Origin of the sequence: Aciditerrimonas ferrireducens (assembly GCF_023130475.1) — a bacterium.
Lineage (GTDB): Bacteria > Actinomycetota > Acidimicrobiia > Acidimicrobiales > UBA8190 > Aciditerrimonas > Aciditerrimonas ferrireducens.
This window is the reverse complement of record NZ_JAKHEX010000001.1, coordinates 371,377-415,916: the sequence shown is the minus strand read 5'-3', so window position 1 is coordinate 415,916 and position 44,540 is coordinate 371,377. Positions and strand designations below refer to the sequence as shown.

The 44,540-nt window shown below is 73.4% G+C and carries 45 protein-coding genes, 1 tRNA gene and 2 pseudogenes; 17 read left to right on the top strand and 31 right to left on the bottom strand.

The genetic code is table 11. The features are described from left to right. Nucleotides 1-184 precede the first annotated feature (184 nt). Nucleotides 185-1,036, bottom strand: coding sequence for a hypothetical protein (locus tag Acit_RS02040; RefSeq protein ID WP_248105290.1), 852 nt, complete (start codon nt 1,034-1,036; stop codon nt 185-187). A gap of 469 nt (nt 1,037-1,505) precedes the next feature. On the opposite strand from Acit_RS02040, the pseudogene Acit_RS02035 reads away from it, so the two are divergent. Further along, nucleotides 1,506-1,733 (top strand): annotated as a pseudogene (locus Acit_RS02035) (transposase); the annotation flags it as partial. Nucleotides 1,734-2,005: 272 nt separating this feature from the next. Continuing rightward, complete coding sequence (locus Acit_RS02030; protein ID WP_248105289.1) at nt 2,006-2,494, top strand: tyrosine-type recombinase/integrase; 489 nt, start codon at nt 2,006-2,008, stop codon at nt 2,492-2,494. 38 nt (nt 2,495-2,532) lie between these two features. On the opposite strand, the gene Acit_RS02025 is transcribed toward Acit_RS02030, so the two are convergent. Next, a tRNA-Gln gene (locus Acit_RS02025) sits at nt 2,533-2,608 on the bottom strand. Between the two features lie 303 nt (nt 2,609-2,911). Between Acit_RS02025 and Acit_RS02020 the strand changes: the two genes are divergently transcribed. The 4 genes from Acit_RS02020 (at nt 2,912) to Acit_RS02005 (ending at nt 5,087) form a co-directional block, all read left to right on the top strand. Then, nucleotides 2,912-3,748, top strand: coding sequence for a hypothetical protein (locus Acit_RS02020; protein ID WP_248105288.1), 837 nt, complete (start codon nt 2,912-2,914; stop codon nt 3,746-3,748). Nucleotides 3,749-3,752: 4 nt separating this feature from the next. Next, on the top strand, nt 3,753-4,031 hold the full coding sequence (locus Acit_RS02015) for a hypothetical protein (RefSeq protein ID WP_248105287.1): 279 nt from the start codon (nt 3,753-3,755) through the stop codon (nt 4,029-4,031). A gap of 139 nt (nt 4,032-4,170) precedes the next feature. Then, on the top strand, nt 4,171-4,845 hold the full coding sequence (locus Acit_RS02010; protein WP_248105286.1) for a GNAT family N-acetyltransferase: 675 nt from the start codon (nt 4,171-4,173) through the stop codon (nt 4,843-4,845). Nucleotides 4,846-4,985: 140 nt separating this feature from the next. Further along, a complete protein-coding gene (locus tag Acit_RS02005; RefSeq protein WP_248105285.1) occupies nt 4,986-5,087 on the top strand; it encodes a 30S ribosomal protein bS22 in 102 nt (33 codons plus the stop codon). 82 nt (nt 5,088-5,169) lie between these two features. Here Acit_RS02005 and Acit_RS02000 read toward each other — a convergent pair whose 3' ends face one another. From Acit_RS02000 to ychF, 8 genes are all read right to left on the bottom strand, one after another. Beyond that, a complete protein-coding gene (locus Acit_RS02000; protein ID WP_248105284.1) occupies nt 5,170-5,955 on the bottom strand; it encodes a 4-(cytidine 5'-diphospho)-2-C-methyl-D-erythritol kinase in 786 nt (261 codons plus the stop codon). A 59-nt stretch (nt 5,956-6,014) separates the two neighbouring features. Continuing rightward, entirely contained in the window at nt 6,015-6,902 is an 888-nt protein-coding gene (gene rsmA, locus Acit_RS01995; RefSeq protein WP_248105283.1) for a 16S rRNA (adenine(1518)-N(6)/adenine(1519)-N(6))-dimethyltransferase RsmA, read from the bottom strand. A 7-nt stretch (nt 6,903-6,909) separates the two neighbouring features. Continuing rightward, the gene (locus Acit_RS01990; protein WP_248105282.1) at nt 6,910-7,767 is read right to left on the bottom strand and encodes a TatD family hydrolase; all 858 of its coding nucleotides are present in this window, start codon (nt 7,765-7,767) and stop codon (nt 6,910-6,912) included. A 20-nt stretch (nt 7,768-7,787) separates the two neighbouring features. Next, complete coding sequence (gene metG / locus Acit_RS01985; protein WP_248105281.1) at nt 7,788-9,320, bottom strand: methionine--tRNA ligase; 1,533 nt, start codon at nt 9,318-9,320, stop codon at nt 7,788-7,790. A gap of 67 nt (nt 9,321-9,387) precedes the next feature. After that, nucleotides 9,388-9,861 carry a peptide-methionine (S)-S-oxide reductase MsrA gene (msrA, locus tag Acit_RS01980; RefSeq protein WP_376745999.1) on the bottom strand — a complete coding sequence of 158 codons (474 nt, stop codon included), beginning with the start codon at nt 9,859-9,861 and terminating at the stop codon, nt 9,388-9,390. A gap of 134 nt (nt 9,862-9,995) precedes the next feature. Then, nucleotides 9,996-10,949 (bottom strand): 16S rRNA (cytidine(1402)-2'-O)-methyltransferase, encoded by a 954-nt coding sequence (rsmI, locus tag Acit_RS01975; RefSeq protein ID WP_248105279.1) that lies wholly within the window; start codon nt 10,947-10,949, stop codon nt 9,996-9,998. Between the two features lie 19 nt (nt 10,950-10,968). Next, complete coding sequence (locus Acit_RS01970) at nt 10,969-11,322, bottom strand: DUF192 domain-containing protein (protein WP_248105278.1); 354 nt, start codon at nt 11,320-11,322, stop codon at nt 10,969-10,971. 5 nt (nt 11,323-11,327) lie between these two features. Then, nucleotides 11,328-12,404: a redox-regulated ATPase YchF gene (ychF, locus tag Acit_RS01965; RefSeq protein WP_248105277.1), complete on the bottom strand. Its 1,077-nt coding sequence runs from the start codon at nt 12,402-12,404 to the stop codon at nt 11,328-11,330. A 62-nt stretch (nt 12,405-12,466) separates the two neighbouring features. Here ychF and Acit_RS13830 point away from each other — a divergent pair, with 62 nt between their 5' ends. Then, entirely contained in the window at nt 12,467-12,550 is an 84-nt protein-coding gene (locus tag Acit_RS13830) for a 50S ribosomal protein bL37 (RefSeq protein WP_376745998.1), read from the top strand. A gap of 12 nt (nt 12,551-12,562) precedes the next feature. Here Acit_RS13830 and Acit_RS01960 read toward each other — a convergent pair whose 3' ends face one another. Then, nucleotides 12,563-13,492 carry a glycerophosphodiester phosphodiesterase family protein gene (locus Acit_RS01960; RefSeq protein WP_248105276.1) on the bottom strand — a complete coding sequence of 310 codons (930 nt, stop codon included), beginning with the start codon at nt 13,490-13,492 and terminating at the stop codon, nt 12,563-12,565. A gap of 26 nt (nt 13,493-13,518) precedes the next feature. On the opposite strand from Acit_RS01960, the gene Acit_RS01955 reads away from it, so the two are divergent. Next, complete coding sequence (locus Acit_RS01955; protein WP_248105275.1) at nt 13,519-14,127, top strand: hypothetical protein; 609 nt, start codon at nt 13,519-13,521, stop codon at nt 14,125-14,127. Here Acit_RS01955 and Acit_RS01950 read toward each other — a convergent pair. Then, nucleotides 14,088-15,191 (bottom strand): adenosine kinase, encoded by a 1,104-nt coding sequence (locus Acit_RS01950; RefSeq protein ID WP_248105274.1) that lies wholly within the window; start codon nt 15,189-15,191, stop codon nt 14,088-14,090. The two genes, Acit_RS01955 and Acit_RS01950, sit on opposite strands and share 40 nt — an antisense overlap. A gap of 135 nt (nt 15,192-15,326) precedes the next feature. On the opposite strand from Acit_RS01950, the gene Acit_RS01945 reads away from it, so the two are divergent. Continuing rightward, nucleotides 15,327-18,011 (top strand): M1 family metallopeptidase, encoded by a 2,685-nt coding sequence (locus Acit_RS01945; RefSeq protein ID WP_312709081.1) that lies wholly within the window; start codon nt 15,327-15,329, stop codon nt 18,009-18,011. Next, nucleotides 18,008-18,661, top strand: a complete 654-nt coding sequence (locus Acit_RS01940; protein WP_248105313.1) for a class I SAM-dependent methyltransferase — start codon at nt 18,008-18,010, stop codon at nt 18,659-18,661. Before Acit_RS01945 ends, Acit_RS01940 begins: the two co-directional genes overlap by 4 nt. On the opposite strand, the gene Acit_RS01935 is transcribed toward Acit_RS01940, so the two are convergent. The 6 genes from Acit_RS01935 to Acit_RS01910 form a co-directional block, all read right to left on the bottom strand. Beyond that, nucleotides 18,574-19,764 (bottom strand): prenyltransferase/squalene oxidase repeat-containing protein, encoded by a 1,191-nt coding sequence (locus Acit_RS01935; protein WP_248105316.1) that lies wholly within the window; start codon nt 19,762-19,764, stop codon nt 18,574-18,576. The two genes, Acit_RS01940 and Acit_RS01935, sit on opposite strands and share 88 nt — an antisense overlap. Continuing rightward, complete coding sequence (locus Acit_RS01930) at nt 19,761-20,474, bottom strand: class I SAM-dependent methyltransferase (protein WP_248105273.1); 714 nt, start codon at nt 20,472-20,474, stop codon at nt 19,761-19,763. Before Acit_RS01930 ends, Acit_RS01935 begins: the two co-directional genes overlap by 4 nt. Next, entirely contained in the window at nt 20,468-22,045 is a 1,578-nt protein-coding gene (locus Acit_RS01925; protein WP_248105272.1) for a glycosyltransferase family 4 protein, read from the bottom strand. The genes Acit_RS01930 and Acit_RS01925 overlap by 7 nt, the downstream gene beginning before the upstream one ends. A 120-nt stretch (nt 22,046-22,165) precedes the next feature. Next, nucleotides 22,166-23,434, bottom strand: a complete 1,269-nt coding sequence (locus tag Acit_RS01920) for an MGDG synthase family glycosyltransferase (protein WP_248105271.1) — start codon at nt 23,432-23,434, stop codon at nt 22,166-22,168. A gap of 13 nt (nt 23,435-23,447) precedes the next feature. Continuing rightward, nucleotides 23,448-24,038 carry a polysaccharide deacetylase family protein gene (locus tag Acit_RS01915; RefSeq protein ID WP_248105270.1) on the bottom strand — a complete coding sequence of 197 codons (591 nt, stop codon included), beginning with the start codon at nt 24,036-24,038 and terminating at the stop codon, nt 23,448-23,450. A gap of 196 nt (nt 24,039-24,234) precedes the next feature. Beyond that, nucleotides 24,235-24,705, bottom strand: a complete 471-nt coding sequence (locus Acit_RS01910; RefSeq protein ID WP_248105269.1) for a NifU family protein — start codon at nt 24,703-24,705, stop codon at nt 24,235-24,237. A gap of 272 nt (nt 24,706-24,977) precedes the next feature. On the opposite strand from Acit_RS01910, the pseudogene Acit_RS13825 reads away from it, so the two are divergent. The 5 genes and pseudogenes from Acit_RS13825 to Acit_RS01890 form a co-directional block, all read left to right on the top strand. Then, a pseudogene (locus Acit_RS13825) lies at nt 24,978-25,346 on the top strand (thiolase family protein); the annotation flags it as partial. Nucleotides 25,347-25,893: 547 nt separating this feature from the next. After that, the gene (locus tag Acit_RS13820; protein ID WP_376745997.1) at nt 25,894-26,100 is read left to right on the top strand and encodes a thiolase C-terminal domain-containing protein; all 207 of its coding nucleotides are present in this window, start codon (nt 25,894-25,896) and stop codon (nt 26,098-26,100) included. Between the two features lie 22 nt (nt 26,101-26,122). Beyond that, nucleotides 26,123-27,049, top strand: coding sequence for a beta-ketoacyl-ACP synthase III (locus tag Acit_RS01900; protein WP_248105267.1), 927 nt, complete (start codon nt 26,123-26,125; stop codon nt 27,047-27,049). Beyond that, complete coding sequence (locus tag Acit_RS01895; protein ID WP_248105266.1) at nt 27,046-27,993, top strand: nucleotidyltransferase family protein; 948 nt, start codon at nt 27,046-27,048, stop codon at nt 27,991-27,993. The genes Acit_RS01900 and Acit_RS01895 overlap by 4 nt, the downstream gene beginning before the upstream one ends. Nucleotides 27,994-28,000: 7 nt before the next feature. After that, nucleotides 28,001-28,354, top strand: a complete 354-nt coding sequence (locus Acit_RS01890) for an acylphosphatase (protein WP_248105265.1) — start codon at nt 28,001-28,003, stop codon at nt 28,352-28,354. Here Acit_RS01890 and Acit_RS01885 read toward each other — a convergent pair. From Acit_RS01885 to Acit_RS01825, 13 genes are all read right to left on the bottom strand, one after another. Continuing rightward, a complete protein-coding gene (locus Acit_RS01885) occupies nt 28,341-28,916 on the bottom strand; it encodes a SixA phosphatase family protein (protein ID WP_248105264.1) in 576 nt (191 codons plus the stop codon). The two genes, Acit_RS01890 and Acit_RS01885, sit on opposite strands and share 14 nt — an antisense overlap. A 39-nt stretch (nt 28,917-28,955) precedes the next feature. Beyond that, on the bottom strand, nt 28,956-29,819 hold the full coding sequence (locus Acit_RS01880; protein ID WP_312709072.1) for a fumarylacetoacetate hydrolase family protein: 864 nt from the start codon (nt 29,817-29,819) through the stop codon (nt 28,956-28,958). 91 nt (nt 29,820-29,910) lie between these two features. Continuing rightward, nucleotides 29,911-31,071, bottom strand: coding sequence for a 4-hydroxybenzoate 3-monooxygenase (locus Acit_RS01875; protein WP_248105262.1), 1,161 nt, complete (start codon nt 31,069-31,071; stop codon nt 29,911-29,913). A gap of 38 nt (nt 31,072-31,109) precedes the next feature. Next, nucleotides 31,110-32,498, bottom strand: a complete 1,389-nt coding sequence (locus Acit_RS01870; protein WP_248105261.1) for a hypothetical protein — start codon at nt 32,496-32,498, stop codon at nt 31,110-31,112. Between the two features lie 4 nt (nt 32,499-32,502). Next, nucleotides 32,503-33,390 (bottom strand): methylenetetrahydrofolate reductase, encoded by an 888-nt coding sequence (locus Acit_RS01865; protein WP_248105260.1) that lies wholly within the window; start codon nt 33,388-33,390, stop codon nt 32,503-32,505. 2 nt (nt 33,391-33,392) lie between these two features. Next, the gene (gene ligM / locus Acit_RS01860) at nt 33,393-34,802 is read right to left on the bottom strand and encodes a vanillate/3-O-methylgallate O-demethylase (protein WP_248105259.1); all 1,410 of its coding nucleotides are present in this window, start codon (nt 34,800-34,802) and stop codon (nt 33,393-33,395) included. Between the two features lie 112 nt (nt 34,803-34,914). Further along, on the bottom strand, nt 34,915-35,565 hold the full coding sequence (locus tag Acit_RS01855) for a VOC family protein (protein ID WP_248105258.1): 651 nt from the start codon (nt 35,563-35,565) through the stop codon (nt 34,915-34,917). Next, the gene (locus tag Acit_RS01850) at nt 35,565-36,596 is read right to left on the bottom strand and encodes an amidohydrolase family protein (protein ID WP_248105257.1); all 1,032 of its coding nucleotides are present in this window, start codon (nt 36,594-36,596) and stop codon (nt 35,565-35,567) included. Before Acit_RS01850 ends, Acit_RS01855 begins: the two co-directional genes overlap by 1 nt. After that, nucleotides 36,593-37,273 (bottom strand): 4-carboxy-4-hydroxy-2-oxoadipate aldolase/oxaloacetate decarboxylase, encoded by a 681-nt coding sequence (locus Acit_RS01845; protein WP_248105256.1) that lies wholly within the window; start codon nt 37,271-37,273, stop codon nt 36,593-36,595. Before Acit_RS01845 ends, Acit_RS01850 begins: the two co-directional genes overlap by 4 nt. A gap of 10 nt (nt 37,274-37,283) precedes the next feature. Further along, nucleotides 37,284-38,150, bottom strand: coding sequence for a substrate-binding domain-containing protein (locus Acit_RS01840; protein WP_248105255.1), 867 nt, complete (start codon nt 38,148-38,150; stop codon nt 37,284-37,286). A 143-nt stretch (nt 38,151-38,293) separates the two neighbouring features. Next, entirely contained in the window at nt 38,294-39,481 is a 1,188-nt protein-coding gene (locus tag Acit_RS01835; RefSeq protein ID WP_248105254.1) for a sugar ABC transporter substrate-binding protein, read from the bottom strand. Between the two features lie 231 nt (nt 39,482-39,712). Continuing rightward, on the bottom strand, nt 39,713-40,654 hold the full coding sequence (locus Acit_RS01830) for an ABC transporter permease (protein ID WP_248105253.1): 942 nt from the start codon (nt 40,652-40,654) through the stop codon (nt 39,713-39,715). Nucleotides 40,655-40,762: 108 nt separating this feature from the next. Continuing rightward, nucleotides 40,763-42,367, bottom strand: a complete 1,605-nt coding sequence (locus Acit_RS01825) for a sugar ABC transporter ATP-binding protein (RefSeq protein ID WP_248105252.1) — start codon at nt 42,365-42,367, stop codon at nt 40,763-40,765. Between the two features lie 545 nt (nt 42,368-42,912). On the opposite strand from Acit_RS01825, the gene Acit_RS01820 reads away from it, so the two are divergent. Both Acit_RS01820 and Acit_RS13815 read left to right on the top strand, forming a co-directional pair. Further along, a complete protein-coding gene (locus Acit_RS01820) occupies nt 42,913-43,701 on the top strand; it encodes an NAD(P)-dependent oxidoreductase (RefSeq protein ID WP_248105251.1) in 789 nt (262 codons plus the stop codon). After that, on the top strand, nt 43,698-44,378 hold the full coding sequence (locus Acit_RS13815) for a GntR family transcriptional regulator (protein ID WP_376745985.1): 681 nt from the start codon (nt 43,698-43,700) through the stop codon (nt 44,376-44,378). Before Acit_RS01820 ends, Acit_RS13815 begins: the two co-directional genes overlap by 4 nt. The last annotated feature ends 162 nt before the right edge of the window (nt 44,379-44,540 follow it).

Here is a 44,540-nt window from a genome sequence, read left to right as displayed (position 1 = left end):
GCACCCGTCAACACGTTAGTACCTACAACCAACGAGTGTGAGACCGCCATCCTCCCTGCTCAGCAGCACACGGCGCCAGAGAAGTGGCCGTAACTTCGGCCTAGACCCGGGGGGTTGCCCCCAAGCAAGCCCGGGCCCCCGGCCAGCCGCCTCGGCGCCGGGGGCCCGGTCGCGCCCGGGGGGCTCAGGCGGCGGGCCGGTCCCGCAGCTGGCTGCCGTACCGGTCTACGTGCCCGCACGCCCCGCCGCGGCACCCCTGCACCGGGCAGGGGGCCCAGGAGGGGCGCTCCCCTATGTCCCGCAGGTCCCGCTCCCAAGCCTCGCGCTCGGCGTCCGGGGCTCGCTGCGGGTCCACGATCCGCCCCCCCGGGTCCTGCAGCGCCCACCCCCGCTGGTCGTCCAGCACCAGGTGCAGCCCGCGGGACCGGTGGGCCACCCACCGCAGCTCCCTGTTCCACAGCAGGTCGGTCCAGCGCCGGGACAGGCGGGAGGCGGACCGCAGCTTCCCGGTGACCGGGAGGGCCCGGTACTGGTGCCGGCTCGGCCCGGCCAGGTAGGCCCCGATCGCCGCCTCTAGCGCGGGCCGGGGGTGGGGGCTCTCCCAGGCCAGCTCCAGCAGTTGCTCCACCAGCAGCTCGAAGTCAGCCAGCTCCCAGTACTTGTTGGGGCAGTAGTAGGTTTCGTTGGGCGACAGCAGGATCCAGCGGACCCGGCTCAGGTCCCAGTACGAGGGGTAGCACAGCTTCGAGAACCGGTAGGCGTCGTGCTGCTGGATCAGCCAGCACCACTGGCCGCGCCGGTTCGGGGCCCAGAAGGCCAGGCCCCGTGCCGGTTCGGGCAGCTGCTCGGGGCCCTGGGTCAGGAAGGCGCTGCGCACCTGGGCGCTGTTGCAGGCCGCCTCGCTGCGTGTCTTTGCATCGATCACCGCCCAGACCAGGTCCTGCCCGTCGGGGTCCGGAGCTGGCTCGACCAGCGCCAGGTCGGGCCGGCACCGGCTCTCCCCGTCCCGTACCGGCTGCAGCACCAGGTTCTGCACCCGCCTTCCCCCCCAGCCGCTCGGCAGTCTCGCCCAGCCCGAGGACCCTCAACACCCGGACCCGCTCGGGTGCCCTGAGCTGCTCGAACGCTTCGCAGAGGGCCCTCAGCACTTGCTCCTCGCGGCACCCGGCGTATCCGCTGGACTGCTGCTGTACCCGCTCCAGCAGCCGCTGGTCGGACTCGGCGCTCTTCAGCCGATTCCACAGCTCTCGGTCCTCCAGCGCCAGATCGTGGCCGGGGGGCGAATTCTGGAAAGCCATGGGCGCCTCCTGGGGCTCGGGTTCCGATACCCTACGGTAGCACAGGCGCCAGTCGCGGCCATTGGGGGCCGGACGCTTCGGGCGCTTCGACGGTTCGGCAGTCCGAGGCGGCAACTCGGCGAGGTCGGCTGGTTCCACCGGTGGTTGCGACACTCCGGCCATGATGGTCGGTGCCGAAGAAAGCAACCACCGGTGGAACCAGCCGCCCTCCGGGCGAAGCTGCCCCAAGCCGCTGAGCACCTCGAGGAGGCGAGAGAAGACCTGCTCGCGCCCTCGTCGTTCCCCAGGGAAACCTGGCGCCAGGTCTGGAGCTCAAACCCCCAAGAACGGCTGAACCGCGAGATCCGACGCAGGACGGATGTGGTCGGGATCTTCCCCGACCGCCGCTCGATCATCCGCCTCATCGGCGCCGTGCTCATGGAACAGACCGACGAGTGAACCGAGGCGCGCCGCTCCATGGGCATCGAGGTCTTCAACAAGATCGACCAGCCACTCGCCGCCCCCCTGGACACCGAGCACGCCACCTCACTCGAGCTCCCCGAGACCCCCATAGCGGAAACTCACCCTCGGATCACGCGGTGGTCGCGTACACCACTCCAGCGGACGTGGCCCTGTTCGGGTGAGCGGGCTCAAGATCGGCTAACGCCCGGGTCTCTACGGAGGCCCAGGTCCTCACCTCTCAACGCAACGCCCTCGTCGCGCTCGAGGTGCCTGTCGAGCGGATCTACGTCGATCATGGATTGACCGGCACGGACCCAGGCCGGCTCGGGCTGCCGCGGCGGGAGCCGCGGGTGCTCACCCCCGCCGGGGTTGAGGCGCTGGCCGAGGCGGTCGCGGAAGTCGACGGGGCGCTCGTTGCAGGCGAGACCAAGACTGGCCGGGTGCGCACGGTACCGCTGCCTGAACGGCTCGTGCCGCTCCTCGAGCGGCAGGTAACGGGGAAGGCGGCGACAGGGCTGGTATTCCACGGGCAGCGCGACGGGCCGCGGCGCCATTCGTGGTTCTGCCGCCGCTTCTTCCGACCTGCCTGCGAGCGGATCGGGCGGCCTGACCTACGGTTTCACGACCTGCGGCACACCTGCGAATCCTGGCTGGTCGGCCAGGGCGTCCATCCGCGGGCCGCCATAGAGGTGCGGGGGCGGCTCGACGCCATATGGCCGGACGGTAGTGGCACGAGGCAGGAGGCGGGAGGGTGAGGAAGGGGGCGAAGACCCGGCCTGAGCTGGGGTTTTCTTGGCTGGCGGGGGAGGGCTCGAACCTCCAACCTCCTGATCCAAAGTCAGGCGTTCTGCCGGTTGAACTACCCGCCATCGTCGTCGGCGGCGGAGCCAGTCCCAGCCCGACGGCGACCCGACCAGCCTAGGCCACCTGGGCGTCTCGCTCCGCCACCCTCCGGCATCGGGGGCGGGACACACGCGCGTCTGGTCGGACAGGCTCGCACCCACCCTTGTGCGACGGGATCCGCTGTGCTATCGATACGCAGCGGCGGAACCTTCGAGGGCGAAAGCGCCCTGGTCCAAGGGTCATGCGACCCGACACAGGCAGCTCAGGTCCGGCGCCGAGCAGCTCTCGACGACGAGCAGAAAGAGGCGGGAATGGCAACACGTCGACCGATGGTCGACGATGACGATCGGGACGACCCCAAGGGCAGCCAGCGGGGGCCCCGGCGAGTCGGGCCGCCCGAGCCGGGCCGTCACCGGGCCCAGGGACTGGCAGTCCTTCCCTTGTTGGCCGGCGCGTCCCTCGTCGGCCTGCACGCCGGAGCGCGCCCGACGACCGCACTGGCCGACCAGCAATCCCCCGAGCCGGCAGCCTCCGACGGCACCGCAGCCACCGTGGAGCGGCTGCTCGCCGAGGCCCGGGCGATGGCGAGCCAGACGGTGACCTTCGACGGGGCAGGGCCCCAGACGGTGCAACTCGGCGACGCCACCCTCCTCCAGCGGGCGCTCGCACTCCCGGGCCTGACCCCCAACGAGCGAGCCGAACCGGAGTCGGCCCCCACGGCGGCGTTCGTGTCGCCAACACCGCCGGCCGGGGCAGGGTCCCTGGTCCCCGGGGCGACACCGGAGGCGGTCCACGCCAGCCCGGACGATGCCGGCACGCAGAACATCGTGCTGAACGAGTACGCGGGCTGCACGACACCGCTGGGAATCGTGAGCAGTCTGGACGTGGCCAACGGTTATTCGGTCAGCGGCAACGTGATCACGAACGTCGCCCCTCCCTACGAGGACCCCAAGACTGCCCTCGGTTTCAGCTCCATTTCGCCGGTCACCGACCAGGTCTACGGTGGCGACGGACAGACCGAGGTCGAGTCCGTCTTCACCTGGATCGCCGGCATCGGCATCCCGCCGTTCGTGCAGAGCAACACCTACCGCATCGCCTTCCTCGTCCACGGGGACGGGCAGTCCTCGAAGCAGGTGCAGCTGGACTGCAACGGGTTCGGATCCTGAAACCATGACCCTTCTCGCCGTCACCCAGACGGACTGGGTGTTCACCGTGGCCCTCGTCCTCGAGCTCTTCCCGCTGGCCGGGCTCGTCGACGCCACCGTGCTCTCCCGGCAACGCTGGGCTGCCGCCGGTGGCCGACGATGGGCGTGGCTCCTTGCGCTGGCGATCTCGCTCTTCCTCCCGTTCCTGGGGGTGCTCGTCGCGGTCTTCTACCTCCTTCAGGGTCGGCCGGCACCCCTGAGCTGGGAACAGCAGCCGCCCCGGCCGCCCAACGGGACCGAGTGACCGTGGGACCACGCCCGTCATCGGAGCTAGCGGTGCTCGACTTCGACGCGTTCTGCCGCTACCTCGCGACGGAGCTCTCGCTCCAGCCGGAGGTCCTCCGCACGACGCCGGGCTCGTCTCCGAGATCGGCCTGGACTCGTTGGCCGTCCTTGAGCTCGTGGTCGCCGTCGACGCCCTGCTCGAACCCCACGGGTGCCAGCTGCCGGTCAGCTTTCCGGACCCTGCGGCGACGGTCGGCGAGCTCTACCTCCTGTACTGCGAACTCGTCCAACGCCCGCGAGCTGCGGGCGACGGCAACGCCGGCGACCCCGGGGACAGCGCTCCGGCCGACGCTCCCGGTCGCCTCCGGGGAGCAACGGTCCGCCTCCGGCCCGTGCGGCCCGACGACCTCGCCACGCTCTACCACCTCGTCATCGAGGACGAGGCCATCGGCTTCGGCTGGCGCTTTCACGGCGCGTTGCCGACCCCTGAGGTCTTCCAGGCCGTGCTCGACCGGGACGTGCTCGCCCAGCACGTCGTGACCGATCGAGGGACCCAGGAGGTGGTGGGCCTGCTCACGGCCTTCGCCCCCAACCTCCACTCGGGCACCGCCCATCTCGCCATGTTCCTCGGCGAACGGGCCCGGCGCACCCGCCGGGCAGGAGAAGCATTCGGCCTCTTCGTCACCCACCTCTTCTCCACCTATCCCCTCCGCAAGCTCTACCTCGAGGTCCCGGCCTTCGTCCTGCCTGCGTACCAGTCGGCCGCCCGTCAAGACCTCTTCGTCTGTGAGGGCAGACGGCGCGAAGTCCACTACTGGGAAGGCCGCTACTGAGACGAGGTGATCCTGACCCTCGATCGGGCCCGAGCCCTCGCAGCCTGGCAGCGTCTGCGCGACGCCCTCCTGCCCCGCCACGGACCAGGACCGGCCACCTTGGCGCCCGCTGGGAACGAGCCGCTAGTGTTCCCAGGGCCATGGGATCGCTGATCAAGAAGCGCCGCAAGCGCATGCGGAAGAAGAAGCACAAGAAGATGCTGAAGGCCACCCGCTGGCAGCGGCGCGCTGCCGGGAAGTAGGCGAGCACGCGCTCCTCTCGTGGCGGCTCCCGGTGGGAACGGTTTCCTGCCAGGGCGCTGTCCCCGGGTGACGTGACCAGCCTCAACCAGCGGGGTCGACGACCGCCCGGACGGGGCGCCCTTCGGGGTCGGCCGCCCGGGCGATGACGAGCAGCCCTGGCTGACCGTCGGGGCCGGTCACGACCCGGTTCCCCTCGGCCACGAGGTGCTGCGCGCTCGTCTCGTCGGGCAGTTCGGCGAACCAGGTCGAGCCGCTGCCAGCCAGCCGGGGCTCGTGACCGCTCAGCTCCCCGAGGAGGTCCCGCCAGGCGGCCAGGCGCGGTTCGAGCGACAGGGCAGCCGGCTCCAGGTCGTTGCCCGCAGGTCCCTCAGGTCCCCCGAGCTCGTCCCACCGCCGGTAGCAGGCGACGGTGCTCACCCCGAGGGGAGGCAGGAGGAGGAGGAACGTCCGGGGCTGAAGCGGCAGGGGTTCGACCTGTTCCCCGACGCCCGTGACCCGGGCCCGCCCCCCCCGCAGGCAGAAGGGCACGTCGGCGCCGAGCCTGGCCGCAACCGCCACGTCCCGCACCCCGGCCCAGCGGAGCACGGCGGCGGCGTCGGCCGAGCCGCCCCCGAGACCGGCGCCGGCCGGGATCCGCTTGCGCAGCACCGCCCGGGCCCGACGGTCAACCGATCGCAGGGCCCGAGCGACCAGGTTGTCGGGTCCCGGGTCGATCGGGCCCAGGCCCAAGCCGCCGATCACCTCGTCCTCCACCACCAGCCCGTCCCCCGGGGCCAGCAGCAGCTCGTCGCCGAGGTCCAGGCTGACCATCTCGGCGTCCAAGAGGTGGTAGCCGTCGGGGCGTCGGTCCGTGACCCGCAAGCTCACCGTCAACTTGGCCGGCGCGACGAGCCGGCACGGGAGCCCACCTGTCGGCCCGGTCGGCCTCACGGGACTCCCTCGGGAGCGAGGCCGGCTGGCACCGGGGACCACCGGGCGAGGCGCCCCCAGGCTTCGAGGTCCAGGGTCTCGGCCCGGGCCCGGGGATCGACCCCGGCGGCCAGGAACCCGTCCTCGGGCACCAGCCCGGCCAGGGCTTGCCGGAGGGTCTTGCGGCGATGGCCGAAACCGGCCCGGACCAGGGTGACCAGCCGGGCCTCCAATGGCCCCGGCAGGTCCAGGGCCGGCTGCTCCCGGCGCTCCAGCGCCACGAGGGCCGAGGCCACCTTCGGCCGGGGCACGAAGACCGTGGCCGACACCGCCCCGAGCCGCCGGGCCCGGGCCCGGTAGGCGACGAGCACCGAGACCGCCCCGTAGGCCTTGCTGCCCGGCCCGGCCACCAGCCGGTCGGCCACCTCCCGCTGGACCATCACCACCAGCCGCGTGACCTGCGGGGCGGTCTCGAGGAGCCCCATGACGATCGGCACCGCCACGTTGTAGGGCAGGTTGGCCACCACCGCCCACGGCCCCGGCGGCGGGGCGAGCGTCGTCCAGTCGACCTGGCAGGCGTCCCCCAGGACCACCTCCACCCCCAGGGGTGCCACCGTCTGGGCCAGGACCGGCAGCAGGTGCCGGTCGGCCTCGAGGGCCCGGACCTGGGCGCCCGCCTCGACCAAGGCCCGGGTCAGGGCCCCGAGCCCAGGTCCGATCTCCAGGACCCGCTCCCCCGGGGTCAGGGCCGCCAGCCGGACGATCCGCCGCGCGGTGTTGGCGTCCGCCAAGAAGTGCTGCCCGAGGGCCCGGCTCGGCCGGAGGCCGGCGCTGCGCAGCCAGAACGGCACGTCCCACGGGGGTCGGGTCGCCTCCCCCGCCGGCGTGGGCGCCGGATCGTTCACCACCGGGTCAGCCGGCACCGCTCGCCGACGCCGGCAGGCCGAAGGCCGCCCTCGTGTTGGCCGTCGTCCGGGCCGCCAGCTCGCTGGGGTCGACGCCGCGCAAGGCAGCCACCGCCTCCCCCACCACCCGCACCCAGGCGGGCCGATTCGGTTGGCCCCGGTGCGGCACCGGGGCCAGGAAGGGGGCGTCGGTCTCCACGAGCAGCCGCTCCGCCGGGCAGAGGACGGCCGCCTCCCGGACCTCCCCGGCGTTCTTGAAGGTCACGATGCCGCTGAAGGACAGAAAAGCCCCGAGGTCCAAGCAGGCCCGGGCCTCCGTCGGCCCCCCGGTGAAGCAATGGATCACCGTCACCGCCGGGGGCCCCTCGGCCCGCAGGATGTCCAGGGTGTCCCCCCAGGCCTCCCGGGTGTGGATCACCAGCGCCAGCCCGAGGCGCTTCGCGAGGTCGATCTGTTCGGCGAAGGCCTGGCGCTGGGCCGGGCGGGGCGAGTGGTCGTAGTGGTAGTCCAACCCGCACTCCCCGATGGCCACCAGCCGGCTTCCCGCCCGCCCAGCCGCCCCCTCGGCCAGGGCCACGACGGCCTCGGTCCCGAGCCGGGCCTCGTGGGGGTGCAGGCCGACCGCCGCGTAGGCCTCGCACCCGAGGGTCGTCGGATCAGCCGCCTCGGCCACGGCCAGCGCGGCCCGGGAGGTCTCCTCGTCGGTCCCCACGCACACCACGCCCCGCACCCCGGCGGCGGCCGCCTCGGCGAGGGCCGTCGCCCAGTCCTGGTCCTCCAGGAACCGGTCCTGGAGGTGGCAGTGGGCGTCCAGCCACTCCACGCGGGCGGCCCCAGCCGGACCCGGCGTCACCGACTCGGCCATGGACGGAACAGTGTCCGGACTCATCGCCGACGAGGGAAGAGTGGCTCGCCCTTCACCACGGGTCGACCCCCCGGGTAGCCGCCCCAGGCGGCGGCCGCCGGCAGCCGCTGGTCCTCGGGCCGGCCCTCGAGGCCGATCCGGCGCCAGATCTCGGCCGAGGCGAGGGGGATGGCCGGGCTGGCGAGCAGGGCCACGATCCGCAGGACCTCCAGGGCGTCCCCAAGGACCCCGTCCACGGCCGGGCCCGGCTCGGCCCGCCACGGCTCGGCCGCCTCCAGGGCGGCGTTCGCCTCCCGCACCAGCCGCCAGGTCTGTTCCAGGGCCTCGTGGGGGGCGAAGCGGTCCCAGGCTGCGCTGGTGGCGGCCACCACCTCCTCCGCGACCGGCGCCAGGGGGCTCTCAGGCCGGGGGGCTGGCCCCACCCCGCCGCACTTGCGCTCCACCACGGTCGCCACCCGGGCCAGCAGGTTGCCGAGGTTGTTCGCCAGATCGGCGTTGTAGCGGGCCACGATCCCCTCGTAGGAGAACTCCCCGTCGGCCCCGAGGGGCACCTCCCGGAGCAGGTGGTAGCGGACGGCGTCCACCCCGAAGTCGGCGACCAGGGCAGCCGGGGCGATCTCGGTGACCTTCACCGGGCCTTCCCCCGCCGCCAGCCGGGTCTTCGAGAGCCGCTCCCCGCCCACCAGCAAGAAGCCATGCACCTGCACGTGCGCCGGCGGCTCGATGCCCGCCGCCATGCACATAGCCGGCCACCAGACGCAGTGGAAGCGCAGGATCTCCTTGCCGATCAGGTGGTGGACGGCGGGCCACCAGGTCGAGAGGCCCTCGTCGCCCTGGTCGTAGCCGATAGCCGTCAGGTAGTTCACCAGCGCGTCGTACCAGACGTAGAAGACGTGCTCGGGGTCCCAGGGGACCGGCACCCCCCAGCTGATCTGGGTCCGGGTGATCGAGATGTCCCGCAGCCCGCCCTTCACGAAGCTCAGCGCCTCGTTCCGCTTCGCCTCGGGCCGCACCGCCTCGGGGTGCTGCTCGTACCAGGCGACCAGCCGGTCCTGGAAGGCGCTCAGCCGGAAGAAGTAGTTCTCCTGCTCGAGCCACTCGACGGGCCGCTGGTGGTCCGGGCAGACGCGGCCTGGGCCCAGCTCGGCCTCGTCCTTGTAGGCCTCGCACCCCACGCAGTACCAGCCGGCGTAGCGGTCCTTGAAGATCCAGCCGTTCTCGTAGATCTTCGTCAAGAACCGCTGCACCGCCCGGTAGTGGCGGGGCTCGGTGGTCCGGATGAAGTCGTCGTTGCTGACCGCCAGGGCCTCCCACGCCTCGGCGAAGCGGGGGGCCAGCTGGTCGGCCCAGGCCTGGGGCGTGGTGCCGTGCTCCTCGGCCGCCCGGGCCACCTTCTGCCCATGCTCGTCGGTCCCGGTCAGGAACAGCACCTCGTCGCCCACCAGCCGATGCCAGCGGGCCACGGCGTCGGCGTTCACCGTGCAGTAGGCGTGCCCCACGTGGGGCGCGTCGTTCACGTAGAAGATCGGCGTGGTGACGTAGAACCGGGCCACCGCCTCAGGCTACCGGCCCCGCACCGCCCCGATCGGGCCCGGGGGCCAGCCGTCGACCCGCTCCGCCCTACCAGTTCGCCACGTGGCAGGCCCCCCGCCCGGTCCGCTCGACGTAGCGCTGGTGGTACTCCTCAGCGGGCCAGAAGGTGCTGGCCGGCTGCACCTCGGTCACGATGGGCCGCGAAAAGCGCGGGGCCATCGCCGCCTTCGAGGCCTGGGCGAGGCGCAGCTGTTCGGGCCCGTGGCAGAAGACCGCCGAGCGGTACTGGGTCCCGACGTCGGGGCCCTGGCGGTTCGGGGTCGTGGGGTCGTGGTGGCGCCAGAAGACCTCCAGCAGGTCCTCGTAGCGGACCTTCGTCGGGTCGTAGGTGACCAGGACCGCCTCGGCGTGGCCGGTGTCGCCCTGGCAGACCCGCTCGTAGGTCGGGGCCGGGACGTGCCCCCCGGTGTAGCCCGAGACCACCTCCACCACCCCGGGGACCTTCCGGAAGACGTCCTCCACCCCCCAGAAGCACCCGGCGGCGAAGGTGGCGAGGGCCAGCCCCGGGGGCGCCTGGCCCGGTTCCACCGGCGGCCGCTGCGCCAGGGCCGCCGCCCGCTCCGCCTCGCCGCCCGATCGTCCGAAGAACCCCATCGTCGCCTCCTGTCCGTCCCCTGCCAACGCTCCTCCGGACCTCACCCATTCCCACCCGCCTCGCCCGGACCGACCCTGCTGGGTGCCGCCTCCGGGTCCCTCGCCAGCGCCGCCTGGTAGGCCCGACGCCGCGCCACCCCGAGCGCCCGGGCCGCCCGGGCAGCGGCCTGGCTCGGGCTGGCTCCCCGGGCCCGCTCGGCCGCCACCGCGGCCGCCAGGTCCTCCTCGCTCGGCGGCACCCGTCCGGTGGGCTGCCCCGAGGGGGCCCCGGCGAGCACCAGGACCACCTCGCCGCGCAGGGCGCCCTGCTCAGCCCGCTCGGCGAAGGTGCGGGCGGCGGCCCCGAGGGTGCCCCGCCATACCTCCTCGTGGAGCTTCGTCAGCTCCCGAGCCACCACCACGGCCCGGTCGTGCCCCAGGGCCTCGCCGAGCTCGGCCAGGGTGCCGGGCAGGCGGCGGGCCGACTCCAGCAGCACGCTGGTCCGCTCCTCGACGGCCAGGGCCGCCAGCCGGGCCCGGCGCTCGGGCCCCCGGCGGGGCAGGAAGCCCTCCAGGCAGAAGCGGTCCATCGGCAGGCCGCTCACCACCAGGGCGCAGAGCACCGCGCTCGGCCCTGGCACGGCGCTCACCGGCACCCCGGCGGCGACGGCAGCAGCCACCAGCGCCTGCCCGGGGTCGCTCACCCCCGGGGTGCCGGCGTCGCTGACCAGCGCCACCTCGGCGCCCTGGGCCAGCCAGCCGAGCACCTCGGGGATGCGCCGACGCTCGTTGTCCCGGTGCAGCGAGACGAGCCGGGGGGCGGCCACGCCGCTCGCGGCGAGCAGCGCCCGGGTCCGCCGGGTGTCCTCGCAGCAGACCACCGTCGCCTCGGCCAGGGCCTGGCGGGCCCGGGGCGAGAGGTCCCCGAGGTTGCCGATCGGGGTGGCCACGACCACCAGGCGCCCCCGTCCCTCTGGGCGGGAGAGCCCCTCGGGGCGGGAGGGCTCCGTGCTCATCGTCCCGCCGTCGCCCCGCTCACCGGCAGCGCTCGAGCTCGAGCTGGTCGCCGGGTGCGAGGCCCCAGCGTTCGAAGGCCCCGGCCGGAGCCTCGACGACCGCCCAGCACCACCGGGGCCGCCCGATCCGCCAGGGCGGCACCGCCGGGGTGACCTCCAGGACCCGCAGCTGGCGGTCGAGGTAGGCCACGTCGATGGCGAAGCGCATGCCGAGGGTGTGGACCGCCCGGGTCCGGGGCAGCACCAGGGCCCCCTCGAGCGACGACCGCCCGAGGAGGCCGACCCAGCGGGCCAGGGGCCCCTCGGCCACCTCGGCGCTGGCCAGGACCTGACCGGCCCGCAGCAACCAGTAGGCGTGGCGCTGCCCAGCCATGGTGCTCAGACGTTGAACCGGATCTCCAGCACGTCCCCGTCGGCCACCTGGTAGTCCCGGCCCTCGAGCCGCACCCGGCCCTCCGCCTTGGCCCGCTGCCAGGACCCGATGGCCAGGAGCTCCTCGGCCGGGATGACCTCGGCCCGGATGAAGCCCCGCTGGAGGTCCGAGTGGATCACCCCGGCGCACTCCGGGGCGCTGGCCCCGGCCCGGAAGCTCCAGGCCCGGGTCTCCTTCTCCCCGGTGGTGAAGAACACCCGTCGGCCGAGGAGCCGGTAGGCGGCGGCCGACACCCGGGCGAGGGCCCCGGCCCCGAGGCCCAGGCCCTCGAGCAGCTCGGCCCGCTCCGCCTCCTCCAGCTCGGCCGCCTCGGCCTCGAGCCGGGCGGCCACCGCCAGCACCTCCCCGGCACCCCCGAGGGCCTCGCCCACCGCCTTCTCAGCCCGGGCGGCCCCCTCGGGGTCGCCCTCGGTCACGTTCACCACCGCCAGCACCGGCTTGGCGGTCAGGAGGAACAGGCCTCGGCGGGCGTCAGCCCCCTCGGGGTCCAGGGCGGCCCGGTACAGGGGGGTGCCGGCGGCCAGGGCCTCGTGGACCTCCTCGAGGGCGGCCACCTCCCGCTGGAGGGACTTGTCGGCCCGGGCCTGCTTGCGGCGCCGCTCCAGCTGGCCCTCGACGCTCGCCAGGTCGGCCAGGACCAGTTCGAGCTCCAGGGCCTCCAGGGCGGCCACCGGGTCGCTCTCCCCGGGCACCTCGGGGTCCTCGAAGGCCCGGAGCACCAGGCAGAGAGCGTCGACCTCCCGGATGCCGGCGAGGAAGCGGTTCCCGAGCCCCTCCCCTTGGGACGCCCCGGCTGCCAGCCCGGCGATGTCCACCACCTGGACCCCCGCCGGCACGACCTTGCGGCTCCGGCTCATCTCGGCCAGCCGTCCCAGACGCTCGTCGGGGACGCTCGCCACCCCGAGGCTGGTCTCGGTGGTCGTGTACGGGTGCGGGGCCACCGGCGCCCGGGCCCCGGTCAGGGCGTTGAAGAGCGAGGTCTTCCCGGCGTTGGGCAGGCCGACCAGGCCGAGTCGTTCCACGAGCCGAGGCTAGCGGCCGGGCCCGTCGGCAGCCGACCGGGTCCCGGCTACCATGGGCAGCCATGTCGAAGCGGACCGTCAAGCGGAAGCTGCGCGCCAAGAAGAAGGCCAACCACGGCAAGCGCCCGAACTGCGGCCGGGGCTGAGGCTGGCCGGCCTCAGGCCGGGTCGGGCGGGGCGACCCGCTGGTCCCCCCGGGCCCCCGGGGCCGTGGGGTCGTAGGCGCAGCCCTTGGCGGCCAGGATCCCGACGAGGGCGCTCGGCCGGTCGGTGATGATCCCGTCCACCCCGAGGTCCACCAGCGAGCCCATGGTCAGGGGGTCGTTCACCGTCCAGACGTGGACGGCCAGGCCTGCCTCGTGGGCGGCGTGGACGAGCAGCTCGTCCACCACGGTCAAGGACCCGTGCCGGGCGGGCACCTGGAGGGCCTGGTAGGGCAGGGGGCCGACCGGCTCGCCTCGGTGCACCGCCCGCCAGAAGCTCGCCACCTGGACCGTCCCGGCCGAGGTGGCGATCTCGGGGGCCAGGGCCCGGAAACGCTCGGTGGCCACGTCCCAGAACGACGCCACGATGGTCCGCTCCTCGTAGCCCCGGCGCCGCAGGGTCTCGGCCAGGGCAGCCTCGTAGGGGGCCACCTCGGGGGCGGTGGCCTTGATGTCGAGGTTCAGCACCACCCCCGGGTGCTCGTCCAGCAGGTCCAGGACCTCCTCGAGGCGGGCGATCCGCAGCGTGGGGTCGGCCGGGGCTCGGCCCCGCAGCGGGTAGGCGTCGGCCGGCCGGTCACGGGGATGCTCCTCCCCGGGCACGAACCAGTAGGCGTTGTCCAGCGCCGCGAGCTCCGCCCAGGTCATCTCGGCGATCCGGCCCCGACCGTTCGTGGTCCGGTCCACGGTCCGGTCGTGGCAGACCACGAGCACCCCGTCCGCGCTGGCGTGGACGTCCAGCTCGATGCCCGTGGCCCCCACGGCCAGGGCGTGCTCGACGGCCGCCAGGGTCGAGGAGGGGGCCTCGTGGGCGCCGCCCTGGTGGGCGTAGGCCAGGACCCGCCGGGCCAGCCACGGGGAGGCCGCTCGCTGGGTCTTCGGCACGGGCCAACGCTAGCCTCGGCCCCGCCATGCTGGACCACATCCTCGTGGAGCTGATCTCCCAGCTCCGTTCGGCGCTGGAAGGCTCCCTCCTGCAGCGGCAGGCCATCGAGGAGCGGTTCCAGGTGGACGTCTTCCTTGGCGACGTCTCCTGGGAGACGTCCTACTCGCTGCCCGGCGAGGATCAGCCGCCCCGGGTCCGGGCCGACGTGAGCCTGGACTGGCCGACCTGGAGCCAGAGCCTCTATCGCTCCTGGTCCATCGGCGAACCGGCCGAGGAGGCCCCCGAGGTGCTCCTCGAGCTGACCATCCGCCAGCAGCGCCTCGCCGCCCGCCCGGACCTCGACGCGGTCCTCGCCACCTTGCCCAGCGAGAGCCCCGAGCTCGCCGGGGACCGGCTGGTCCGCTCGGCCCCGGTGGTCGAGGAGGTCCTCGGCACCGACGAGCCCAGCCAGTGGGCGGTGGAGACCACCTACCAGGGTTCGGTGGTGCTCGACGAGGCCACCTTGGAGGACCCGAGCCGCCTGGCCGCCGGGGTGGGCGAGCTGGCCACCTGGGTTGCCTCCCTGCTCGTCCGGGTGGCCGACCTCGACTTCCCCTACCTGCCGCCCGAGCCCGAGCCCGACGAGGCCCCCTGAGCCGGGGCCGGCGCCCCGAGCACCTCGGCCACCAGGGCCCGCAGGTCGCCCTCGGGCCGGCCGCCCAGGTGCCCGAGGACGGTGGCGGCGGCCGCCGTGCCGAGGCGGGCGGCATCACCGGGCCCGGCCCCCCGGGCCAGGCCGTAGAGGAAGCCGGCGGCGAAGAGGTCCCCGGCCCCGGTGGTGTCCACCACCGGCACCGGCCGGGCCGGCACCCGGTAGCGGTCCTCGGGGGCCACCACCACCGCCCCCTCCTCGCCGAGGGTCACGGCGCCGAGCACCCCGAGCTCCTCCAGGAACCCCAGGGCGGTCTCCTGGTCGCGACTCCCGGCAAGGGCCCGGGCCTCCTCGGCGTTGCCCACCACCACGTCCACGCTGCCGGCCTCCAGCAGGCCGAGGAGCCGGTCCCGGTGGCGGGCCACCAGGAGGGGGTCGGAGAGCCCGAGGGCCACCGCCGCCTCGCCCTCGTGCGCCAGGGCCACCGCCCGCTCGAGGAGCTCGGCTGCCCCGGGCACGTCCAGCAGGTACCCCTCGAGGTAGACGACGGCCGCTCGCCGAAGCACCTTCGGGTCGAGGTCCTCGGGGCGCAGGTCGGTGGCCACCCCGAGGAAGGTGGCCATGGTCCGCTGCCCGTCGGGGGTGACCAGGACCAGGCAGCGGCCGGTGGCGCCGCCGGCCCGGGGCGCCCCGTCCCCGAGGACCACCCCGGCGGCGGCCAGGTCCTGGCGGAAGACCCGCCCCAGCTCGTCGTCGCCGGTGCACCCGAGGAACCCGGCCCGGCCGCCCAGGGCGGCCACCCCGACCACCGTGTTGGCCACCGAGCCGCCCGAGCTGCGGGCCTCGGGGCGGACCGCCTCGGCGAGCCGGCCGGCCCCGGCCTCGTCCACCAGGGTCATCGTGCCGGGCTCGAGGCCCAGGGCCGCGAGGTCCTCGGGCTGCACCTGGGCGGTCAGGTCCACGAGGGCCGACCCCACCCCCACGAGGTCGAGGGGCCCGTCCTCCCCGGCTCGCCCCTGCCCGGGTTCCTCGGCCGCCGAGCGGGTCGCGGTCGGCCGGGCGGTCACGGTCGGGGTTTCTGGGCGGGCGGCACGGCTGGACCCTAGCGGCCCGCGCCCCGGCCGAGAGCGCCCTGTAGGCCCGCTCCCCGCCCTGGTCCGCGCCGATTGCGGTCCCCGCGGCCCGACCCCTAGCCTGCCCTCGTGCCCAGGCCCGCTTCCTTCGCTGGCGAGGGGCCGGTGGACCCTTCCGCTGCCCACCGGCTGCCTCGCGCGCTCGTCCCGCGTCGCTACGACCTCCACCTCCGCCCCGACCTGGACCAGGCCCGCTTCGAGGGCACGGTGCGGATCAGCGGGGAGGCGGCCAGCGAGGTCCGGGAGGTGCTGCTCCACGCGGTGGACCTCCAGGTCGCCGAGGCCAGCGCCAGCGCGGCCGAGGGCCCGGCGGTGCCCTGCGACGTCCAGCTCGAGCCCGAGCACCAGCGCCTTCGGCTGCGGCCCGCCGAGCCCCTGCCCGCAGGGCCCCTCCGCCTGGACCTGCGTTTCAGCGGGGAGCTGAACGACCGCCTCCACGGCTTCTACCGGTCCACCTACACCGACCCCGAGGGCCGGACCCGGACCATCGCCACCACCCAGTTCGAAGCCACCCACGCCCGCCGGGCCTTTCCCTGCCTGGACGAGCCCGACGCCAAGGCGGTGTTCGCCATCACCCTGGACGTCCCCGAGGGGCTCCTGGCGGTCTCCAACGGCCCGGTGGTCGACGAGGAGCCCCTGCCGGGGGGCGGCCGGCGGGTCCGCTTCGGGGACACCATGCCCATGTCCACCTACCTGGTGGCCTTCGTCGTCGGCCCCTTGGTGGCCACCGAGCCGGTGCGGGCCGGGGGCACCACCCTCCGGGTGGTCCATGTGCCCGGCAAGGAGGGCCTCACCGGTTTCGCCCTCGAGGCGGCGACCCACGCCCTGGACTTCTTCGCCGACTGGTTCGGCCTCCCCTACCCGGCCGACAAGCTCGACCTGGTCGCCATCCCGGACTTCGCCTTCGGGGCCATGGAGAACCTGGGCTGCGTGACCTTCCGGGAGACCGCCCTCCTCGTGGACCCTGGGCGGGCCTCCCAGCTGGAGCTCCAGCGGGTGGCCGACGTGGTGTCCCACGAGATCGCCCACATGTGGTTCGGGGACCTGGTGACCATGAAGTGGTGGAACGGCATCTGGCTGAACGAGGCCTTCGCCACCTTCATGGAGCTGCTCTGCGTCGACCACTTCCGCCCGGCCTGGCGCCGCTGGGTCTCCTTCGGCCTGGAGCGGGAGGCCGCCTTGGCGGTCGACGGCCTGCACCGGACCCGGCCGGTGGAGTACCCGGTGGGGTCCCCGGAGGAGGCCGAGGGCATGTTCGACGTCCTCACCTACCAGAAGGGGGCGAGCGTCCTGCGGATGCTCGAGCGCTACCTCGGCGAGGAGCGGTTCCGGGACGGGATCCGGCGCTACCTGGCCCGGCACCGCTACGCGAACACCGAGACCGCCGACCTCTGGGACGCCCTGGAGGAGGCGAGCGGGGAGCCGGTCCGGCAGGTGATGGAGAGCTGGATCTTCCAAGGCGGCCATCCCCTGGTCACCCTCGCCGAGGGGCCCTCGGGCCCCGAGCTGCGCCAGGAGCCCTTCGCCTACGGCCCGCCCCTGCCCGGGGAACCGAGCGCCATCGGCCGGCACTGGGAGGTGCCCCTCCTCGTCCGAGCCCTGCCCGAAGCCCCCGGCCCGGCGACTGGCGCCGAGCCCGGCGGGTCGGGCGGCGACGGGGAGGCCCGGCTCCTGCTCGGCGCCGAGCCCACCGCCCTGCCGCCCCTGCCCGGGGGGGGCGTCCCGGTGCTGAACGCCGGCGGCTGGGGCTTCTACCGGGTCCGCTACCCCCGGTCGACCCTCGAGACCCTGGCCGGCCGTCTCGGCGAGCTGGCGGTCCTCGAGCGCTTCGGCCTCATCGGGGACACCTGGGCCGCGGTCCTCGCCGGCCAGGCCGACTTCGCTGACCTCCTGACCCTGGCCGGGGGCCTGGCCCCCCGGGAGGACCCCGACGTGCTCGGCCAGCTGGCCGGGGCCCTGCGGAGCCTGGAGCGGTTCCTCGACGAGGCCGACCTGGGGGCCCTGGCGGCCTGCACCCGGGCCATCGTGGCCCCCTCCTTGGCCGAGCTCGGCTTCGAGCGCCAGCCGGGGGACGACGAGCGGACCCTCACCCTGCGCTCCTTGGTCGTCGCCCTGGCCGGCACCGTGGGCCAGGACCCCGAGGTCCAGGAGCGCTGCCGGGCCCTCTTCGCCGCCGAGCAGGCCGGCCGGGCCGACCTCGACCCCGACCTGGCCCCGGCGGTGGTCCAGGTGGTGGCGGCCAGCGGGGACCGGTCCACCTACGAGCAGCTCCTCGACCGCTACCGCCACCCGGCCACCCCCCAGGAGGAGATGCGGTTCCTCGTGGCCCTGGCCGACGTGCCCGACCCCCAGGTGGCCGCCGAGGTCTTCGAACTGGCCCTCAGCGAGGTCCGCACCCAGAACGCCGCCTTCGTGCTCGCGGCGCTGCTCGGCAGCCGGCTCCACGGGCCGGCCACCTGGGAGCGCCTGACCGCCCGCTGGGACGAGGTCCTCGCCCGCACCCCGGAGAACCTCGCCCCCCGCATGCTCGAGGCGGTCCGCTGGCTGTGCCGGGACCGGGCCCTGGCGGAGCGGGTCACCGACTGGCTGGCGGCGCACCCCCTGCGCAGCGGTCAGCGCACCGTGCAGCAAGCCCTCGAGCGGCTCTGGGTCCACGTCGGGGCCGTCGAGCGTCTGCGGAGCCCGGCCCCCGCGGCCCTCCAGGCGGCCACGGCGCGCCTGGGCGAAGGCCGAGGGGGTGGCGCTGGCCGGTGACCGCCGGCCCCTGCGACCACCCGACCTGCCCGCCCCGCCTGGCCCTGGCCCGGGCCACGAAGGGGTTCATGCCCGAGCCCGAGGGCCTGGCCCTCCATGCCCTGGCCCACGAGGTCGGTCGGCGCTTCCCCGGCGCGACCCTGCTCGAGGTGGGGGCCTGGTGCGGCAAGTCCACCCTCTACCTGGGAGCGGCGGCCGCCGCCGAGGGGGCCCTGCTCTACAGCCTGGACCACCACCGGGGCTCGGAGGAGAACCAGGCCGGGTGGGAGCACCACGACCCCGAGGTGCTCGACCCCCGGACCGGTCGGATCGACACCCTGCCCTTTTGGCGTCGGGCGGTGGCCGACGCCGACCTGGAGGGCGCGGTGGTCGGCCTGGTGGGGGACTCGCCCACGGTGGCCGCCCACTTCGCCCAGCCCCTCCACTTCTGCTTCATCGACGGGGGGCACGGCGAGGCACCGGCCTGGGCCGACTACCGGGGCTGGGCCCCGAAGGTGGTCCCCGGCGGGGTCCTGGCCATCCACGACGTCTTCCCGGACCCGGCCGACGGCGGCCGCCCCCCCTACGAGCTGTGGTGCGACGCCGTGGCCTCGGGCGACTGGAGCGAGCTCGGGACCTGGGGCTCGCTCCGGGCCCTGGAGCGCCGCTGAGCCCCTCCCCGGTCCGTCTCGGGCTCGGCCCCGTCCTCCCCGTCCACCCCCACCACGGCTTCGAGGTCGACCACCTCGGGGAGCGACTCGCCGAGCAGCAAGCCAGCGGCGGGGGTCCAGCGAGCCAGGGCGTCCCCGGCCAACACGACCGCCGCCGCGCTGTAGGTCGTGGCCTCGTCGCGGGGGAAGCTCACCCCGTGGGGCACCACGAGGCCCGTGAGGTAGCTGCCGTCGGCCTGCCGATGGCTGGCGGTCCACGACAGGAGGGACTCGGCCCGTGCCCGCTGGCCGAGGGCGGCCAGGGCGATGGCGCACTCGGCGGTCTCGGCCGCGGTCACCCAGGGCTGGTTCGCCACGCAGCGCACCCCCCGGCCCTCGATGACGAAGCGCCGCCAGCCCCCCGCCAGGCGGGCCTGGGCCCGGGGGGCCTCGAGGGCCCCGGAGAGCACCGGGTAGTACCAGTCCATGGCGAACTCGTCCTTCGGCTCGAAGGCCCCAGGCCGATGGGCGATGGCGTGGGCCAGCCGCCCGGCCGCCAGCTCCCAGGCCGGCCGCTCCTCGCCCAGGGCCTCGGCGCAGGCCACCGCGCAGCGCAAGGACGAGAGGACCGACGAGGAGCCCGTCAAGAGGGCGTAGCGGCCGGGGCGGCCGTCGGGGTCGATGGACCAGCGGATCGTGCCGTCGGGCCGCTGGCAGCGCAGCACGAGCTCCACCGCCCGGTCCACCGCCGGCCACAGCGCGCCCAGCTCGGCCAGCTCGCCGTGGAGGAGATAGCGGTGCCAGGCCCCGGTGGCCAGGTAGGCGCAGGTGTTCGTGTCGATCCGGGGGTCCTCGACCGAGCCGTCGGCCGCGTAGTAGTTGAACCAGCCTCCCTCGGGCAGCTGCCGGCGGACGAGCCACTGGTAGGCCGCCCAGGCCTCCTCGGCCAGCCCGGCCACGTCCAGGGCCATGGCCGCCTCGACGTGGTTCCACGGGTCGGCGTGCCCGCCCTCGAACCACGGGATCATGCCGTCGGGCCGCTGGCAGACGGCGATGCTCCGGGCGCTGGCCTGGGCGTCCTCCAGGCCGAGCCCCTCCCCCGTCGTGGTCCGGGCCGGCCTCATGCCAGCTTCACCGCGTAGACCACCAGGCTCTTGCCCCACAGCGGGCTGAGCAGCCGGTCGGCGGCCCGGGTCCAGCGGGGCCCCTCGACGATGTCCTTCACCAGGAGCCGGTGGTAGGCCTGGACCAGGGGATGGTCGTCCCGGCCCACCCCCACCAGGCACTTCAGCCACCAGTAGGGGCTGTGGAGGCCGTGGGCGTGGTGCCGCTCGACCGGCCGGAGCCCGCCGAGACGGAGCCTCGCCGCCAGCTGCCCCCGCCGGTAGATCCGCACGTGGCCGCCGGGCACGTCGTGGTACTCCCGCGACAGCAGCCAGTTGAGGGCCTCGGGGCCGAAGCGGGGCACGGTCACCGCCAGGACCCCGCCCGGCTTGAGGACCCGGGCCAGCTCGCCGATGGCCCGCTGGTCGTCGGGGATGTGCTCGAGGACCTCGGCGGCCACCACCCGGTCGAAGCTGCCGCTCGGGAACGGCAGCGCCCGGGCGTCGCCCCGCACCGCCACCACCGACCCGCCCCGGGCGAGCTCGCCGGCCTCGGCCATGGCGTAGGCCGTGGCCCGCACCTGGGCCACCTCCTCGGCCCCCGCGTCCAGGGCCACCACCCTCGCCCCCCGACGGGCGGCCTCGAAGGCGTGCCGGCCCCCGCCGCAGCCCAGGTCCAGGACCCGCTCGCCGGGCCGCAGACCCAGGCGGCCGTAGTCAACCGTCAGCACCCTGGCCGCTCCCCGGACCCGCTCACCACCTCGGGCACCGGGACCCTCTCGGCCACTGGGGTCCCCTCGGGCACGGGGCACGTCGGGTCGTCCTCGAGGTCCTCGGGGGCCACCACCGGCCGCCCGGCCACCGCCAGGTCCCGGCAGCGCCGGGCCTCGGCCGCCCACCGGGCCCGGACCCGCCGGGGCGGGGGGGCCTGCCGCCCGCCACGACCGGCCCGCTGCTGCTCGAGGAGCAGGCGGTACTGCTCGACGGTGCCCTCGGCGGTCGCCCGCCAGGTGAAGCGCTGGAGGACGCGCTGCCGACCGGCCGCCCCCAGGCGAGCCGCCAGCTCGGGGCGGTCGAGGACCTCCCGGAGGGCGGCGGCCAGGGCCTCGGGGTCCCCGGGGCGGACCAGCAGGGCGGTGCGGCCCGAGGCGCCGACGACCTCGGGGATGGCCCCGCCGGTCGTGGCCACCAGGGGCACCCCGCACGCCATGGCCTCGACCGCCGGCAGCGAGAACCCCTCGTAGAGCGACGGCACCACCGCCACCTCCGCCTCGGCGTAGCGCACCGCCAGCTCCTCGTCCGAGATGCCCTGGAGGCACGAGACCGCCCCGCCGAGCCCCAGGGCCTCGATGGTCCGGGCCACGAGCCCCCCCGGCCGGGGCGTCCCGATCACCGTCACCTCCAGGGGCCGCTCGGCCCGCAGGCGGGCCACGGCGTGGAGCAGGGGCACGAGGCCCTTCATGGGCACGTCGCTCGAGGAGGTGACCATGATCCGCCCCGGCACCCGCCGCACCTCGGGCCGGGGCCGGAAGACGGTGTGGTCCACCCCGACCGGCACCACGGCGGTCCGGGCCGGGTCGACCCCCAGCTCCCCGGCGATGTCCCGGCGGGAGGAGCGCGAGACCGTCACCACCCGGGGCAGCTGCTGGGCCACCCGGGCCTGCATGCCGAGGAAGCCGAACCAGCGGCGCTGGGCGAGCTGCTGGCGCCAGTCCTCGGCGTGGGCCAGGGCCAACTCCCGGTCCACGGTGATGGGGTGGTGGATGGTGGTGAGCAGGGGCCAGCCGTCGTCCAGGATCCGCAGGAGCCCCGACCCGAGGCACTGGTTGTCGTGCACCAGGTCGAAGCGGTCCCGGGCCTCCCGCAGGAGCCGATGGGCCCGCCAGGAGAAGGTCCGGGGCTCGGGGAAGCCGGCCGAGCACATGATGGCCAGCTCGGCCAGGTCGGCCAGGCTGCGCAGCTCCCGGGGATGGGGCAGCCGGAACGGGTCCGGGTCGCGGTAGAGGTCGAGGCTGGGGACCGGCACGAAGCCGACCCCGTCGTCGAGCTCGGGCCAGGGCTGGCCGGCGAAGACCGTCACGCTGTGGCCCATGGCCGCCAGCTCCCGGGCCACATGCCGGGTGTAGACCCCCTGGCCGCCGCAGCGAGGGTTGCCCCGGTAGACCAGCCAGGCGATCCGCAGCGCCTCCGGCCCGGTCGGCGCCGGGGCCGGGCGCGCCGAAGGCACGGTCAGCTGGCGGCTCCGCTCCCACGAGGCCTGCAGCTCCCGCCAGCGCCGGGCCCAGCCCCCCTCCTCAGCCACGGCTCCTCCGCCGCCAGGGTCGCACCATGGCCTCCCAGCCTCGCCGCCGCCGGCGGCCGGCGCAAACCGCCGAGCGTGGCCGGCCCCTGGCGTGCCTGCACGACCGGCGGGCAGCCCGGGTCAGGCGGGGGCCACCCCGGGGCGGGCCGCCGAGGCCTCGACCTGAAGCTCGCCGGGCAGCAAGCTGGCGAAGGGGCGAGGGGTCCCCATGCCCGCCAGGTCGCCGACGGCGGCCACGAACTGCCTCCCCCACTCCTCCGCGCTCCGCACCGGCCAGGGGGCGTCGGCGTCGACGGCACCTTCGAGCGCGGCCGCCACCCCGGCCACCACCGAGGCGGGCCGGGGGGTGCAGGCCAGCGCACCGCCCCGGGCCATCTCCCAGAGCAGGTTCTCCCGGCCATGGCCCGGCACCGCGTCGAGCACCACGAGGGGTCGCCGCACCACCCGGGCCTCGTGGCAGCTCTGGCCGGGCGTGGTCACGACCACGTCGCAGGCCGCCATGAGGGTCGGGACCTGGCTGGTGAAGCCGAAGACGGTCACCCCCGCACCCCCGAGCCGGGGAACCGAACGGGCGAGGGCCTCGAGCCGGCGCCGCAGGGCGGCGTTGGCCCCGGCCACCGCCAGCACGTGGTAGCCGCTGTCGGCCAGGGCCCGGGCGGCTTCCTCCAGCCCCAGCCGTCCCCAGCTCCCCCCCATGAGCAGCACGCAGGGCACCGCCCGGTCGACCCCCAGGGCGTCGCGGGCCTCGGCCCGGCCCGGCGCGGCGAAGAACCCGGGCAGGACCGGCGGGGGCAGGACCACGACGTCGGCCGCCGGCAGGTACTGCCGGATGGTGCCGGCCGCCATCTCCGAGCAGACCACGTAGCGGTCCACCGCCGGATGCGCCCAGAGCCGGTGGGCGGCGGCGTCGGTGCAGACCACCACCACCCGCCGTCCCGGCGCCTCGTCCCGCAGGCGGCCGAGGGCCCCGGCCCCGGTGGGGAAGACCGAGACCAGCAGCTCCGCTCCCCGGCTCTCCACCTCGCGGCGCAGCTTCGGCACCAGCCGCTGGGCCGCGGCCCGCTCGATGCGATCGGCCAGCGGGCTGCCCCCCCGCAGCTGGGAGAAGTGCAGGGCGTCGTAGACCGGGGCGGCGGCCACCGTCCGACGGAAGACCAGCTCGCCGACCCGGCCGGCTGCCCCGCCGAGGAGCGCCATGGCGTCCACGACGTCGCTGGCCACCCCGGCCGCCCCGAGGGCCGTCCGGCAAGCCTCGGCCGCGGTGTCGTGGCCCCGGCCGATCGAGCCGCTCACCACCAGGGCCCGGGACACCGTGCCCCTTGCGGCCTCGCCCGATGCCCCCTGCGTCGTCACCGCCACGCCCTTCGTGCCCCGTCCCTCGATCGCCACGGCCCCTCGCGCATCATGCTGCCACCCGATCCAGCCGCTCGGCACGGAGACCCCGGACAGCCAGGTCCTCGGCCAAGCCCGGCAGCAGCGCCACGGTACGGGCCCCGGTTCCTGCCGGGGCAGCCAGGTCGCTGTCGTGGAGCAGCACCACCGCCCCAGGCCGCAGCCCCGAGGCCAGCCGTCGGCGGATGCGCTCGAGCTCGGGGTCGGCGAACTCCTTGCCCCAGACCGACCAGAGCACCACCTCCAGCCCGAGGGCACGGGCAGCTCGCAGCGAGCCGGCGGCCAGCTGGCCGTAGGGGGGCCGGAACCACCGGGGAGCCTGCCCGGTCGCCTCCCCCACCACCCCGACGGCCCGCCGCAGGTCCTCGAGCACCCACCCCGGCCCTCGCAACAGGTGGTGCTCGTGGCGGAAACCGTGGACCCCGAGCTCGTGCCCTGCGGCCACCACCTCGGCTGCGAGCGACCCGGACCGGGCGACCGCCGCGCCGAGCACGAAGAACGTCGCCCGCAGACCCCGCTCGTCCAGCACGGTCAGGACCCGCGGGGTGGTGCGGGGATCGGGACCGTCGTCGAAGGTCAGGGCCACCCGGTCCCCGGCCACCGCCGGGGCGACCCGCCAGCGGCACCACCGCCCGAGGGACGGCGGCGACCAGGGGGCCAGCGCCCCGAGGACGCTCAGGGCCGGAAGCCCGTGGAGCAGGCCGGTGCCGAGGACCGGGGCGCCCAGCGCGCCGAGGGCGACGGGCCAGCGCGACCCGGCACCCCGGCTCGAGCGCGGGTGCGCCGACGACGGGGACTCAGAACCGGGGGACGTACGCCCCCCGTCCGGCCGCCAGGGAAGCGAAGGGGTCCTCCTCCTCGTCGACCCCGCCCCGGACCTCCACGACCCAGGGGAGACGGTCCCGGAGGATCCGCTCGACCCCGCCCTGCAAGGTGGCCGAGGCGATGGCGCAGGTCGAGCAGGCCCCCCTGAGCCGCACCTCCACCACCCCCGCCGCCACGTCGGCGTCAACCAGCTCCAGGTCCCCCCCATCAGCCTGGACGGCCGGCCGCATCGCTTCGATCAGCTCCTCCAGCGCGGCCCGTCGAGCAGCCAGCTCGTCGTCCCGGGTCGGCTCCCCGGTGCTTCGGGCGGAGGCCCCGCCGGGGGCAGCTCGCCGGGGGGCGGGCACGGGGACGCTCACCGGCACCGAGGACGGCGGCTCGGGGCCGGGCATCGAGCCGGCGCCGTCGTGGGCCCTGGCCTGGTCGCGTTCCGCTGCGGTCACGTGTCCATTCTGCCGGGTGGGTCCCCCTGGACGGGCCGGCGCCGCCGAGGGACGGCCTCGTCCTGTCAGCGGCGAGTGGCGACTGCTAGGCTGCCCGCCGTCACGCCCCAGGCGTCAAACGGGTCGTGGCGTCGTGGAGTTCGTGTGTCCCTCCGCCGGCTCGGTCGCCCGGGTTGGCCCGTTCGAGACGAGCAACCGCTGCAGCAGCCTAGAGCCATGCGGAGACTGCCCACCAGCCAGGCCGCCGGGAGGCCGGTTTCGAGGAGGCCCAGATGACGCGGTCGGTGCGGGTGGTCGGCGCGGCCATGACCCCCATGTCGACGAGGGACCGTTCCGTCGAGGAGCTCTCCCTCGAAGCGGCGACCGGGGCCCTGGCGGACGCCGACCTCGAGCCCCGAGGGGTCGGCCTGGTGGTGGCCGCCAACGCCACGGGGGGTCGGCTGCTGGACCAGGGCTGCATCCGGGGGCAGACCTGGCTGCGGCGCCTCGGGCTCGGCGGAGCGCCGGTGGTGAACGTCGACAACTCCTGCGCCGGGGGTTCCAGTGCGCTCCACCTGGCGGTCCTGGCGGCCTCGGCCGGCCAGGGACCGGTCCTGGCCGTCGGGGTGGAGAAGATGTGGACCGGTGACCGGTCGGCGACCCTGGCGGCGATCGAGGACGGGCTCCCGGCCGACGAGCGGGCCGGCCTGCGGGATCGGCACCCGAGCGAGGCGGGCAGCGTGCTCATGGGCTTCAACGCCTCCTGGGTGCGCCGCCAGCTGGAGCGGGGCTGGGCGACCGTCCGGCAGATCGCTGCGGCTGCGGCGAAGGCCCGGCAGTTGGCGGCCGTGAACCCCTTCGCCCAGTGGCGGACCCCGGTCAGCGTCGAGGAGGTCCTGGCGGACCGGCCGGTGGCCGGGCCGCTGACCCGGGCCATGTGCTCCTCGTTCACCGACGGGGCGGCGGCCGTGGTGGTGCGGGCCGACCCCGGGGCGAGCGGACCCCGGGTCGCCGCCAGCGTGGCCCGCTCCGGGAACGGGGACCGGGACTACCACGACCGGCTGGCCGAGGTGGCCCAGGAGGCGTGGAAGCAGGCCGGCCTCGGACCGGGGGACGTGGACCTCGTGGAGCTCCACGACGCCACCTCGGCCGAGGAGCTCTACGCCCACCGAGGCCGGCCGCACCACCCCCGGGGGCGGGCGGCTGGCGGTGAACCCGAGCGGCGGGCTGGTCGGCCGGGGCCACCCCCTGGCCGCCACGGGCCTGGCCCAGGTCGTCGAGGCCACGTGGCAGCTGCGGGGCAGCTGCGGAGCCCGGCAGGTGCCCGGGGCGCGAGTGGCCCTGACGGTGAACACCGGCGGGATCATCGGCGGGGACGCGGCCCTGGCCGCCGCGCACGTCCTGGTCGGCGCATGAGAGGCACACGAGGAGCGGACCGATGAGCGGAGCCCGGATCACCGGCTGGGGGATCGCCCTGCCCGACAAGGTGGTGACCAACGAGGACCTCTCGGCCCGCCTGGACACCTCCGACGCCTGGATCACCGAGCGGACCGGCATCAAGGAGCGCCGGATCGGCGGGACCACCTCCGGGCTCGCCATCGAGGCCGGGCGGGCCGCCCTGGCCAGGGCCGGGGTCCGGCCCGAGGACGTCGACGCCGTGATCCTGGCGACCACCACCCCCGAGGGCATCGTGCCGGGCACCTCGGCCGCCGTCCAGGAGGGCCTCGGGATCGGGGGTGGTGCCTTCGACCTGAACGCCGCCTGCTCGGGCTTCGTCTACGGGCTGGTGACGGCCCACGGCCTGATCGCCACCGGGGCCCGGCGGATCCTGCTCGTCGGGAGCGAGACCCTCTCGAAGATCACCGACTGGGACGACCGGACCCTGGCGGTGCTGGTGGGCGACGGCGCCGGGGCGGTGGTCCTCGAGGCCACCGACGGCCCCTCGGAGCTCCTCGGCTGGCACCTCGGGGCCGACGGCTCGCTGCGTCACCTGCTCTACTGCGAGCACGGTGGCTACCTGGCCATGAACGGCAAGGAGATCTTCCGCCACGCCGTGCGGGCGGTCATCGAGTCCTCCCTCGTCGCCCTGCAGCGGGCCGGGCTGACCCCCGACGACGTGGACCTCTTCGTGCCCCACCAGGCCAACGCCCGGATCATCGTCGCCGCGGCCGAGCGCCTGGGGATCGCGCCGGAGCGCTACGTGGTGACCATCGACCGCTACGGCAACACCTCGTCGGCGTCGATCCCCCTCGCCCTGGCCGACGCGCTCGAGACCGGCCGGCTCCGGGAAGGGTCGACCGTCCTGCTCTCGGGCTTCGGGGGCGGCATGACCTGGGCGAGCGCCGTCCTCCGCTGGGGCGCATGAGCAGCGCCGGCGGGTCCTCGGCTACCCGGGGCGACCGGCCGGTCCTGGTCCTGCTGGCCGCCGGGCTGGCCACCCGCTACGGTGGCGTGAAACCGCTCGCGCCCTTGGGGCTCCACGGGGAGGCGGTCGTGGACCTCACGGTGGGGGACGCCCGGGCCGCGGGCATCGACGAGGTCGTCGCCGTCCTCGGTCCCCGCACCGGCCCGGCCATCGCCTACCACCTGGCCCGGACCTGGCCCGCCGACCTCACCGTCCACCAGGTCCTCCAGCCCGTACCCCTCGGGACGGCCCACGCCCTGCTCTGCGCTCGCCCGGTCCTCGGGGAGCGGCCCTTCGTGGTGGTGAACGGCGACGACGTCTACGGTCCCGACGCCCTGGCCCTCGTCGTCGACCACCTCCGGCGCGGCCCAGCCGAGCACGCCCTGGTCGCCTACGACCTGGCCCGCAGCCTGGTGGGGGACGGGCCGGTCACCCGGGGCACCGTCCAGGTAGCCGAGGACGGGCTCCTGGCCTGGATCGATGAGCGTCGCCAGGTCCGGCGCCGGCCCGACGGGCGCTTCGAGGCCGCCGACGGGCGAGAACCGGCCGAGCTCGACCCGAGCACCCCGGTGTCGGTGAACCTCTTCGGCTGCACCCCGGCGATCTGGCCGGCGGTGGCCGAGGCGGTGGCGGAGGTGCACCCCCAGGTCCGCCCGGACGGCAGCTTGCCAGCGGACGCCGAGCCCCCGAGCCCCACCGAGGTCCTCCTCCCCGAGGTGCTCTGCGCCCTCGTGGCCGGCAAGCTGCCCGGCGAGGTCCAGGCGGTGCGGGTCCTGCGGACCGAGGCCCGCTGCGTGGGGGTGACGCACCAGGCCGACCTGCCCTTGGCCAAAGCGGCCATCGCCGAGCTCGTGGCCACCGGGCAGCGCCCCGAGTGGCCCTGGGCGTCGCCCCAGGAGGCCTGAGGACGCGATGACCGGTCGGCCCCTGGAGCCCGACGGGACCCCGGGGTCGCCGGCGACCGGCCCGACGGCGGGCTGGTGCCACCTGCGGGTCCTCGGCCGGGTCCAGGGTGTCGGCTACCGCCTGTCCTGCCAGCAGGTCGCCCGCCAGCTCGGCCTGGTTGGCTGGGTCCGGAACCTGGCCGACGGCAGCGTCGAGGTCCTGGCGATCGGGCCCGACGCGGCCCTGGCCAGCCTCGTGGCCTGGTGCCGCCAGGGCCCGCCCCTGGCCGAGGTCGAGCGGGTCGACGTCCGCCAAGGGCCAGCGGGAACGGCCCCGCCAGCCGAGCTCGCCCCCTTCCCCGACCCGTTCAGCGCCCGCTGAGCTGCCCTCTGTCAGGCTCGGCCTCCGCTCCCCCGTGCCCGAGGCCCTCGCCAAGCTCTTCGGGCAGGGTGCAACCCTCGAGCTGCAGGCCGAGCGGCGAGGCCGGATCGAGCCGGCACCACCAGATCCCGGCTTTCGGGCCTGGTACGGCCAGGCCTTGGGGGCGGGCCAGAGGGCCGAGCAGCCGTTCGATGACCTCCCCGTGGGTGCAGGCCACTACCAGGGGCGGCTCCTCCGCCGGTGCCCGGGCGCCGTCATGGCCGTCGCCGGCGGCGAAGGCCGCGGCGAGCCGCTCGATCCCCGGGACGCCCGACGGACCGGGGATGCCGAGGGCCTCATGCACCTCGACCGGCCGGCCCAGGGCCGCGGCCAGGGGCGCCAGGGTCTCCCGGCACCGGCGGGCCGGGCTGCTGAGCAGCCGAGCGGCCCCGGCCGCTCGCAGGGGACCGACCAGGGCCTCGGCCTGGGCCCGACCCAACGGGCTCAAGGGCCGCTCGAGGTCGTCACCGGTCCACTCGCTGCGCCGACCGGCGTCGGCGTGGCGCACCACCGCCACCTGCACCCGCCCATCATGGCAGCCCCGCCGGACCACCAGGTCCGGTCATGCCACACGATTGCGAAGCGTCCCGATACCGCTGATGGTGATGGTCACCTCGTCGCCCCGATCCAGGAAGCGGGGCGGGTCGAAGCCGATCCCCACGCCAGCGGGGGTGCCGGTGGCGATGACGTCCCCGGTCTCCAGGCGCAGGCCGGCCGAGATCGTGGCGATGAGCGTGGGGATGTCGAAGAGGAGGTCGGCGGTGTTGGCCCGCTGGCGCAGCTCCTCGTTCACCCAGCACGACAGCTCCAGCGCGGGACGGGCCTGCCCCTCGGGGTCGACCTCGTCGGCACTGACCGCGACCGGGCCCATGGGGCAGAAGCTGTCGAGCCCTTTGCCGAGGAACCACTGTCGGTGGGCCCGCTGGCGGTCCCGTGCGGTGACGTCGTTCACGATGGTGTAGCCCCAGACGTGACGGTGGGCGTCCTCCGGGGCGATGTCCCGGCCGGGCCGGCCAATGATGACCGCCAGCTCGGCCTCGTAGTCCAGTTCCTTCGTCACCGTCGGGTGCCGCTCGATCGTCGCTCCCGGCCCCACGACGGCGGAGGGCGGCTTCGTGAACACCACCGGGGCGCTCGGGAGCTCCTCCCCCCCAGCGGAGCGGTCATAGCCACTGCGGGAGAACTCCCGGGCGTGATCCCGGTAGTTCTTCCCGACGCAGAAGACGTTCCGTGGCGGGCGGGGCAGGGGGGCGAGGAGCTCCACGGCCGCCAGGGACCACACCTGCCCCCGAGGCTCAGGAGGGCCCGACTGCTCCCACTCCACCAGCACGCTCAGCAGGTCGGGGGCCTCCACTGCCTGGAGGTGGTCGCCGTCCACGACACCCACCCTCACCACACCGTCGACTCGGAACGTCGCCAGCCGCACAGGACCCTCCCTTCCTGGTGGCAACCAGCGCCAGCATAAGGATCGCCCAGCCCCGGCGCGAGGCTCGGCGCACGGGGCAGCGGGCCGGGCGTCAGGGAAGGATCCCGACGTACTGCTCAGCCATTGCCCGGCGGGCCGCGACGGAGGATCGGAGCAGCGCCAGCTCGGCGTCCTGGATCCGCTCGGCGAAGGGGCCGTCGTCGGGGAAGCGGTGCAGGACCGTGGTCATCCACCAGGAGAAGCGGACCGCTCGCCAGACCCGCCGCAGGGCACGGTCCGAGTAGGCCTGCAGGGCCTCGGGGCCGGGGTCCTTCGCCTCGAGGAGCACCTCGGCGAGGTCCACCACGTCCGCGAGGGCCAGGTTCAGTCCCTTCGCTCCGGTCGGCGGGACGCTGTGCGCCGCGTCCCCGGCCAGCGCGAGGAAGCCGTACGCCATCGGCTCACCCACCGCGCTGCGCAGGGGTGTCAGGGACTTCTCGATCGACGGCCCGGTCTCGAGGCGCTCGGCCGCTGCCGGTGGGATGCGGCGCCGGAGCTCGTCCCAGAACCGGTCGTCGGGCCACGCCCCGAGATCGGTGTCCAGCGGCGCCTGCAGGTAGTACCGGCTGAGGCGGGCGTGGCGCATCGAGCAGAGCGCGAACCCCCGCTCGTGGCGGGCGTAGATGAGCTCCGGGTGGACCGGTGCCGTCTCGGCCATGATGCCGAGCCACCCGAACGGGTAGTACCGCTCGTAGGTCCGGCGGACACCCCTCGGGACCGCGTCCGCCGTCACGCCGTGGGCCCCGTCGCAGCCCGCCACCACGTCGGCCAGGAGCGTCTCCTCGCGGCTGCCACGCCGATAGCGAAGCTCGACCGGCCTGTTCGTCACGTCCCCGAGCGCGAGCTCCTCGATCTCGTCGAGGTACTCGACCCCTTCGGCCTCGATGGCGGCGAAGAGGTCCTTCTGCAGCTCGGTCTGGCCGTAGACCACGACCCCGTGCCCCGTGAGACCCTGGAAGTCGACCCGCAGGGGATCCCCCCGGTCCGACAGCACCACGCCCTCGTGCCGCATGCCCTCCCGGTCCACCCGATCGGCCAACCGGTGTTCCCGGAGCATCGTCACGCTCGGATGCTCGAGCACCCCCGCCCGGATCCTGCCCCGCACGTGCTCGACCGAGCGCCGCTCCAGCACCACCACGTCGAGCCCCGCTCGGTGCAGGAGGATGCCGAGGAGGGACCCCGCAGGACCACCACCTACGACCGCGACCTGCACTCGGCGCGTCGTGCTCACGCGCGGGGCGCCACCCGGACTCAGCCAGCCCGGCGCAGTTCGCTGGTCGAGGCCGAGCGGTACGCGCCCCGAGCCACCTCCGAGTAGGGAGCAGGGGCGACTCGTGCCCGGATTCGCACCTGTCGGTGGGGCTCGACCTGGGGCTTCGCCGAGTTCGGCTCCTCCCCCCAGAGCACTTCCACTTCTTGGCCAGGTCGTGCGACCTGCCGGTCCACCACGGCCAGCGAGAGCATCGCCCGGACACTGGCCACGTACCCGCAGTCCAGGGACACCCCGACGTGACGGCCCTCGATCCGGACGTCGTCGTACTGGAACAACGCATAGCGGGACTTCGGCCACTCGAGGTACTTCGCCGGGGGGTCGTCCTCCATCTGCGACCGGAACACCGCGGCGACGTCGTCAGGATCCCACACCAACGTGACCTTCTCCTTAGCCGCCTGGCCCTGCAGGCCTTCCAGGGCGCGCCGGCCCACGAACTCGTGGTCGAAGGCCACTAGGCGACCGTAGCCCAGGTCGAAGGGGGTCAGGTAGTAGTCCTCGATCCGTTCCGCCAGGAAGCTGCCCCCGAGGGAGCCCATGCGGGCTGCCCGCCGCCACTCCCGGAACGGCCGGAGCTCCTCGCCCGTGAAGATCGCCGGCAGCGGCGAGGGGACCCAGCCCGACTCCAGGTTCGCCGAGGAGTAGGCCCTGGCCCCGGCCCGCACCAGTCCCAGGTCGCTGCCAGCTTCCAGGATGCGGGCCAGGACCTCCTCGCCCTCGGCCCACGGCCCGAAGAGCTCGAAGCCCGGCTGGCCGGCCATGCCGTGCCGAAGCGCCCGCACCGGTCGCCCCCCGATACGCAGCTGGGTGAGATGGAAGAACGGCACCTCGGGCACCGGACCGCCAATCAACCGCTCGACCACCGCGAGGGCCCGGGGCCCCTGGAGCTCGTAGCGGTAGAGCATCGGCGGACCCTCCCGGTCGTAGGAGTTCTCGTCCCGCTCGACGCTCACCCGGTACTGCCCGGTCTCGCAGTGGTAGTGCACCCAGTCCACGATGGCCGGGTGGGCACCGACGAAGTCCAGTTCCTCCTCGTCAAGGTAGAAAAGGATGCCGTCCCCGATCACGAACCCGTCCGGGTTCGTGGCCACGAACTGCTTCGCCATGCCGGGCCGGAAGCGCTCGAAGCTGTTGACCCCGAGGTCGGCGAAGACCCGGACGGCGTCCGGTCCTCGCACGAAGAGGTCGGCCATGTGGTGGCTCTGGTCGAACAGGACGCAGGTCTCGAGCCAAGCGCGCTGCTCGGACCGCCAGTTGCTGAACTCCGGGGTCACCGGGAACGTGTAGGGACGGGCCATCGCGTCCCGGAGCAACCGCACCGGGTCCCCGACCCTCCGAAGGGCGTCTTCCAGGCTCTCGTCGCTCGCCACGGTCTCATCCTCCTCTGCGGTGACGGTCCTCGTTGCCCGAGGAGCCGAGGAGCGTTCGTTGCCAGTCGAGGGTCTCGTGGACCTGGTTGAAGGTGATCAGGTGCAGGGCCTCGATGCCGAGCTCGGGGTCCACGAGGCCCTCGCCCAGCTCCTCCAGCAGAGCCTCCGGGGCGTAGCGCCGGCCTCGCAGCAACGCCCCGACCAGCCCGCGCTGCTTGGCGAGGTACTTCACGGACTCCCCCACCCCGATCCGCAGCGAGAGCTCGCTCAGCTTCAAAAGCCCCAGGGGTCCCGCGACGCTCAGGTGCAGCGGGAGCCGGACCCCCCTCGCGCGGGCGTCCCGCAGCCAGGCCGCCAGCGCCGTGGCGTCGTAGCAGAGCTGACTGCACATGTAGGTCGCCAGCTCCTGCTTCGCCAGCAACGCCTCCCAGAGCCGCTCCTCAGGGATCGCCGGATGGCCCTCGGGGTAGCAGGCCACCCCGACCGACTCGAAGCGATACCCCAGTTCCCCGAGGGCCCGCAGGACGTCGAGGGCTTCGCGGAACCGGCCACGCGGCTCGGTCGCGTCGCCGCCCACCACGTAGAGGTCCCGGACCCCGGCTTCGGCCAGCTGCGCGACCCGGTCCGCCAGCTCCCCCGGCCCCTCGAGCTGCCGGGCGGGCAGGTGCGGCACCACCCGGTGCCCTCGCTCCGCGAGCCGCACCGACCAGGCCACGGTCCGGTCCAACCCGAGCTTCACCGACGCGGTCACCGTCACCGGGACCGACGCCGGCAGGCCCGCCACCTGCTCCTCGAGGTTCCGCAGGGGGATCAGCTCGTAGTCCGCCCCCGCCACCAAGGCCCGCAGGGCCTCGGGCCAGGCCCCCCGCGGGGCCTGGCCCTCCCCGGGCACGCTCACTGCTCCGCCGCCCGGCGCCGCCAGCCGCCCGGGTACTCCAGGCGAGCGGTCACCGAGTAGGGTGCCGGGCTCACCACCACCCGGATCTCGACCTGGTCGTGGGGCTCCACCGTCGTCTTCTTCGAACCACCGTCGGGCTCGCCCCACACCACCCGGAGCTCGGTCCCGAGCGGGATGTCGTGGTCGACCGTCGCGAGCGAGAGGACCCGCCGCTCGTTCGCGCTGTACCCCGTGAACAACGAGAGCCCGACCACGTGTCCCGCAGCGTCGACCACCGCGTCGTAGTTCGACGACCCGTAGTTGGCGTTCGGCAGGTCGAAAAACATGTATCCCCGGTGCTCGGTGTCCAGGATCGAGGTGAGCACCTTGCCGACGTCCTCGGCGTTCCAGGCCAGGGTCACCTTCTTGCGCTGCGAGCTCCCGTCGATCTGCTCGAGGGCGTCCCGGCCGATGAAGTCGTGATCGAACTTCACGAACGATCCGTAGCCGAGCTCCCAGGGGTTCAGGTAGTAGTCCTCGATGTCGTCCGAGACGAAGCTGCCCGCCAGGGCGTTCGTCGCCTCGTAGGAGTCCTCGTCCAGCCACTCCCGGTACCCGCGCAACTCCTCACCCGTGTAGATCGCCGGGAGCGGCGAGGGGATCCAGCCCGACTCGAGCGTGTTCGTCGAGTAGGCACGAGAACCGCAGGGCTCCAGCCCGAACTCCCGGCCGGCCTCCAAGATGGCCTCCCGGACCCGTTCGTAGGAGTCGTAGGGCCCCCACAGCTCCAGGCCCGGGGCGCCGGCCATCCCGTGCCGCAGGGTGCGGACCCGGAGCCCCGCGACCGTCAGCCACCCCATGTGGAAGAACTTCGGGGCCTCCAGCGACCCGCCGTTGATCTTCTCGATGATCTGCCACGCCGCAGGGCCTTGGATCTGGAACCGCCAGTAGCGCCGCTGCACCGCCTTCCCGTAGGGACGGCTCGGGGACCGGTCGTCCTTCACCACCTCCACGTCGTACTTCCCCGCCTCGGCCTGGTACAGCAACCAGTTCGCCGTCGGCGCCCGCCCCACGAACACCAGCTGGTCCTGCTCCTCGTGGAACAAGATCCCGTCCCCGATGACGTGACCCGAGGGCGACGTCGGCACGAACTGCTTCGCCCGTCCCGGCGGGAAGTTGGCGAAGCTGTTGATCCCCGTGTCCGACAACAGCCGCAGCGCGTCCTTCCCGGCGATGAACAGGTTCACCATGTGATGCGACTGGTCGAAGAGCACGGCCGTCTCCCGCCACGCCTTCTGCTCGCGGCGCCAGTTCGTGAACTCCGACGGCACCACCGGGTAGATGTACGCCCCGATCTGGGAGTTCCGTAACAGCCCGACCACGTCACCCGCCTGGTCGAGCACCTCCTGCAGGCTTCGCTTGCCCATACCGAACCTCTCCTTTCCTTGCTCACGTCCAGTGCCCAGGGGCCGAAGCCGCCGTCCCCTGCCCGCCTTCTCCTCCGAGCCGACCACCGCCGGGCCGGCAGCGGACGACCCGTCAGTGACCCAGCTTCCGCTCCTGGGTCTCCCGGCTCCGCGCCGTCAGTCGCTCCAGGCGGACCGGGTCCTCCCGGTCCAGCCGGCTCCGGTCGAGGAGCGTCGTGTCCTGGCCCCGCACCGGGTCCAAGACGGCTTCCCGGAGGCTGAAGGACCACTTCCACTCCGACGAGGGCCGCACCGCCCCGTCGCTCCCCACCTGGTCGACCCCCCAGAACAGCTCCAGCCGGTGCCCGTCGGGATCCCGGAACTCCACCGAGATCTGACACCCCGCGCGCCGGCGGCCCTCGAAGTCGATCTCGACCCCGTGGGCGAGCAGGTGGTCCCGGGCCGCGAAGAGCTCGTCGAGGGTCGCCACCTCGAACGCGAGATGGTTCAGCTCGATCGCCTCCGATCGGTCCGGCAGCGTCCCAACCAGGGCCACCCCGTGGTGGTCGTGGTTGTAGCGCATGAACACCATGCCGCCCCGGGCCAGCTCCTCCGGATAGACGTCAGAGACGCTGAAGCCGAGCACCTCCGTGTAAAAGCGCACCGACCGGCGGATGTCCCGGCAGTTCAACACGACGTGCCCGATCTTCTGGATCCGAAACGGCACCCCCTTCGGCCGCTGGCACTGCCGGAGCTCCTCGATGTCGAAACCCAGCTCGCTCATCACACCCTCCCTCCGGCTCGCGAACCGAGCCGCGCTTCGAGCCGCGGGTAGACGCGGCGGGCGTTCTCCTCGTAGATCAGCCGACGTTCCTCGTCCCCGATGACCCCGCTCCGCTCCACGTAGCGCCGGGTGTCGTCGAACGCCTCACCGCTCACCGGGTCCACGCCCCGCACCGCGCCGACCATCTCCGACCCAAAAAGCACGTTCCGCGCCGGGATCACCTCCAGCAGCAGGTCGATCCCCGGCTGGTGGTACACGCAGGTGTCGAAGAACACGTTCCCAAGCACGCTCTCCTCAGGGTCCGGTCGCTTCGCGTCCAGCGCCAGGCCCCGGAACCGCCCCCAGTGGAACGGCACTGCCCCGCCCCCATGGGGGATGACGAACCGCAGCGTCGGGAACCGTTCGAAGACCCCCGACAGCAGCAGCTGCATGAACACGATCGTGTCCGCTGCCAGGTAGTAGCCGCCGGTCGCGTGCACCGCTGGGCTCGCCGAGGCGCTCACGTGCACCATGGCCGGCACGTCCAGCTCGACCATGGCTTCGTAGAGCGGGTACCACCACGGGTCGCCGAGGGGCGGCTCGCTCCACCGGCCACCCGACGGATCCGGGTTGAGGTTGCAAGCGACGAACCCCAGCTCCTCCACGCACCGGCGCAGTTCCTGGACGGCAGCGTCGAGCGGCTCGCCTGGCGCCTGGGGCAGTTGGCATACCGGGGCGAACCGCTCAGGGAAGAGCGCTGCCGCCTGGGCCACCAGGTCGTTGCAGGCCCGGGACCACGCCACGCCGACCGCCAACCCACCCTCGTGGTGCGCCATCGCCGACGCCCGCGGCGAGAAAAGCACCAGGTCGATGCCCCGTTCCCGCTGGAGACGCACCTGCGAGCCCTCCAGGGCCTCTCGAACCTCCCCATCATCGAAGACCGGGGCCGAGGGAGGCCGACCACCCGTGCCTGCCCAGTCAAGCAGTGCTCGCCGGTACTCCCCCAGCGTCGCCGGTGCCGTCGTGAAGTGCCCGTGACAGTCGATGATCACCCCACGCCCCCGACGTTCCCCTGAGGGAGACGCTCCCGCAGACCGTAGATGTCCAGTCCCAGCTCTCCCGCCTGCAGACGGGCCCTGGTCCCCTCCTCCCGGGCGACCCGTGCCTCAGCCCGCTCCAGCACCTCCGCAGCGTCCTCCCGGCCCACGACGACGACACCGTCGTCGTCCCCGACGACGACGTCCCCGGGGAACACCACCGTCCCGCCACAGCTCACCGGCACGTTCACCCATCCCGGGAGCGCCTTCTCCGTGCCCGCCGCCCCAATCGTCTTGGCCCAGGCCGGGAAGCCCATGGCTCGGAGCGCCGCGACGTCCCGCACCCCCGCATCGAGGACCACGCCCCGGACTCCCCGGGCCCGGGCGGAGGTGGCCAGCAGCTCCCCGAACATGCCGTGGCTCGACGGCGAGAGCACCCCGACCACCAGGACGTCCCCCGGCTCGCACAGCGCCAGAGCCGCGTGCACCATCAAGTTGTCCCCGGCGTAGTTCAGGCACGTCACGGCAGTGCCGCCCATGGCCAAACCCGGTGTCACCGCCCCGATCCCGTGCATCAGCCCGGTCCGACCCGCCGCCTCGTGGACCGTCGCCACACCGAGTTCCCCGAGGCGTTTCGCCACCGTCGGATCGGCTCGGGTCACATCCTCGACCACCCGTGGCCTCAGCGGCACCACGACCTCCTCACCATGCCCGCAACCCTTCTTTCGCGAATCCCGTACCGTGCAGCGACCCCTGGACAACGCCGGCCTCGATGGCGAGCTCCACCACCGGCCACACCTCGTCCCAGCCGCAGCGCACCACCGGGCCGCCGAGCGCACCGGCTGACGCCCGCTCCGCCCGCTCTGCCTCCACACCCTCCGCCAAGGCGTCGTAGAGCTCCCAGAGCACCTCCTTCCGCTCCTCGAGGACCCGTCGCGTCGCCACCACCATGTGGTTGGCCGGCACCACCCCGAACCGCTCCAGCCAGGCGGCTGCGGCCCCCGCCAGGTCCGGCCACAGGGGCTCCCCGAGCGAGGACGCCTGCCCCCCCGGTACCACGAGGGCGTCCAGGCCCCCCCGTTCGAACACCCGCTGAAGTGCCTCCCTGGAACGCTCGACGTTCTCCGGATCCGGGTACTCCTGCAGCCTCGGACCCTCCTCCGTCACCCAGGCCAGCTCCGACCAGTGCACCCCGTCTTGTGCCCACAGGGCCTGCCGTACCCAGAGCCCCGTCGTCTGCCCGTAGGAGCGGATCCCGACCCGCCGGCCCCGGAGCCAGGCCGGTCCCGGCCTCCCGGTCCCCTCTCGGACGACCACGCACTGCTGGGGGAGCGCCCCCGTCAGGACCACCGGGAGCAGCACCAAGGGCCTTCCCGCCTCGACCGCCTGCAGCAACGCCAGCAGCGCGAGCTCCGAGACGTCGTACGCCTGCTCGAGCATCATCGGTCCGAACGCCCGGTGCACCGGTCGCACCTCGCACCACTCGACGTCGGCCCCGCCGAACCGGTTCCTCGTCCGTGCCCGGGCCGTCGCCGGGTACGGACCCAGCACGACGCGAATGGGGGTCACCTCGCCACCCCGGCCGAACTCCAGCGGGGCCCGCGGCGCTGGGCCGGGACTCCATCCCGGCCCAGCGCCGCGCAAAGGGCGAACGCCCCAGGCTCGTCACCGTGCACTGCGTCACCGTGCACTGTCAGCACCATCCGCGTCAGCTAGCTGCTGGCCAGCTGGGGAACCCCCCAGAGCTTGAAGAAGTCGTTCTCGAAGGTGTTCCCGCCGTAGCCCTCGTTCCCGTAGGTGTCCCCTGGGCCGAAGAACTGCGAGACGTTCGACGGGATCCAGAAGCGGTTCGGGTCGATCTCCTTGCTGACCGGAGCCGCGGGGTGGTGACCCAGCAGGCGGATCACCTGGTCCATGGCGTCGAAGGCGTCCCAGTCCTCGTTCGGCCCGGAGTCCGAGGCCACGAGGGAGTTCGGCTCGGTCATGAGCTTCTCGACCGACCGCGATCCTCCCCAGGTGTAGATGGCCAGTCCCGGCCGGTGCGCCTGCTCCACCGCCGGGAGCACGAACTGGGTCATGCCGTCGAAGGCGATGAAGATGGCGTTGATGTTGGGGTGTGCCACCAGTGCGCTGTCGACGTCGCTCTCCAGCTGGGTTGCCCAGTCCTGGATCGGGACGTCCAGCGTGTCCACGACGGAGCACCTCGACGGGCACAGGCTCGAGATCTGGCTCGACACCGCGGCGCTTGCCGCCGGTCCCTGGATGACCGAGTTGGACGTGATCATCAGGGCCTGCACTGGCTTGTTGCCGAGGTGGACGATGGCATAGTCGACGTCGTCCTGCATGCCCTGGGTGACCTCGACTGCCGTCTCGCCGTCGAGGTACTGGTAGTTGTTCGTCTCGTTGTAGTTGCCGTCGACGACGGCGATCCCGGCGCTCTCAGCGGCTTGGAGCTGGGGAGCGACCGCACCGGGGATGATGCCGCAGAGCATGACGATCGCGGCGTCGTGCGCCGAGACCGCGTCCTCGATGCCCGTCTCCCACTGCGAAGGCTGGCCCGACGTCGGGAACAGCGTCACGTTCGCCCCAAGTTTCGTCCCCAGGGCCTGGAAGTCGTGGGCCTGCGTGTTGCAAGCACCGATCTCCGAGTTGATCGGCATGACGAGAATGCCTTTGCCCTTGAGCACCGAGGCGCTCACCGCCGGGCCGGGCGCGGTCCACGTCGGCACCTGCTCGGCCTTCGCCAGGGTGCTCTTGATCGAGGCGAGGGTCGAAGCGCTGACCGCCGTGCCGCTCGGCACGGCCGTCGACGACGCCTTCGCCGACGAGACACTCGAACTGCTCGAGCTGCTCGAACTACAGGCCGCCAGCAACAGCGCCCCGGCTCCGACCAGGCTCAACGCCCCGAGGAACCGCCTTGTGCCCCTTTCCAGGGCCGACCGTCCTCTCGCCTCTCGTTTGCCGATCGCACCACGGCCTCGAACCATGCTCTTCTCTCCTTCCCGTGTCCTCATCTGTCCTCCTGCTCTCTCGACGACAACGCTCCGCACCCTTTCAGTCTGTCCGCTTCGCCACTGCCCTTCTCAGCCCCGCAGAACGATGGCTGGCGCTTCTCGGGGCTGGACACTCGCTCAGGCCGTTCCTCTGCCAAATCGACGCATGGCGAGGAGCCGCGAGATGATCACCGCGATCACCAGGATCGCTCCGTAGAAGAGGTCCTGGACGTAGTTCTGGGCTCCGAGCAGCTCCAGACCGGCGACACCCGTGGCGAGGAAGTACACGGCAATCCCCGACCCGATCGCGTTGAACCGACCAGGCTGGATCGTGGTGAGCCCGAGGAACGCGGCGGCATAGGCCGGGAGCAGCAGCTGGGAGCCTGTTCCCGGGCTCGCCGACCCGGTCGTGCCCACGAAGAAGATCCCAGCGATCGCGCTCACGAACCCGGCCACCACGAAACCCTGCAAGCGGATTCGGTCGACCCGGAAACCGCTCAAGCGAGCCACGTCACGCGACTGCCCTACGAAGAGGGCTCGCTGCCCGAACGGCGTGAAGGTCAACACGTACCAGACGACGAGCATGATCGCCAGACCGAAGTAGAACTCCAGTGGGATCCCGAGGAACTCGTCGGTGAAGATCACCTTCGTCAGCCCGCTCGACACGCCGGTGATCGTCTGCTCGTTGGAGAGCAACTCCGTCAGACCGGCGAACACCGTGCCCGTGCCGAGCGTGATGATGAACGGATCCGCTTTGAAGCGGATACACGCCACCCCGTTCAATACTCCCGCCGCCAAGCCGGCTGCCAACCCAATGAGGCAGCACCACACGATCGCGATGTGGTGTTCGACGTTCAGCACGACCACCAGCATCGACACCAGGCCGGAGAGTGACCCCACGGACAGATCGATGTCTCCGTTCGTCAGGGGTACCAATAAGGCCATCGTGAGGACGAACAGGACGGCCTGCGAACCGAAGATGGTCGAGAAGTTGGCCAATGTCAGGAAGTGGCTCGGGTCGTCCGCGCCGAACCCCACCACGACGAGGAGCCATGCGAAGGGCAACATCGCGCTCTCCACGACCCGGCCTCGGCGACCTTCCAGCAAACGCTGTCGACGAGACGGAAGGCTGCCCGACCCCGACTCCACGCTCGGGGCCTTCGGCTCCTGCACGGGCACCGTCACGGCTCATGCCCCCCGCTGTTCCAACGCGCTGGCCAGGTACACCTGGCTGGTGATCTGGTCCCGGGAGAGCTCCTCTCCGGTCAGCTCGCCAACGATTCGACCTGCTGCGCACACCAGGACTCGATCGGACACCTCGGCCAACTCCTCGTAGTCGTTCGACACCCAGAGGATCGCCAGGCCCTGCTCCTTCAGCGACCGCATCAGGCGATAGATCTCGGCCCGGGTCGTCACGTCGACCCCCTGGGTGGGCTCATGCAACAACAGCACCTTGGGCAACAGCTCGAGCCACTTCGCCAACACCACCTTCTGCTGGTTCCCCCCGCTCAAGGTGGCCATGTCGGCGTCCGGGTCTCGGGGATGCACCCGGAACTCCTCGCACCGCCTGGCGGCGACCGATCGCATGGTCCCGTGCCGCAGCACGCCACCTCGGAAGTAGTGCTCGGTCACCAACGAGAGGAGGTTCTTGTGGACCGGCAACGAGAGAGCAGCACCTTGGACCTTCCGGTCCCCGGGAACCAGCGCCAGACCGAGACGGCGGGCGTGGTGGGGCCTGAGCCTGGCCAGGGGCACCTCCCGGCCCTCGACGGCCACTGTCCCCTGGACTGCCGACAACGTTCCGAACAGCGCGTACGGGATCTCGTCGCTCCCGGACCCGAGCAGTCCGGCGACGCCGACGATCTCGGCGCGTCGGACGGCGAGGTCCAGTCCGGCCAGGTGGCCGCCCCGAACGCCCCGGGCCTCCAGGACGACCGACCCAGCGTCGAGCGCTCCGGTATTGGCCTTGGCGAGCTGTCGCTGGTCCGGAAGTCGAACGGTCGCCGGGTGCCCCTCGTGCGCGTCGCCCATGCTGCGTTGACCCGAGATCAGCCCCACCAGCTCCTCGTCACTGACCTCGGCGACCATGCGCGTCCCGACCACCGCGCCGTCCCGCAGGATCACCGCCCGCCTGGCGATCTGGCGAACGGCGACGAGGTCGTGGGAGACGAAGAGCACACCGGTGCCCCGGCTCGTGACCCGATCGACCAGCTCGAAAAGGAAGACCTTCTCGTCCTCCGGGAGGAAGACCGTCGGTTCGTCCAGGACGAGCAGCCCAGGACCCCGATCGGCGCCGTGGCGGCGGAACGCTTCGAGCTCCTCGGCAGCGCGGACGATCGCCACGAGCGCCTGCTGGGTGGGGGTCAGCTCCCTGACCAGGCTCCTCGGGTCGACGTCCACCTGGTAGTGACGCAGCACCTGGCGCGCCCGCCGGAGTTCGCCACCCCACGAGATCGGCCGCAAGGCGCCCGCGCCGAGGTGGCGGCGGTCGCCGACGAAGAGGTTCTCCACTACCCGCAGCCCACTGGCGAGCCCCAGGTCCTGGAAGACGAAGGCCAGCCCCAGCTCGTGATATGCACCGGTCGGCACCGGGAGAGGAACCGGGACCCCGCCGACCTCGAGGCGACCGCCCGGCTCGGGAACGTGGTAGCCGGCCAGGATCTTGACCAAGGTCGACTTCCCGGAACCGTTCTCCCCCAACAGGGCCACGACCTCCCCGGCCTCGACCTCGAGGTCCACCCCCTTTAGAGCCACGTGGTCCCCGAAACGCTTCGCCAGACCCGCGGCCCGCACGGCCCACCGCGCCTCACCAGCTCCCGGCGACACCCCGACCCCCCGGTCCGTTCACGGTCACCCTCCCCCAGGCGGCGAATCCGCCCTCGGCAAAACCCTCTTCATCCCCTCGGTGTGCGTATAACGCACACTCTGGCGCTTTCAGAACGGCACTGTAGTGGCGCTGGTACAGTTCGTCAACGACGGACGGTCGAGTCGCGACCGAAACATGCCAATGCCCTCTTGCAGCGCCGAAGATCGACGAATTTCACTCCAGTCGGCAGGTGCCGGCGAACGGTGGCCCAGCCACCCCTCTCGGAGGTCCGCTGGGCGCTCCACAGGCTCAGCCCTGGCCGCGCTGCCCCCCTTCTGCCTCCCTTTCTCAGCGCCATTCGCACAGCTGGTCTTGATGCGAATGCTACTGATCGCTACAATCTTGTCAACAATTTCGGCGCCATTTCTTGGGTCGTGCCCGGTGGCAGCCTGGCCGCCGTGCCTCGACCGACGCAGGAGGGGGGTGGATCGTGTTCTCCGATGAGGGCAGCGGCGCGCGGAGTGACCGACCCGTGCAGGTGACCGTCCTCGGTCTGGGCGAGGCAGGCGGCGCCTTCGCGCGAGACCTGGTCGCCGCTGGAGCGAAGGTCCGGGTCTACGACCCCGTCGTCCCTGCGCCGGCTGGCGCACGGGCCTGCGAGAGCGAGGGCGAGGCCGCCCAAGGCGCCGACCTCATCCTCAGCCTGACCACCGCCGAGCATGCCGAGGAGGCGCTCGTCGCCGCCCTCCCGGCGCTTGGGTCCGGGGCGGTCTGGGCGGACGCCAACACGGCTGCACCGGCCCTCAAGCGGTCCTTGGCCCAGCGGTGCGAGGATGCCGGCCGGACCTTCGTCGACCTGGCCATCATGGCCCCCGTGCCCGGCCGGGGTCTGCGGGTCCCCATGCTCGCCTCGGGCCGCTGGGGCCCATTCGTCGCCGAACGCCTGGGCACCTACGGGGCCCAGGTCGAAGTGGTCGGGCAGGAACCCGGCGACGCCGCCACTCGGAAGCTCCTCCGGAGCGTCTTCTACAAGGGCATGGCCGCCGCGGTCCTCGAGGCGCTCGCGGCCGCCGAGGCCTGCGGTCTTCGACCCTGGCTGGCAGCGCACATCGCCAAGGAGCTGGACGAAGCCGATGCCCGTGTCCTCGACCGACTGGTCGAGGGGTCGAGACGACACGCCCGCCGACGAACGGAGGAGATGGAGGCCGCCGCCCAGCTCGTGGCGGAGCTCGGCCTCGAACCGCACGTCAGCACCGCTGCCGCAGCCGTCCTGCGCGATCTCCAGCAGGGAACCACCGAACCCTCAGGCGTGTCGCGATGACCTCCGAGGCGCCACGGATGCCCGCACGACAGCACCCCGGCCCTGATGCCGTGTCACCAGCGACGGGTGCCGATCTCGCCTCGGTCGTCGGCCGCCCTCGATCCCGGTCGGTCGTCGACCAGCTGCGGGAAGCCATCCTCGAGGGCGCCTTCGCCCCGAGAGAACGCCTGGTGGAAGCCGAGCTCTGCGACCGATTCGACGCCTCGCGGGCAGCGGTGCGGGCCGCCCTCCAGCAGCTGGCCTTCGAGGGCCTGGTCGAGCTGCAGCGCAACCGCGGCGCTCGGGTCAAAGCGCTCTCCGTCGAAGAAGCTGTCGAGGTCACCGAGGTGCGGATGGCTCTCGAGGGCCTCTGCGCATCCCTGGCAGCCCAGCGGGCCACGGCGAAACAGCGAGGCAGACTCCGCACCGTGCTCGGGGAGATGGAGGAGGCCGTGCGCCGGGGGGACACCCAGCGTTACCACGATTTGAACGCGGTCCTGCACCACGAGATCTACGAGGCCGCCCAGAACACGACGTGCATCCGCCTCCTTGCCCACTTCCGGGCACAGATGGTCCGGCACATCGAGCCATCGTCGAGGCGATCTGTGCCGGTCGAGCCGTCGAAGCCGAGGCAGCCATGCGGTCCCACCTCGAGGACGTCATCGAAGCGCTCCGGCGCCTCCCACCTGCCCTGGTGACCGCGACGCCCCCGACGACTCCGGAGGAGGTCTGAGATGCCCGTTGGAACGAGGCGGGGTCCGGTGATCGCCCCGTTCCACGACGTCCGGGGATCGCTGTCCACGTACCCACTCCCCGAGGTGGTCGATCGTCCCGTGATCTGTCGTCCGTCGAACTGAGAG

What these genes read in the sequence shown, in the direction of transcription:
- Acit_RS01855 (WP_248105258.1), bottom strand. Translation starts at nt 35,565, where the DNA reads ATGAGCGAGCTGGGTTTCGACATCGAGGAGCTCCGGCAGTGCCAGCGG.
- Acit_RS01990 (WP_248105282.1), bottom strand. Translation starts at nt 7,767, where the DNA reads ATGGCCGAGTCGGTGACGCCGGGTCCGGCTGGGGCCGCCCGCGTGGAG.
- Acit_RS02005 (WP_248105285.1), top strand. Translation starts at nt 4,986, where the DNA reads ATGGGATCGCTGATCAAGAAGCGCCGCAAGCGCATGCGGAAGAAGAAG.
- Acit_RS01895 (WP_248105266.1), top strand. Translation starts at nt 27,046, where the DNA reads ATGAGCAGCGCCGGCGGGTCCTCGGCTACCCGGGGCGACCGGCCGGTC.
- Acit_RS02020 (WP_248105288.1), top strand. Translation starts at nt 2,912, where the DNA reads ATGGTCGACGATGACGATCGGGACGACCCCAAGGGCAGCCAGCGGGGG.
- Acit_RS02015 (WP_248105287.1), top strand. Translation starts at nt 3,753, where the DNA reads ATGACCCTTCTCGCCGTCACCCAGACGGACTGGGTGTTCACCGTGGCC.
- Acit_RS01970 (WP_248105278.1), bottom strand. Translation starts at nt 11,322, where the DNA reads ATGGCTGGGCAGCGCCACGCCTACTGGTTGCTGCGGGCCGGTCAGGTC.
- ligM (WP_248105259.1), bottom strand. Translation starts at nt 34,802, where the DNA reads ATGGGCAAGCGAAGCCTGCAGGAGGTGCTCGACCAGGCGGGTGACGTG.
- Acit_RS01890 (WP_248105265.1), top strand. Translation starts at nt 28,001, where the DNA reads ATGACCGGTCGGCCCCTGGAGCCCGACGGGACCCCGGGGTCGCCGGCG.
- Acit_RS01955 (WP_248105275.1), top strand. Translation starts at nt 13,519, where the DNA reads ATGCTGGACCACATCCTCGTGGAGCTGATCTCCCAGCTCCGTTCGGCG.
- Acit_RS01935 (WP_248105316.1), bottom strand. Translation starts at nt 19,764, where the DNA reads ATGAGGCCGGCCCGGACCACGACGGGGGAGGGGCTCGGCCTGGAGGAC.
- Acit_RS13815 (WP_376745985.1), top strand. Translation starts at nt 43,698, where the DNA reads ATGACCTCCGAGGCGCCACGGATGCCCGCACGACAGCACCCCGGCCCT.
- Acit_RS13830 (WP_376745998.1), top strand. Translation starts at nt 12,467, where the DNA reads ATGTCGAAGCGGACCGTCAAGCGGAAGCTGCGCGCCAAGAAGAAGGCC.
- Acit_RS01900 (WP_248105267.1), top strand. Translation starts at nt 26,123, where the DNA reads ATGAGCGGAGCCCGGATCACCGGCTGGGGGATCGCCCTGCCCGACAAG.
- rsmI (WP_248105279.1), bottom strand. Translation starts at nt 10,949, where the DNA reads ATGAGCACGGAGCCCTCCCGCCCCGAGGGGCTCTCCCGCCCAGAGGGA.